This is a genomic window from Brachybacterium netajii (SeqCode), assembly GCF_054114245.1.
In genome coordinates, this window is the sequence record NZ_JBSYXB010000002.1 from 744,953 (window position 1) to 794,557 (window position 49,605).

The 49,605-nt window shown below is 70.9% G+C and carries 74 protein-coding genes (1 of these 74 running past the window's edge); 64 read left to right on the forward strand and 10 right to left on the reverse strand.

Translation table 11 applies throughout. The features are described from left to right. Together ACXET9_RS07060 and ACXET9_RS07065 are read right to left on the reverse strand one after the other, a co-directional pair. Nucleotides 1–395, reverse strand: the 5' portion of a protein-coding gene (locus tag ACXET9_RS07060) for an ImmA/IrrE family metallo-endopeptidase (protein WP_457885779.1). The gene continues 61 nt to the left of window position 1, outside the view; only the first 395 of its 456 coding nucleotides appear in the window; the start codon lies at nucleotides 393–395; its stop codon lies beyond the left edge, outside the window. Between the two features lie 40 nt (nucleotides 396–435). Continuing rightward, the gene (locus ACXET9_RS07065; RefSeq protein WP_457885780.1) at nucleotides 436–1,050 is read right to left on the reverse strand and encodes a hypothetical protein; all 615 of its coding nucleotides are present in this window, start codon (nucleotides 1,048–1,050) and stop codon (nucleotides 436–438) included. A 220-nt stretch (nucleotides 1,051–1,270) separates the two neighbouring features. On the opposite strand from ACXET9_RS07065, the gene ACXET9_RS07070 reads away from it, so the two are divergent. The 48 genes from ACXET9_RS07070 (at nucleotide 1,271) to ACXET9_RS07305 (ending at nucleotide 28,322) form a co-directional block, all read left to right on the forward strand. Next, nucleotides 1,271–1,609, forward strand: coding sequence for a helix-turn-helix transcriptional regulator (locus tag ACXET9_RS07070; RefSeq protein WP_457885781.1), 339 nt, complete (start codon nucleotides 1,271–1,273; stop codon nucleotides 1,607–1,609). Then, on the forward strand, nucleotides 1,609–1,875 hold the full coding sequence (locus ACXET9_RS07075) for a hypothetical protein (protein WP_457885782.1): 267 nt from the start codon (nucleotides 1,609–1,611) through the stop codon (nucleotides 1,873–1,875). The genes ACXET9_RS07070 and ACXET9_RS07075 overlap by 1 nt, the downstream gene beginning before the upstream one ends. A gap of 75 nt (nucleotides 1,876–1,950) precedes the next feature. Further along, nucleotides 1,951–2,727, forward strand: coding sequence for a phage antirepressor KilAC domain-containing protein (locus ACXET9_RS07080; protein WP_457885783.1), 777 nt, complete (start codon nucleotides 1,951–1,953; stop codon nucleotides 2,725–2,727). Then, on the forward strand, nucleotides 2,724–2,858 hold the full coding sequence (locus ACXET9_RS07085; protein WP_457885784.1) for a hypothetical protein: 135 nt from the start codon (nucleotides 2,724–2,726) through the stop codon (nucleotides 2,856–2,858). The genes ACXET9_RS07080 and ACXET9_RS07085 overlap by 4 nt, the downstream gene beginning before the upstream one ends. Then, complete coding sequence (locus ACXET9_RS07090) at nucleotides 2,858–3,115, forward strand: hypothetical protein (RefSeq protein ID WP_457885785.1); 258 nt, start codon at nucleotides 2,858–2,860, stop codon at nucleotides 3,113–3,115. The genes ACXET9_RS07085 and ACXET9_RS07090 overlap by 1 nt, the downstream gene beginning before the upstream one ends. Beyond that, a complete protein-coding gene (locus ACXET9_RS07095; protein WP_457885786.1) occupies nucleotides 3,112–3,408 on the forward strand; it encodes a hypothetical protein in 297 nt (98 codons plus the stop codon). Before ACXET9_RS07090 ends, ACXET9_RS07095 begins: the two co-directional genes overlap by 4 nt. Next, on the forward strand, nucleotides 3,405–3,647 hold the full coding sequence (locus ACXET9_RS07100; RefSeq protein ID WP_457885787.1) for a hypothetical protein: 243 nt from the start codon (nucleotides 3,405–3,407) through the stop codon (nucleotides 3,645–3,647). Before ACXET9_RS07095 ends, ACXET9_RS07100 begins: the two co-directional genes overlap by 4 nt. Next, nucleotides 3,644–3,826 (forward strand): hypothetical protein, encoded by a 183-nt coding sequence (locus ACXET9_RS07105; RefSeq protein ID WP_457885788.1) that lies wholly within the window; start codon nucleotides 3,644–3,646, stop codon nucleotides 3,824–3,826. Before ACXET9_RS07100 ends, ACXET9_RS07105 begins: the two co-directional genes overlap by 4 nt. Beyond that, complete coding sequence (locus tag ACXET9_RS07110) at nucleotides 3,823–4,272, forward strand: hypothetical protein (protein WP_457885789.1); 450 nt, start codon at nucleotides 3,823–3,825, stop codon at nucleotides 4,270–4,272. Before ACXET9_RS07105 ends, ACXET9_RS07110 begins: the two co-directional genes overlap by 4 nt. A gap of 4 nt (nucleotides 4,273–4,276) precedes the next feature. Beyond that, nucleotides 4,277–5,773, forward strand: coding sequence for a ParB/RepB/Spo0J family partition protein (locus ACXET9_RS07115; RefSeq protein ID WP_457885790.1), 1,497 nt, complete (start codon nucleotides 4,277–4,279; stop codon nucleotides 5,771–5,773). Further along, nucleotides 5,770–6,609 carry a hypothetical protein gene (locus ACXET9_RS07120; protein ID WP_457885791.1) on the forward strand — a complete coding sequence of 280 codons (840 nt, stop codon included), beginning with the start codon at nucleotides 5,770–5,772 and terminating at the stop codon, nucleotides 6,607–6,609. The genes ACXET9_RS07115 and ACXET9_RS07120 overlap by 4 nt, the downstream gene beginning before the upstream one ends. Then, the gene (locus ACXET9_RS07125) at nucleotides 6,606–7,193 is read left to right on the forward strand and encodes a hypothetical protein (protein ID WP_457885792.1); all 588 of its coding nucleotides are present in this window, start codon (nucleotides 6,606–6,608) and stop codon (nucleotides 7,191–7,193) included. The genes ACXET9_RS07120 and ACXET9_RS07125 overlap by 4 nt, the downstream gene beginning before the upstream one ends. Then, nucleotides 7,190–7,774: a hypothetical protein gene (locus tag ACXET9_RS07130; protein WP_457885793.1), complete on the forward strand. Its 585-nt coding sequence runs from the start codon at nucleotides 7,190–7,192 to the stop codon at nucleotides 7,772–7,774. Before ACXET9_RS07125 ends, ACXET9_RS07130 begins: the two co-directional genes overlap by 4 nt. Next, complete coding sequence (locus tag ACXET9_RS07135) at nucleotides 7,771–8,028, forward strand: WhiB family transcriptional regulator (RefSeq protein WP_457885794.1); 258 nt, start codon at nucleotides 7,771–7,773, stop codon at nucleotides 8,026–8,028. The genes ACXET9_RS07130 and ACXET9_RS07135 overlap by 4 nt, the downstream gene beginning before the upstream one ends. After that, the gene (locus tag ACXET9_RS07140; protein ID WP_457885795.1) at nucleotides 8,025–8,183 is read left to right on the forward strand and encodes a hypothetical protein; all 159 of its coding nucleotides are present in this window, start codon (nucleotides 8,025–8,027) and stop codon (nucleotides 8,181–8,183) included. Before ACXET9_RS07135 ends, ACXET9_RS07140 begins: the two co-directional genes overlap by 4 nt. Continuing rightward, nucleotides 8,180–8,599 carry a beta-sandwich lipoprotein gene (locus ACXET9_RS07145; RefSeq protein WP_457885796.1) on the forward strand — a complete coding sequence of 140 codons (420 nt, stop codon included), beginning with the start codon at nucleotides 8,180–8,182 and terminating at the stop codon, nucleotides 8,597–8,599. Before ACXET9_RS07140 ends, ACXET9_RS07145 begins: the two co-directional genes overlap by 4 nt. Then, nucleotides 8,596–9,270, forward strand: a complete 675-nt coding sequence (locus ACXET9_RS07150; protein WP_457885797.1) for a hypothetical protein — start codon at nucleotides 8,596–8,598, stop codon at nucleotides 9,268–9,270. The genes ACXET9_RS07145 and ACXET9_RS07150 overlap by 4 nt, the downstream gene beginning before the upstream one ends. Beyond that, nucleotides 9,267–9,542, forward strand: a complete 276-nt coding sequence (locus ACXET9_RS07155; RefSeq protein WP_457885798.1) for a hypothetical protein — start codon at nucleotides 9,267–9,269, stop codon at nucleotides 9,540–9,542. Before ACXET9_RS07150 ends, ACXET9_RS07155 begins: the two co-directional genes overlap by 4 nt. Further along, nucleotides 9,539–9,973, forward strand: coding sequence for a hypothetical protein (locus ACXET9_RS07160; protein WP_457885799.1), 435 nt, complete (start codon nucleotides 9,539–9,541; stop codon nucleotides 9,971–9,973). The genes ACXET9_RS07155 and ACXET9_RS07160 overlap by 4 nt, the downstream gene beginning before the upstream one ends. Next, nucleotides 9,970–10,140: a hypothetical protein gene (locus tag ACXET9_RS07165; protein WP_457885800.1), complete on the forward strand. Its 171-nt coding sequence runs from the start codon at nucleotides 9,970–9,972 to the stop codon at nucleotides 10,138–10,140. The genes ACXET9_RS07160 and ACXET9_RS07165 overlap by 4 nt, the downstream gene beginning before the upstream one ends. Further along, entirely contained in the window at nucleotides 10,137–10,775 is a 639-nt protein-coding gene (locus ACXET9_RS07170) for a hypothetical protein (protein WP_457885801.1), read from the forward strand. The genes ACXET9_RS07165 and ACXET9_RS07170 overlap by 4 nt, the downstream gene beginning before the upstream one ends. Next, complete coding sequence (locus ACXET9_RS07175; protein ID WP_457885802.1) at nucleotides 10,775–10,984, forward strand: hypothetical protein; 210 nt, start codon at nucleotides 10,775–10,777, stop codon at nucleotides 10,982–10,984. Before ACXET9_RS07170 ends, ACXET9_RS07175 begins: the two co-directional genes overlap by 1 nt. Next, nucleotides 10,981–11,547, forward strand: a complete 567-nt coding sequence (locus ACXET9_RS07180; protein WP_457885803.1) for a hypothetical protein — start codon at nucleotides 10,981–10,983, stop codon at nucleotides 11,545–11,547. The genes ACXET9_RS07175 and ACXET9_RS07180 overlap by 4 nt, the downstream gene beginning before the upstream one ends. Then, nucleotides 11,544–11,939, forward strand: a complete 396-nt coding sequence (locus tag ACXET9_RS07185) for a hypothetical protein (RefSeq protein ID WP_457885804.1) — start codon at nucleotides 11,544–11,546, stop codon at nucleotides 11,937–11,939. Before ACXET9_RS07180 ends, ACXET9_RS07185 begins: the two co-directional genes overlap by 4 nt. Then, nucleotides 11,936–12,151, forward strand: coding sequence for a hypothetical protein (locus ACXET9_RS07190; protein WP_457885805.1), 216 nt, complete (start codon nucleotides 11,936–11,938; stop codon nucleotides 12,149–12,151). Before ACXET9_RS07185 ends, ACXET9_RS07190 begins: the two co-directional genes overlap by 4 nt. Beyond that, on the forward strand, nucleotides 12,148–12,519 hold the full coding sequence (locus ACXET9_RS07195; protein ID WP_457885806.1) for a hypothetical protein: 372 nt from the start codon (nucleotides 12,148–12,150) through the stop codon (nucleotides 12,517–12,519). Before ACXET9_RS07190 ends, ACXET9_RS07195 begins: the two co-directional genes overlap by 4 nt. Continuing rightward, nucleotides 12,516–12,899 (forward strand): hypothetical protein, encoded by a 384-nt coding sequence (locus tag ACXET9_RS07200; RefSeq protein ID WP_457885807.1) that lies wholly within the window; start codon nucleotides 12,516–12,518, stop codon nucleotides 12,897–12,899. The genes ACXET9_RS07195 and ACXET9_RS07200 overlap by 4 nt, the downstream gene beginning before the upstream one ends. Next, the gene (locus tag ACXET9_RS07205; protein WP_457885808.1) at nucleotides 12,896–13,231 is read left to right on the forward strand and encodes a hypothetical protein; all 336 of its coding nucleotides are present in this window, start codon (nucleotides 12,896–12,898) and stop codon (nucleotides 13,229–13,231) included. Before ACXET9_RS07200 ends, ACXET9_RS07205 begins: the two co-directional genes overlap by 4 nt. After that, the gene (locus ACXET9_RS07210) at nucleotides 13,228–13,383 is read left to right on the forward strand and encodes a hypothetical protein (RefSeq protein WP_457885809.1); all 156 of its coding nucleotides are present in this window, start codon (nucleotides 13,228–13,230) and stop codon (nucleotides 13,381–13,383) included. Before ACXET9_RS07205 ends, ACXET9_RS07210 begins: the two co-directional genes overlap by 4 nt. Nucleotides 13,384–13,549: 166 nt before the next feature. Next, on the forward strand, nucleotides 13,550–14,788 hold the full coding sequence (locus ACXET9_RS07215; RefSeq protein ID WP_457885810.1) for a hypothetical protein: 1,239 nt from the start codon (nucleotides 13,550–13,552) through the stop codon (nucleotides 14,786–14,788). Then, nucleotides 14,785–15,609, forward strand: coding sequence for a hypothetical protein (locus ACXET9_RS07220; RefSeq protein WP_457885811.1), 825 nt, complete (start codon nucleotides 14,785–14,787; stop codon nucleotides 15,607–15,609). Before ACXET9_RS07215 ends, ACXET9_RS07220 begins: the two co-directional genes overlap by 4 nt. 889 nt (nucleotides 15,610–16,498) lie before the next feature. Further along, entirely contained in the window at nucleotides 16,499–16,897 is a 399-nt protein-coding gene (locus ACXET9_RS07225) for a hypothetical protein (RefSeq protein ID WP_457885812.1), read from the forward strand. 18 nt (nucleotides 16,898–16,915) lie between these two features. Beyond that, entirely contained in the window at nucleotides 16,916–17,521 is a 606-nt protein-coding gene (locus tag ACXET9_RS07230; RefSeq protein WP_457885813.1) for a phage terminase small subunit P27 family, read from the forward strand. 33 nt (nucleotides 17,522–17,554) lie between these two features. Further along, on the forward strand, nucleotides 17,555–19,288 hold the full coding sequence (locus ACXET9_RS07235; protein WP_457885814.1) for a terminase large subunit: 1,734 nt from the start codon (nucleotides 17,555–17,557) through the stop codon (nucleotides 19,286–19,288). 19 nt (nucleotides 19,289–19,307) lie between these two features. Continuing rightward, nucleotides 19,308–20,669 carry a phage portal protein gene (locus tag ACXET9_RS07240; protein WP_457885815.1) on the forward strand — a complete coding sequence of 454 codons (1,362 nt, stop codon included), beginning with the start codon at nucleotides 19,308–19,310 and terminating at the stop codon, nucleotides 20,667–20,669. Continuing rightward, nucleotides 20,669–22,018 carry a hypothetical protein gene (locus tag ACXET9_RS07245; protein WP_457885816.1) on the forward strand — a complete coding sequence of 450 codons (1,350 nt, stop codon included), beginning with the start codon at nucleotides 20,669–20,671 and terminating at the stop codon, nucleotides 22,016–22,018. Before ACXET9_RS07240 ends, ACXET9_RS07245 begins: the two co-directional genes overlap by 1 nt. A 182-nt stretch (nucleotides 22,019–22,200) precedes the next feature. Next, nucleotides 22,201–22,866 carry a hypothetical protein gene (locus tag ACXET9_RS07250; RefSeq protein WP_457885817.1) on the forward strand — a complete coding sequence of 222 codons (666 nt, stop codon included), beginning with the start codon at nucleotides 22,201–22,203 and terminating at the stop codon, nucleotides 22,864–22,866. Between the two features lie 53 nt (nucleotides 22,867–22,919). Next, complete coding sequence (locus ACXET9_RS07255) at nucleotides 22,920–23,312, forward strand: head decoration protein (protein WP_457885818.1); 393 nt, start codon at nucleotides 22,920–22,922, stop codon at nucleotides 23,310–23,312. An 11-nt stretch (nucleotides 23,313–23,323) separates the two neighbouring features. Then, complete coding sequence (locus ACXET9_RS07260; RefSeq protein WP_457885819.1) at nucleotides 23,324–24,355, forward strand: major capsid protein; 1,032 nt, start codon at nucleotides 23,324–23,326, stop codon at nucleotides 24,353–24,355. A gap of 11 nt (nucleotides 24,356–24,366) precedes the next feature. Further along, nucleotides 24,367–24,822 carry a hypothetical protein gene (locus ACXET9_RS07265; protein ID WP_457885820.1) on the forward strand — a complete coding sequence of 152 codons (456 nt, stop codon included), beginning with the start codon at nucleotides 24,367–24,369 and terminating at the stop codon, nucleotides 24,820–24,822. Between the two features lie 18 nt (nucleotides 24,823–24,840). Then, a complete protein-coding gene (locus tag ACXET9_RS07270; RefSeq protein ID WP_457885821.1) occupies nucleotides 24,841–25,230 on the forward strand; it encodes a hypothetical protein in 390 nt (129 codons plus the stop codon). Then, complete coding sequence (locus ACXET9_RS07275; RefSeq protein ID WP_457885822.1) at nucleotides 25,227–25,658, forward strand: DUF6093 family protein; 432 nt, start codon at nucleotides 25,227–25,229, stop codon at nucleotides 25,656–25,658. Before ACXET9_RS07270 ends, ACXET9_RS07275 begins: the two co-directional genes overlap by 4 nt. Next, on the forward strand, nucleotides 25,642–26,025 hold the full coding sequence (locus tag ACXET9_RS07280; RefSeq protein WP_457885823.1) for a hypothetical protein: 384 nt from the start codon (nucleotides 25,642–25,644) through the stop codon (nucleotides 26,023–26,025). The genes ACXET9_RS07275 and ACXET9_RS07280 overlap by 17 nt, the downstream gene beginning before the upstream one ends. Further along, on the forward strand, nucleotides 26,022–26,453 hold the full coding sequence (locus ACXET9_RS07285; protein ID WP_457885824.1) for a hypothetical protein: 432 nt from the start codon (nucleotides 26,022–26,024) through the stop codon (nucleotides 26,451–26,453). The genes ACXET9_RS07280 and ACXET9_RS07285 overlap by 4 nt, the downstream gene beginning before the upstream one ends. 85 nt (nucleotides 26,454–26,538) lie before the next feature. Next, nucleotides 26,539–26,703 (forward strand): hypothetical protein, encoded by a 165-nt coding sequence (locus ACXET9_RS07290; RefSeq protein ID WP_457885825.1) that lies wholly within the window; start codon nucleotides 26,539–26,541, stop codon nucleotides 26,701–26,703. A gap of 1 nt (nucleotide 26,704) precedes the next feature. Next, entirely contained in the window at nucleotides 26,705–27,226 is a 522-nt protein-coding gene (locus tag ACXET9_RS07295; RefSeq protein ID WP_457885826.1) for a phage tail tube protein, read from the forward strand. Nucleotides 27,227–27,348: 122 nt separating this feature from the next. Beyond that, on the forward strand, nucleotides 27,349–27,978 hold the full coding sequence (locus ACXET9_RS07300) for a hypothetical protein (protein WP_457885827.1): 630 nt from the start codon (nucleotides 27,349–27,351) through the stop codon (nucleotides 27,976–27,978). 68 nt (nucleotides 27,979–28,046) lie between these two features. Beyond that, entirely contained in the window at nucleotides 28,047–28,322 is a 276-nt protein-coding gene (locus tag ACXET9_RS07305; RefSeq protein ID WP_457885828.1) for a hypothetical protein, read from the forward strand. Between the two features lie 5 nt (nucleotides 28,323–28,327). On the opposite strand, the gene ACXET9_RS07310 is transcribed toward ACXET9_RS07305, so the two are convergent. Next, nucleotides 28,328–28,546, reverse strand: a complete 219-nt coding sequence (locus ACXET9_RS07310; protein ID WP_457885829.1) for a hypothetical protein — start codon at nucleotides 28,544–28,546, stop codon at nucleotides 28,328–28,330. A gap of 68 nt (nucleotides 28,547–28,614) precedes the next feature. Here ACXET9_RS07310 and ACXET9_RS07315 point away from each other — a divergent pair, with 68 nt between their 5' ends. The 16 genes from ACXET9_RS07315 to ACXET9_RS07390 all read left to right on the forward strand — a co-directional run bounded on the left by ACXET9_RS07315 (nucleotide 28,615) and on the right by ACXET9_RS07390 (nucleotide 44,466). Then, nucleotides 28,615–32,139 carry a phage tail tape measure protein gene (locus ACXET9_RS07315; RefSeq protein WP_457885830.1) on the forward strand — a complete coding sequence of 1,175 codons (3,525 nt, stop codon included), beginning with the start codon at nucleotides 28,615–28,617 and terminating at the stop codon, nucleotides 32,137–32,139. A 9-nt stretch (nucleotides 32,140–32,148) separates the two neighbouring features. Continuing rightward, nucleotides 32,149–32,991: a hypothetical protein gene (locus ACXET9_RS07320; RefSeq protein ID WP_457885831.1), complete on the forward strand. Its 843-nt coding sequence runs from the start codon at nucleotides 32,149–32,151 to the stop codon at nucleotides 32,989–32,991. Continuing rightward, nucleotides 32,982–34,103: a hypothetical protein gene (locus ACXET9_RS07325; RefSeq protein ID WP_457885832.1), complete on the forward strand. Its 1,122-nt coding sequence runs from the start codon at nucleotides 32,982–32,984 to the stop codon at nucleotides 34,101–34,103. The genes ACXET9_RS07320 and ACXET9_RS07325 overlap by 10 nt, the downstream gene beginning before the upstream one ends. A 4-nt stretch (nucleotides 34,104–34,107) precedes the next feature. After that, the gene (locus tag ACXET9_RS07330; RefSeq protein WP_457885833.1) at nucleotides 34,108–34,779 is read left to right on the forward strand and encodes a hypothetical protein; all 672 of its coding nucleotides are present in this window, start codon (nucleotides 34,108–34,110) and stop codon (nucleotides 34,777–34,779) included. A 60-nt stretch (nucleotides 34,780–34,839) separates the two neighbouring features. Beyond that, nucleotides 34,840–37,311, forward strand: coding sequence for a polysaccharide deacetylase family protein (locus ACXET9_RS07335; RefSeq protein ID WP_457885834.1), 2,472 nt, complete (start codon nucleotides 34,840–34,842; stop codon nucleotides 37,309–37,311). A 31-nt stretch (nucleotides 37,312–37,342) separates the two neighbouring features. Further along, nucleotides 37,343–39,250, forward strand: coding sequence for a GDSL-type esterase/lipase family protein (locus ACXET9_RS07340; RefSeq protein WP_457885835.1), 1,908 nt, complete (start codon nucleotides 37,343–37,345; stop codon nucleotides 39,248–39,250). Nucleotides 39,251–39,264: 14 nt separating this feature from the next. Further along, entirely contained in the window at nucleotides 39,265–39,438 is a 174-nt protein-coding gene (locus ACXET9_RS07345) for a hypothetical protein (RefSeq protein WP_457885836.1), read from the forward strand. An 80-nt stretch (nucleotides 39,439–39,518) separates the two neighbouring features. After that, entirely contained in the window at nucleotides 39,519–41,036 is a 1,518-nt protein-coding gene (locus ACXET9_RS07350; protein ID WP_457885837.1) for a peptidoglycan-binding protein, read from the forward strand. Nucleotides 41,037–41,089: 53 nt separating this feature from the next. Further along, nucleotides 41,090–41,470 carry a hypothetical protein gene (locus tag ACXET9_RS07355; protein ID WP_457885838.1) on the forward strand — a complete coding sequence of 127 codons (381 nt, stop codon included), beginning with the start codon at nucleotides 41,090–41,092 and terminating at the stop codon, nucleotides 41,468–41,470. After that, nucleotides 41,463–41,885: a hypothetical protein gene (locus tag ACXET9_RS07360; RefSeq protein ID WP_457885839.1), complete on the forward strand. Its 423-nt coding sequence runs from the start codon at nucleotides 41,463–41,465 to the stop codon at nucleotides 41,883–41,885. The genes ACXET9_RS07355 and ACXET9_RS07360 overlap by 8 nt, the downstream gene beginning before the upstream one ends. 2 nt (nucleotides 41,886–41,887) lie before the next feature. Further along, nucleotides 41,888–42,163, forward strand: coding sequence for a hypothetical protein (locus ACXET9_RS07365; RefSeq protein WP_457885840.1), 276 nt, complete (start codon nucleotides 41,888–41,890; stop codon nucleotides 42,161–42,163). Beyond that, complete coding sequence (locus ACXET9_RS07370; protein WP_457885841.1) at nucleotides 42,163–42,909, forward strand: hypothetical protein; 747 nt, start codon at nucleotides 42,163–42,165, stop codon at nucleotides 42,907–42,909. Before ACXET9_RS07365 ends, ACXET9_RS07370 begins: the two co-directional genes overlap by 1 nt. 31 nt (nucleotides 42,910–42,940) lie before the next feature. Further along, nucleotides 42,941–43,315 (forward strand): hypothetical protein, encoded by a 375-nt coding sequence (locus tag ACXET9_RS07375; RefSeq protein ID WP_457885842.1) that lies wholly within the window; start codon nucleotides 42,941–42,943, stop codon nucleotides 43,313–43,315. Between the two features lie 15 nt (nucleotides 43,316–43,330). After that, nucleotides 43,331–43,753: a hypothetical protein gene (locus ACXET9_RS07380; protein WP_457885843.1), complete on the forward strand. Its 423-nt coding sequence runs from the start codon at nucleotides 43,331–43,333 to the stop codon at nucleotides 43,751–43,753. Between the two features lie 16 nt (nucleotides 43,754–43,769). After that, nucleotides 43,770–44,156, forward strand: a complete 387-nt coding sequence (locus ACXET9_RS07385; RefSeq protein ID WP_457885844.1) for a hypothetical protein — start codon at nucleotides 43,770–43,772, stop codon at nucleotides 44,154–44,156. 28 nt (nucleotides 44,157–44,184) lie between these two features. Next, nucleotides 44,185–44,466, forward strand: coding sequence for a hypothetical protein (locus ACXET9_RS07390; protein ID WP_457885845.1), 282 nt, complete (start codon nucleotides 44,185–44,187; stop codon nucleotides 44,464–44,466). Nucleotides 44,467–44,541: 75 nt separating this feature from the next. Here ACXET9_RS07390 and ACXET9_RS07395 read toward each other — a convergent pair whose 3' ends face one another. The 7 genes from ACXET9_RS07395 to ACXET9_RS07425 all read right to left on the reverse strand — a co-directional run bounded on the left by ACXET9_RS07395 (nucleotide 44,542) and on the right by ACXET9_RS07425 (nucleotide 49,229). Continuing rightward, a complete protein-coding gene (locus ACXET9_RS07395) occupies nucleotides 44,542–44,901 on the reverse strand; it encodes a hypothetical protein (protein WP_457885846.1) in 360 nt (119 codons plus the stop codon). A 65-nt stretch (nucleotides 44,902–44,966) separates the two neighbouring features. Continuing rightward, complete coding sequence (locus ACXET9_RS07400; RefSeq protein ID WP_457885847.1) at nucleotides 44,967–45,299, reverse strand: hypothetical protein; 333 nt, start codon at nucleotides 45,297–45,299, stop codon at nucleotides 44,967–44,969. A gap of 27 nt (nucleotides 45,300–45,326) precedes the next feature. Then, the gene (locus ACXET9_RS07405; RefSeq protein WP_457885848.1) at nucleotides 45,327–45,686 is read right to left on the reverse strand and encodes a hypothetical protein; all 360 of its coding nucleotides are present in this window, start codon (nucleotides 45,684–45,686) and stop codon (nucleotides 45,327–45,329) included. A 100-nt stretch (nucleotides 45,687–45,786) separates the two neighbouring features. Then, complete coding sequence (locus ACXET9_RS07410) at nucleotides 45,787–47,148, reverse strand: type I-E CRISPR-associated protein Cse1/CasA (RefSeq protein ID WP_457885849.1); 1,362 nt, start codon at nucleotides 47,146–47,148, stop codon at nucleotides 45,787–45,789. A gap of 96 nt (nucleotides 47,149–47,244) precedes the next feature. Continuing rightward, a complete protein-coding gene (locus tag ACXET9_RS07415) occupies nucleotides 47,245–47,589 on the reverse strand; it encodes a hypothetical protein (RefSeq protein ID WP_457885850.1) in 345 nt (114 codons plus the stop codon). A gap of 113 nt (nucleotides 47,590–47,702) precedes the next feature. Then, entirely contained in the window at nucleotides 47,703–48,740 is a 1,038-nt protein-coding gene (locus ACXET9_RS07420) for a P63C domain-containing protein (RefSeq protein WP_457885851.1), read from the reverse strand. A gap of 231 nt (nucleotides 48,741–48,971) precedes the next feature. Next, a complete protein-coding gene (locus ACXET9_RS07425) occupies nucleotides 48,972–49,229 on the reverse strand; it encodes a hypothetical protein (protein WP_457885852.1) in 258 nt (85 codons plus the stop codon). Nucleotides 49,230–49,605 lie beyond the last annotated feature (376 nt).

The following is a 49,605-nucleotide window of genomic DNA, read 5'->3' on the forward strand; positions in this document are numbered from 1 at the left end:
TCGGCGCGCAACGCGCTGATGCGCGCGCGGAGCATCCGCGGGGTCACGGTCAGCTCGAGCGCGATCTCCTCCACGCTCAGCGACCAGGAGACCGCGTCGAGGAGCCGGTCCCAGGGGATCAGCCGGCGCGCGGCCTCGACATCGACGGCGTGCTCGACCGCGGGACTGCACCGGGTCGTGTGCCCTTCCTCGAGGTGGACGAGCTCGTGCGCGAGCGCGGACCGCCGCTCTGCCTGGAGCAGTCGCCGCCGGATCCGGATCCTGTCGACCCCGTTGGTCTCGGCGAGCCGCCCGGCCGGGAGGTCGTCGACATCATCGACCTGGACGTGCGGCCACCGGCCGGCGAGATGCCGCCAGGGCTCGTAAGCCTCCGCGACCTCCCGATCCTCACGCATGACCGGGACCGTACGGTCCCCGTCCGACAGGGCAGACACCTCAGGCCGGATCGTCCGACCCCGAATCCTGCGACTCCTCGCCCCTCACCGCGGCCTCGGCGTCGAGCTGATCGAGCTTGCTGCCGTCTTCGTCCTCGTGCGCCGCCCACGGCTCCTTGGCCGCGGGCGGCGCCGAGCGCTCGCCGATCGAGTGGATCAGAGGCCGCACGACGGTAAGCCCATCTGGCTGAGCATCACCATCCATCGGGCCGCCGTCGCGCGGAGGTCGGGCTGGGTCGTCGTGCTGCGTGTCGTCTCCACTGTCCATCTCCCTGAGGACCGCGAGGAGGATCCTGCGGTCACGGTCGGAGAGCTCGGGGTCCCGCGCGATCGCGACGGCGGCCCGGGGATCTCCGGCGGTCGAGTCGTGAACACCCATCGCGCCGAGCGCCGCAATGGCAACGTCGCGCTCCGGAAGATCGAGCCCGGCGCTGAGCGCCCGGATCGTCTCGATGCTGATCGACTTGATCGGCTCCCGCTTCAGCCTGGCGACGTAGGCGTGAGAGATCGTCCGGCCCATCCGGTCGTCGACGCGGCGAGCGATCTCGCGCAGCGTCCAGCCCCTCGAGTCCTCGACGGACTGGATGAGCTTTCCGAGCGGGTGCAGTGCGTTCACAGTGGGAATCCTCGGCAGGCACAGGGGTCGATGGCGAATGCCCCGGATACCGACACGCGGGAATCCGCTGGGCACTAAGAGTGTCCCAGATGATCTAGTCGAACATACGTCCAATGAGGCCACGCGCCGATAGCCCGCCGACACGCCGCCACTTGCAAGTGGACACCAAAGGATGCATGCTGGACTCTGTCAGTGGACACTCGGACTCGGAGGAAGTACAGTGCATCTCGTCACCGCCCCCTACCACGTTGGAGCGATCTGGATGGAGCTCATCAACCGCGACAAGCTCGTGCGACGCATGGAGAAGCTCAACGTCTCCCAGCGCGAGCTCGCGCGAGCTGCCGGATGGAAGTCCCACAGCTACATGCGCCGCCTCATCACCGGCGAAGCGAGCACCCTGAACACCGACCCCGCACTGCGCATCGCCCACTACCTGCACCTCGACGTCGACGACATCTTCATGACCCGAGTGGACTCCGACCGAGCACGGGCGGAGCCTCCCAAGACCCACAGGCGGGCCACCTCGGCGCCGCGCGCTCGCCGGAAGGACGTGGCCTGATGACCGCCGATCAGACCGCCTCGTGGACGCCCCTGCTCTTCCGTGAGGTCACGGGCGTGCCGTTCGACGAGGACGGCGACCTCGTCGCCAAGGACCTCGCCTACGCGACCACCGCGGTCGAGAACGCGAAGCGCTGGGCCGAGCGGGGCCTCATCCCCTTCCAGGAGGCCCAGCTCCGAGACGCCCGCAACGCGATCGCGCGCATCGACCAGATCCTCGCGAAGCACACCGGCGCCGCGCTCGCCGTGGCCCCCACTGACTCCTGAACGCAGAAGCGCCCCCGCCGTGCTGGGCGGGGGCGCTGACACCGAAGTGCATCTACCTGATCGGAAGGATATCCCATGAACGACCTGACTCTGTTCCAGTACGGCGTCCACGAGGTGCGCACGATCGACGTCGACGGCGAACCCTGGTTCGTCGCCTCCGACGTCGCCAAGATCCTCGGGTACCGCATGGCCTCGGACATGACCCGCCGCATCGACGGGGAGGACAGGGGTACGCGCTCAGTGCGTACCCCCTCCGGCGACCAGGACATGACCGTCATCTCCGAGCCTGGCCTGTACGTCGCGGTGCTCGGGTCCAAGGTCCCCGGCGCTCGGGACTTCAAGCGCTGGGTCACGCACGAGGTGCTCCCCTCGATCCGCCGGACCGGCGGCTACGGCGCGCCCGCCGCCGCGCTGACCGACGACGAGATCGTGCACCAGGCGCTGACGATCACCGCCCGGAAGGTGCAGGAGCTCGAGGCGACGATCGCGGTCCAGCAGCCGAAGGCGGATGCGTGGGACCACATCGTGTCCTCGGAAGGCTCGTGGTCGTTCGAGGAGGCCGCGAAGGTCCTCTTCGAGCAGGGCGTCGTGCAGATCGGGCAGCAGCGCCTGGTCGCCCGCCTCGTCGAGTGGGGCTACCTCTACCGCGACTCGAAGGACCGCCCGCACACCTACCAGCGCTACCTCGAGCAGGGCCTGTTCGTGGCGAAGGCCCGCACCTACACCGACCAGCGGACCGGCCTGCGCCGGGCGTCGTCGGCGCCGCAGGTGCGGATCACGGGGAAAGGCCTCGACATGCTCCACCGCCGGTTCCGCGCGGGCCAGCTCGTGCTGCCGGGAGTCCCGGCATGAGCGCCGCGCCCGCCCCGACGCCGGCCCGCTCCTCGAAGCGGCCCCGCCGCGGCCGCCCCCGTCTCCTCCGCGACCTGCTGATCGCGATCTCGACCCCCACCCCGCAGTCCCACCGGAAGGAATCCCGCTGATGTCCACGATGAAGCTGGTTCGAGAGCAGGTGCAGGCGGGGATCGATGCTCGCCTCGCGACTCCTCCGCTCGAGTGCGACGAGATGAAGCGGATCCTCGCGGCCGCGGGCGCTCGGATGCTCGGCCTCGACGGCGCGAGCGTCGAGGAGGCCGCACGGCAGGCCGTCTGCGCGGGCGGCCCCTCGGTCGAGCAGCTCGAGCAGATGATCCGTGCTCGCCGCACCGCCGCGGCCGGCCACGCGGAGGTGGCGGCATGAGCGCCCTCCGCAAGAGCAACCCCTACGTCGACGGCGCGATCGACGCCGCTCGCCGCGATGTCCGCGGCCGGATGAAGGCCTGGGCCTCGGACGCCCCGGCGGGCGTGATCGCCACGGCGATCCTCACCGTCGGCGACGCGCTCCTCGCGCTCGCGTTCGAGCAGCACCAGCGGAACCGCCTCGCCGCGATCACCGCCCGCGAGAAGGGCCTCCCCCTCCCCGACGACCTCGCCGCGCTCGCCGCCGAGGGTGCCGCTCCCGCGGCCGCCGCCGAGGACGGTGAGGCGGCGTGACCGGACGAGTGCTCCCGCTGTCGCGTCGGCCGCGGCCGCGTCGGATCCGGGTCCAGCAGATCGGGCTGCCCCCGGTCGAGCGCTGGCTGGTCGTGTGCGACTGCACGGCCCAGGTCCGCCTCGCGGATCGGGAGGCGGCACGCGCGTGGCGGCGCCGGCACCAGGCCGAGCACACCCGCGTCGAGGCCGCCCACCCCGCCCGCGGCGCCCGCTCGCCCGAGGACGGTGGCTCCCGATGAGCGTCCTCATGCTCGCCGTCGACCTGGCCGTCCGTGGGGTCCTCGCCGTCGTGATCGTCGCATCGCTGGCCGCGATCGTCGTCCTGGTGTGGGACCTGTACGCGGGCCCGACGGCCCGCCTCGCCGACGACCGCGCCCGCGCTGCCGCTCGGCGGGGTGAGGGGGGCATGGACGCGTGAATCGTCGTCGGTCGTCGGTGTCGCTGCGCCCGCAGAAGCCCTCGCCGCTGTGCGAGTCCTGCGGGGGCGACGTCTGGTGGGCGTGGGGCCTGTCCGGGAAGGTCTGGACCCCCCTCGCCCCCGAGCGACACCCGATCGACGGCAACTACGGCACCTACGAAGTCTGGCCCGACCAGTACGGCGGCCTCCTCGCCCGCTACCTCCCACCCGGCACCCGCGGCGTGCAGGTCGGCTCCTGGCGAGGAGTCCACCACAACGCCGCATGCGGCCACTGGCGCACCCAGGCCACGACCGCACTGGTCCGCGAAGCGCTCGCCGCGGTCCCGGTGATGCCCGACGGCGAGCTCCTCGCCCTCGGCGCACGCCTCCGCGAGGTCCAAGAGGGGATCACGCGGGAGATCAGGTCCCGGGCCATGACCCGAGACAACGAGAACGAACAGGAGTAGCAGCATGGAGCAGATTCAGATGGTGAAGGTCGCTGACCTGAACCCTCATCCCAGCAACCCGCGCATCGACGCCGCCCAGGTCGAGGACCTGGCCACCTCGATCCGCGTCCACGGCATCGAGGTCCCCCTCGTCGCCACCGGCAGCACCGACGTCGACGGCTGGGTCGTGGTCGCCGGCCACCGTCGCCTCGCCGCCGCGATCCAGGTCGGCCTCGACGAGGTCCCCGCCCAGATCCGCCACGACCTCACCCACGATCCCGCCGCACAGCTCGCGTTCATCGCCACCGAGAACCTCCACCGCGACCAGCTGACGTCGATGGAGGAGTCCCGCCTCGTCCAGGACATGCTGTCCCTGGGCCTGTCGAAGACCGAGGTCGCGAAGCAGACCGCGCTCGGCCGCGCACGCGTCGCCGAGCGCCTCGCCCTCGCGAAGCTCCGCGAGGAGACCGGCGAGAAGGTCCACCGCGGCCAGATCAGCATCGACGACGCCCTCGTCATCGCCGAATACGCGGGCGACGCCGAAGCCGTCAAGAAGCTCGAGGCGACCGTCGGCAGCTACCAGTTCGACTACGCCGTCTCCGAAGCCGCCCGACGCCGCGCCGACCAGGCCCGTGCGACCGCATCCAGGAAGGAAGCGAAGAAGCGCGGCTTACGCGTTGTGGCCGGCGAAGTCGTCGCCCTCCACGAGCTCGCCGACAAGGGCTCCCTGACCGCCCCCGGGTACGACGACGAGGGCCTCGCCGAGGAGCAGCGCGACGCTCTCCTCGAGGAGGCCCACAAGGACTGCCCCGGCCACTGCGCCATCATCCTCGGCGGCGACCAGACGGTCTACGACCGCGGCCGCCTCCCCTCCGGCACCCTCCTCATCGGCTGCGACCAGTGGACCCTCCACGTCCCCGCCGGCGCGACCGCCTCCCACCCCGACGACGACGAGGACGAGGAGCTCCACGACCCCTGGGACGACCTCGCCACCGAAGACTTCGCGACCGCGAAGATCCACCGTGAGCGCCACCTCGCCCACGCCCTCCCCCTCCTCGCCGACCACCCCACCTTCGACGTCCACACCAAGGCGAAGGACCTCGCCGTCAAGAAGGTCATCAGGATGGGCTGGACCGACTACCGCGAGGACGCCGACGGCATCGACCTCCTCCAGGCCATCACCGGAGTCGAGGGCAAGACCAAGGTCGCCCGCGCCCTCGCCAAGTGGCCCCTCTCCGTCCTGATCTGGCTCGACTCCGTCTCCTGGGACATCAAGACCACCCACCGGCACATGACCACCGGCAAGCACGGAACTTCCTACTGGGGCGCGAAGTCCCCCTTCCGCCGCCTCCTCGAAGACACCGGCTACGACTGGACTCCCGTCGAGCAGCAGGCCATCCTCCTCGCCACCGGCATCCGCCACGACGCCCCCAACCTCGACCCCGCAACCCCCGCCACCGCCGGCACCGCCGCGGCCGACGCGGCCGACGACGCGCTCGCCGAGGCGGGTGAGCTGGCATGACCACGATCCAGTTCCCGATGCCGGGCAGCGGGCAGGGCCCGACGGTGGTCTCTGCGGAGGACCTGACGCATTTCGGGCCGCGTCCCGCGGGTGTGGATGCCCCGGTGGAGTTCAAGGTGCACGGCCTCGAGCTGTGCCGGATGCTGCAGGCCGTCGTGCTGTTCGCGGCGGACCCGCGGAAGTTCCCGCACCTGTCCGCGGTGCGGTGCATCGCGGCCGAGGGCGGTCTCTTCATCGCCGCGCTGAACGGTGGGTCGTCCGCCGCCGGGCAGGTCGACATCCTGGACGGCGACGGCTACGGCGCGTTCTCGATCAGCCGTGAGCACGTGAAGTCGATCCTGTCGATCTTCCAGCGGAAGCTGCCGAAGGACGCGGAGCCCCACGAGTACGAGTTGTCCGTGGAGGTCACCGAGCGGGAGCTCATCATCACGGACGTCTCGAAGCTGTTCGGTGGGGACTCCCTGCGCTTGTCGATCGATCCGCGCACGGACCGCGTGGAGAAGGACAAGGAGTCTGACTCCGACCGTGTGCTCGCGGCGTTCCGGTCGGTCCGGCGGGGCACGTTCCCTGACGAGCCGGTGGACCTCGCGTCGGGCGTGTTCTTCTCCCCGGAGGAGATCGCCAGGATCGGCCGTGCTGGCGTCGTCCTGAACCGGGAGGTCGCGCTGCGGATGCAGGGCTCCCGTCTGGTCGCTCCCCTGTCGACGGACTTCATCGCCTTCACGGTGGGGACGCTGCGCGGACAGGACGGGAAGAAGGAGACGTTCCACGACGAGCTCGCGGCCCGGTTCTGGCGGGACCGCCTCGCCGGCCTCGCCGACGGGGTCCTCTCATGATGCGCGTCGACGCGAAGCTGGTGTTCCTCGACCTGGAGACGACGTCCCTGGACAAGGGCTCCGCGCGTCCGTGGGAGATCGGGATGATCGAGCGGACCACGGATGGCCGGGAGACCCGGACGACGATCCTGGTGTCGGATGTCGACCTCACGGATGCGGAGCCGGCCGCGCTCCGCATCGGCCGGTTCCGTGACCGGTGGGTCGATGACGGGCGTGCCCGCTGGATGACGGAGCGGGAGGCCGCCGAGCGGGTGGCCGCCGCGACGACCGTCCCGTCGGGCCGCGTGATCCTCGTCGGCTCCGCCGTCGGCGACTACGACTCCGCGGTCCTCGAGGCGATGCTCCGCCGGCACGGGCATGCCCCGGGCTGGTGGCACCACTCGATCGACCCCGTCACGTGGACGATCGCCGCGATGGCGATGTCGCCGTTCACGACGGTGTCGCTCGCGCAGGCGTCGTCCTATGCCCTATCGAAGGCCGCGGGGACGGAGCCGCCGGGCCACGGTGTCGCGCACACCGCGATGGGTGATGCGCAGTGGGCGGCCGACTGGTGGGACAGCCTCACGAAGGGGTGGTCGGTGTGACCGGCCTCGGCCGCGTCGACGCGGGCCCGACGATCGGGCATCTCCGGGTTCTGACCGAGGCGGGCGTGTCCCTGCGGCGGGTCGCGGAGGTTGCGGGGATGGACCGGTCCGCGGTCCAGCGGATCGCGAACGACTCGCGGCGCCAGGCGATCGTCGCCCGGCGGACAGAGGAGAAGATCCTCGCGGTCACGATCGAGGCCTGCGAGGCCGCGCAGCCCACCGCGGCTCCGGCCGGCCCGGTCGCTCCGGCCGCCCCGGCGCCGGCGGTCGTCACAGGCACCTACGTCGCGCTGTTCCCGCTGCACGGCGGGGTCTCGGTCCCGCGGATGAAGCGGATCGCGATCCAGGAGGTCTCCGAGCAGCTCCGTGGGACCGGCACCCGGATCACCTCGGAGTGGTCGTGGGAGGTCCGTGGCCACGGCCCCGACCGGGTCCTCCTCGCGTGGGCGGACGCGGAGACCACGACCCCCGCCGCCGACGTCGCGACGGCGGCCGAGGCGTGGGCCGAGGCGGTCGCACCGTCGGCGCCGGACCTCGCGGCCTGGGCCCGGACCCATCTGCCCGAGGCGGTGGCCGCGTGATCGACCTGACCCCGCTGCCCTGGGTCGCGGACGCGCTCTGCGCGCAGACCGACCCCGACGCCTTCTTCCCCGACAAGGGCGGCCCCATCAAGGACGCCAAGAAGATCTGCGGCGGCTGCCCCGTCCGCGAGGAGTGCCTCGAGGCCGGCATCACGGGAGTCGAGGTCGGGATCTGGGGAGGCACCACCGAACGCGACCGGCAACGGATCCGCGCCCAGCGCGCCGCCGCGGCCGCCGGCGGGGTGGCGGCGTGACCCGGCTGATCCACCGGGTCCCCGACGACGACCCCGACGACCACGACCTCCTCCAGCACATCTGCCCCTGCACCCCCGACCTCACCGTCACCGCCACCCCCGACGGCCGCACCCGCACCGTCTACACCCACCACCACCACCAGGAGAAGCCATGAACCGCACCCGAACCCTCGCCACCGCCGCGCTCGCCGTCGCGGCCCTCGCCGGCGTGACCGCCTGCTCGCAGGCCGACACCGCGTCCCGGAACCTGACCACGGCCAGCGACAACTTCGAGGTCCAGCGCCGGGTCGTGTTCTTCAACGGCATCACGGACACCTACCTGCTGGAGATCGAGGGCCGCTGCTCCATCACGGCCGACACGGGCGACGGCCAGCTCGAGGTGACGTGCAAGACGGGCGACGACCCCGCCGTCTTCAAGAAGCACTTCCTCGGCCTCTCCGACAACGTCTCCTACTTCGTCGAGCAGCTGGAGGACGTCGACGCCGATCCCTTCCACTACAGGGTCGTCTTCCGGCCCGAGGTCATCGTCCCCGACATCGACTTGTCGACCAGCGTCGGCGACCTCGGATGACCACCCGCTACGGCAAGGAGAAGACCATGACCAGCATCTACTACCACTTCGACGCCTACGGGCGCGCGGAGGCCGCCGAGAAGCGCGCTGCCCTCTGGAAGGAGGCCGCGCGCAACCTCGCGAAGAAGCGGAACGCGTCGAACCGCACCCTCGCCCGGATGAACGAACTGCGCAAGGGGGCCGAGGATCGCGCGCACGCGGCTGTCCGGGGCGCGAACGAGGTAGCCGTACAGCTGGACCGCGTCCGCGGCGAGCTGGAAGAGGCGCGCAAGCTCGCCACCGGCGACTTCACCGAGGCCGCGCGGGCTGAAGCCGCCTCCCGCTACTCGTACGCCGACGGCTACGCGTCCGGGGTCACTTTGCGGCAGGGGTTCGTCGCCGGCGTCCGGTGGGCGAGCGAGCAGCTCGCCGCGCAGGACCGGCCCAACGCCGTGGACCTCCGCGTGGAGCGCGCCGAGGTCTGGTGCCTGGGACCGGGTGCCTGGGTCGTCCAGGTCTTCGTGCCCGGCCTGCGAGGCGGCCGCTCCGGGCCGATCCACCTTCGTCCGGCCGGCATCACGGTCTACCCGCCCGACGACGGACTCGCCTTCCCGACCCACGCCGCCGCGCTCGCCGCCGCGCTCGCCGCTGTCCGCCCCATCCCCACCACCCAGAAGGAGCGGAATCGATGAGCAACCGCATCCCCCGCTACCTCACCCGACGTCGCCCTCAGCAGTCGGCCCAGCCGTGGCGTCCGATCATCGACGCGCTCGCCGCGTACGGCGTGACCGAGCTCGTCCCCCAGACGACCAAGATCACCGACGGCCACGACGGGATCTCCCTCGACGTCTTCGCGACCGGCCCCGACGGCAACTACCTCGTCCACCAGAACAACAGCGGGGAGGGAGTCGACATCGTCACCCGCCGCGCCTTCTACCCGCACCCCGGACGGAGCACCCGATGACCGACAGCCGGATCACCTCAGAGAATCTCGACGAGTGGGAGGCGCTCGCCGACAACGCGACCCGTGGGCCGTGGGGAGTCAACGAGGCGGGCGACCAGCTCAACGGCGCGTACTTCGACCACTGCTGCATGCGCCGCGACGATCAGGAACGGGCCGACATGGCCTTCGCCGCCGCGTCCCGCGAGGCCGTCCCGGCGCTGATCGCCGAGGTGCGACGACTCCGAGATGCCGCGGCGCAGGAGCCGACCGACGCTGAGGTCAAGGCTGCGGCCCGCGCCCTCAACGCGGCGGGCTTCACCTGCAGCGGGGCCGCGCTCGACGCCGGCGGCTACGACGAATGCGAGGAGTGCCGCTTCGTCTGCGACGGCCTCACCGAGTCCGCTCTGTCCGCCGCTCGCGCCGCCCGACGAGACGAGGAGCAGCGCCGATGAGCGACACGACCATCCAGTCCACGGCCTGCGGAGCCCGGTGCCCGCACGAGGCCGTCGCGGTCTGCACCCTCCCGAAGGCGCATGCCGGCAACCACGAGGACTACGGGGACCACTACCCCGGATCCCCCAGCACGAAGTTCCGCTGCACCTGGAAGAGGACCCGATGACCACCACCCCGAGCACGTTTCGCAAGAAGCCCGTCGAGGTCGAGGCCATGCAGCTCGGCCCGACCGCACAGGACACCAACGCTCTGTGCAAGTGGCTGAACGACAACGGCTACCCCATGCTGTTCGGCGACGCGAACCGTCCCGAGACCCTCAGCGACACCCTCTCCGTCCTCAACAGCTGGCCGCGCGACCGGGTGGCCAAGGGCTGGTACACCGATCCCAGCGACGGCGCTCCCGTGATCCGCACCCTGGAGGGCGACATGCGCGTCTCGCCCGGCGACTACGTCATCCGCGGTGTCAAGGGCGAGTTCTACCCCTGCAAGCCGGACGTCTTCGAGGCCACCTACGAGATCGCCCACGAGGAGCCGACCCGGAAGACCGCGCTCGACCGCCTGGACGAGTGGGAGCACAAGCAGGAGCCGACCGACGCCGAGGTCGAGGCGGCCGCGCTCGAGCAGGGCACCCTCTACGCCCTGCAGGAGTTCGGCCTCCCCCTCAGCGAGCACGGCACCATCAAGAAGAGGCTCGCCGACATGGTCACCCGATCGCCCGACGCCTGGGCTGAGGGGAAGGAGATGGCCCGCCGGATCCTCAAAGCCGCCCGCGCCGCCCGTCGAGGCGAGGAGCAGCGCTGATGTGGGAGACGACCACACCCACCGTGACGATCAACGTCAACGGCGTCTGGATCCGCCGCGACGCCGTCCTCGCGATCGAACCCACCGTGACCAGAGAAAAGGTGCGCGTCCACCTCTCCGGAGGCACCACGGTCGACGTCCCCCTGCGCCCCGGCGAGACCACCACCACCGTCATGCACGCCCTCGCCAAGGAGATCGAGATCCCGTGACCACCACCCCCTTACCCCGCCGCGGGCTCCTCCGCACCGCCGCCTGGGCCGCCCCCACCGCCATCGCCATGACGGCAGCGCCCGCGCTCGCCGTGTCGAAGACGGAGCTCGAGGGCCTCCTCCGGGTGAACTACCGCTCGGCGGGCCGGTCGGCCGACGTCGAGGTCACGACCCGCGGGACGGGCCTCGGCCTGCACGTCGACGGGCCGCGCCCGTCGAGCGCCCGCCTGACCCTGTTCCTGTCGAGGGGGATCGTCCCGGCGACGACCCGCTGGCACACCGTCGACGCCTGGACCCGCCCCGCCCACGTTCGCACGGAGGGCGGCTTCACGGTGTGGGAGTCGACCCACCAGGGCACGTGGACGCCCAACGGCACCACCTGGAATGCGCAGCCGTTCACCTGGACGACGCCGGCCGTGCCCGGCAGCCCGGTCCAGGCCCGCGTGATCCGCACCGTCGTGATCGACGGGGTCACCGTGTCGACGGACTCCGGGGTCGTGACCCTCGGCCAGGCCCGCGCGCGCACGACCGCCGCGGCGACGGGCGAGGGGGCCGAGCTGTGAAGCGCGTGCTGGCCCAGGTGTGGGCGCCGGGCGTCGCGGCCGTGGCCGCGCTCGTCGGGGCGGGCTCGATGCTCGCCGACGGGAACCGTCTCGGCGCGGTCTGGGCGCTCGTCGCGGGGATGTGGGCGGCCTTCGCGCTCGTGCTGATGATGCAGGGCCTGCGCCACCGCTGCCCGGCCCCGCAGCCGGTGGAGCGTGGGATCGCGGTCGTGCATCTGATCGGCGGCATGGGCGATGGCGAGACGGCGCATCCGAACGTTGGCACGTCGGAGGAGCTCTTGGGTGCCCCGATCCTCTACCTCGCTGGGGTCGGCGCCGAAGCCCACTACCGCGTCGCCCGGGTCGACCACACATCCTACGTCGCCGTGCCGATCAAGGAGCCGGCGCCGTGAGCCGGCATCGCCCGGGCGCGCGAGTCGTGCTGCGCCGTGGCCGCGTCGCGCACATCGTCGCGAACGCCGCCGCGGATGCCGATGCCCGCTTCACCCTCTGCGGCGTCCCGGTCCTGATGGACGACCGGGCCGCCGTCGACACCGATCCCACGTGCAGCACCTGCTACGGGCGGCCCGCGAAGAGCCGCCCCCGTCTGAGGAGGAACCGATGACCGAGAAGACCAACCCCGCGAGGACGATCTACGTCCCCCGCACGATCGCCAGCGCCGCGGAGGCGGAGGCGCTGCCGATCGGGACCGTTACCGTCCACTACCCCCGTAGCGGCATGGAAGACCAGGCGGGCGTCCGAGTCCGTGGCGGCTGGGAGTTCACTGGCACCATCCCCGACGTCTTCGATCACCGGGAGGCGATCGGGATGGAAGCGCTCGTTCCCGTCGAGGCCGAGGAGCAGTGGGCCGAGACCAACGAGTTCAGCGGCGTCGATCGCGTGAGCAACGAGGGCATCGCCTGGGAGCAGTCCGCCGACAACGGCCGACGCCCGTCCCGCCGCTACGTCAGCGCATGGGAGGAGGTCAGGTGACCACGATCTACGTCCCTCAGCGTATCGAGTCCGCCGAGCAGGCAGAGGCGCTGCCGATCGGGACCATCGCGCTGTTCCAGCCGGAGGATCCCGACCGGTTCGAGAACCACGCGGCCGTCAAAATCCGCCCTGAAGAGACCTCGGAGAACAAGGTCTTGTGGCTGGTCGACAGCGGGAGCGTCGACTCCGACTCCGGCATGGTCGGCTGGACGGCGCTCATCCCCGTCGAGGCCGCGGAGGAGAAGCAGCTGGACCCTGGAGTCTTCAAGAGGATCAACGCACGAATGCGCCTCGCACAGATGGGCTACGGACTGGCGCACTGGCCGCTCGAGATTCAGCACGTCCGCCGCCTCGTGACCCCGTGGGAGGTGGCCTCGTGAAGACCTCCCTGAACCGTCGCGAGCGTCGGATCATCCGCCGTGCCCGCCGCCGAGCCCGCATCGCGCGCTCGACCGGTGTCCTCCACATCCACATGCGCCAGGACGCCGGGCGATTCGCCGGAGCGCTCGCGCGTCACGTCGCCGCCCTCGGAGTCTCGGCGGAGTACGCCGGACGGCTCTTCACGGTGATGTCGGCGCTCCAGGCCTTCGGTGCTGGGCGGTCCGTCCAGCGGCCGAGCCATCCCCTGCTGCACAACGGCCGGAAGCACCCGAACCCGGACCGACCGCGTCACACGAGCTCCCCCATCCGCACGCGACGGGAGACCTCGTGAAGAGCGCCGTCCTGGCGCTCGCCGCCCTCGCCCCGCTCCTCGGCGGCGTGATCGTCGCTATCTGGCCCGCCCCGGCGCTGGCGTCGACCGCCGCGCCGCCGGGGAAGGGCCCGGGCGGGCCCTCGCCTGACCGCCGCGGCGGCTGCGCCTGAGAGCGGCATGGAGCCACGAGAGGAGGTGATGGCGATGAAACAGCAGATCTGTGAGTCCTGCGACCGGGTGATCAACCCGACGACGGGCGAATGCGCGTGCAGCGACTGAGCAGGAAGATGAAGGAGACAACAGATGGCCTGGTTACGGGCAGGAGACACCGCGGCGATGGACAGCCGCGTGCTCGGCGTGGCGGAGTTCGCGGACGCCGACGAGCGGTCCGTGAACGAGGTGTTCGGCTTCGTGATGCGCCTCTTCCTGCAGGCGGCTCAGCAGGGCAGCGACTACCAGGTGTCGTTCGGCACCGCGATGGTCCTGTCCCCCCGCTACGAGGCGCTGCTCGCGCTCGCCGCGAAGTCCGGCCTCCTGTCGATCGGCGTGGAGGATGACCGGAAGGTGATCCGCCTCGTCGCCGACCCGGAGTTCATGCACATGCGCACCCGTGAGGAGATCGCGTGGGAGAGCCAGCGGAAGGCCGACACCTCGGACCTGTCCCTGGTCATCCCCGTGCGGGTGCGAGATGGAGACGCCTGCCGCTACTGCGGCGAGGTCGTCTCCTTCGGCATGCGCAAGGGCAACCGTGCCGGCACCTATGACCACCTGGTCCCCGGGCAGCGCGCCCGGAGCGTCGATGAGCTGGTCGTCGCGTGCAAGGGCTGCAACTCCGGCAGGCGAGACGAGGAAGGCGGCCGCGGTTCGCGTTACCCGTTGCTTCCTCCGCCCGCCGCAGGGCAGCGCTACTTCTCGACGGCCACCCTGACCTGGTTCAAGGACCAGGGCACGGTGTTCACCGACCTCGGCCTGGAGATCCCGAAGCGCCCGCGCGGCGCGAAGGACCGCCGGCCGGGCACCCAGACCCGTCCCGACGCGCAGCCGGTCACGACCGGTTCCGCGCGCGCAGAGCACGCGGCGCCCGCATCCAGCGGCGATCAGCGGACTGCGCCCTCCCAGACGCGACCCGCAGACGCGGCACCCACGGGTGACCAGCGCGCGGGAACTGCGCAGGAGGCAACTCCCGGAGACGACCACGGCATCGAGCAGCTGACGCCTGCTCGCACCATCGAGACGGCTGCAGACGCGGCGCCCGCATCCAGCGGCGACCAGCGCGCGGCCGACCCCTCAACGGTGCGAGCGGAGCGCCTGCCCGCCGCCGAGGTCGCATCTCAGGTCGAGCAGACGCACGGGGTGACCTGCGACAACGCCACTTCCAGAACGCTTCTGGAAGCTGAGGCTCCAGGTTCTGGAAGTGCCGGGTCGGGACGGGACGGGTCGGGACGGGACGGGTCGGGCCGGGTTGGGACGGGACGGCGCGGGACGGCGCGGGACGGGGGCCCGCCGGGCCCGGTCCCGCATGGTCAGCGGTCGCAGGGCAGGAAGACGAAGCGTGGTCGGAGGAGGAGACGGTGAGGAAGGAGAGCATGGTGGAGACGGGTCTGCATGAGGGCTGGGAGTTCGAGAACCGGGTGAACCGTCTGCGGAATGAGCTCGAGGAGGTGCCGCGGCTCCTGGGCGAGGTGTCGGACGTGATGCTGGAGGTTGGTCGGCAGTCGATCTCGCTGGCGCCGTCGGCGAGCCGGGAGCGTCCGTTGCCTGGTGGGCGTGCGCTGGCAGTGCTCGCTCCGGTGGCGGATCGTCCGACGGTGGAGTTCGATGACCTGCCTCATCCGGTGTCGACGTTGCGGGAGATCGCGGCGGCGGTGCGGGAGTGGCAGGACGAGGACCAGGTGGAGGGCGAGAAGCTCGAGGCGCTGGTGGTGTTCCTGGTGGATGCAGCTCGGTGGATCGTGGCGCATGAGGAGCTGGCTCGGTGGGTCGATCTGCGTCTCGGGGAGACCCTGGGTCTGCTGCGGTCGATCGTGGGCGATGTCGAGCGGGTCGAGCCGCGGACGATCGAGCTGCACGACGTCGAGGCGCGGATGCGGGAGCTCCTGGCGGAGGACCCGGGCGCGTATCGGCTGTCGCCGGCGGAGGCGGAGCACTTCTGGCCGGGGATCGCTCAGCGGATCAAGAAGCATCGGGCGCGGGCGAAGGCGCGGGCCCGGGAGGAGTCGAAGCGTCGGTCGAAGGAGGCCGGCGTGCGGGTCGATGTCGAGCCCGTGTTCTTCGCTGTGCCCGACGACCGCGGGACCTACTCCGGCGCCGACCTGGCGGAGTTCCATCGGATCCGTGGGCATGTGCGGACGGGGACACGCCGGGAGCCGGAGCCGTCGTCGCGGCCCCCGGGATGATGTAGTACCCTGCGAGTGCGTGTTCAGCATGCCCTGATGCAGATCGAGAACCCCGGTGCAGCCCCCTGGTGGGCGCCCGGGGTTCTCGCATACTCGGGGTCTGGTGCAGGGCACGTCGTCGTCCGTGGGGTGTCCGCCTGGTGGTGGTCCCCGTGGATGCCCGGGTGCGTGGATGCTCCGCCCCGGGGCTCAGGGACGGAGCATCGCCCCCGCCGCCGTCGGCGTCGGCCTGGCCCCGCTACTCCCCGGGCTGGCGCCGTCGGCGCGCACCCCTGGTCGAGGTGGTGATGGTGATGCCTCGTGCGCTCCGTCGTCCCTGTCCTGTTCCTGGATGCCCCGACACGATCGGGACCCGGGAGCGCTACTGCCCGGGCCATGCGGCCCGGCACGAGCGCACCCGGGGCACCCGGCAGCAGCGCGGCTACGGTCGCAAGCACGATGCAGAACGTGCACGCTGGGCGCCGATCATCGCGACGGGCACTGCCCGATGCGTGCGGTGCGGGGAGTGCATCGCCCCCACCGCCCGGTGGTCCCCCGACCACACCGACGACCGCACCGGATACCTCGGCCCGGCGCACGAGCGATGCAACCTTCGTGCTGCCGGACGTTCCGTGAAGCACCGCGGCAACGACCGCTGAGAGCTCGCGAAGGACCGCCGCTGATCCTTCGCTCGGTCGTCGCGATCGCCGTTCGACGGCCGCTTCGACGATCGACCGACAACGCTCTGACCTGCGGGTTTGTCTGCGCCTCGCGCGCTCGACGCCGAACCTTCCACCGCTCTGACCTGCACAGACGGGTGGGGGGACCCCCTCCCCCCACCCCCTCCAGGACCGCCGGGGAGGAGAACGCGTACTCCCGCAGGTTGGAGCTTTCTGATCAGGGGGTCCCCATGGCAGTTTCGTTCACCCTCGTCACCGTCCGTGGCCGCCGCGTCGACGTCGTCGTCCATCGCACTGGCGCGCAGATGCGCCGGGCGGCTCGAGCCTGGAACGGTGATGACCACCCCGCCGACGTCCTGGGCGTCACGCACGGCTTCTCCGCGGAGAACAACCCGCAGGCCGTGGTCCGCCTCAGCGAGGAGCACCTGACGCGCCGCGTCATCGACCACGAGCTCGTGCATGCGGCTCAGGCGATCTACGGCCACGACTTCGGGCAGTTCATCACCGCGCATCCGCTCGACCACTGGACGCACTACAACGAGACCTTCGCCTACACCTTCACCGAGCTGCAGCACCTGATGTACGCCGCGCTCGCGGGGAACGGCCTAACCGTCACCGACGGCTTCTGAGCACGGAGGAGGTGCCTGGTGGTTGGTCCGGCGCGCCGTCCGGCGCTCGCGGTGCTCCGTGAGGGCAATCCCTCGCACCGTCCCGTCGACGAGCCCGTGGTGCTGCCGCCGGCCGAGTTCCCGGAGCCGAACTGGTCGCGGGAGTTCCCGGAGGCGAAGGCGCCGCGCCGGCCGAAGGAGCCCGAGCGCGAGCCCGACGAGTCGATCGAGCACTTCACGCAGCGCGAGTACGTCTTCGAGAAGCGCCTGCAGGCGTACGAGCTCCGCCGGGCGGCGATCAACGGCACCCGCTTCGTCCGCAAGCGCGCGGCCGAGGAGTGGGCGCGGGTCGTGCCGATCCTGCGCAACTCCATCGGCCTCGCGGACCCGGACTGGTCGATCGTCGTGGACATGTGCGTCTGCGTCGCCCGCCTCGAGTGGTGCGAGCACGAGCTCGCCCGCGAGGGCCTGATCGTGATGGGCCAGCGAGGTCCCGCGAAGAACCCGCTGACGACCGTCGCCGGCCAGTACCGCGTCCAGCTGAAGACCTACATTCGCGAGCTCGGCCTGTCGCCGAGCGCGCGCACCGGCCTCCCGTCGACCCCTGGCGGGGACGACGATGACGACGACGGCGTGTTCGACTGAGCTCAGCACTCCCCGGCGAGGGGGTGACCGATCGTGACCGCCCCCGAGCCCGATCTGACCGACCTGCCGGTGCCGTACGACTCCCTTCTCGAGCTCGGCCTCACGCACGAGCAGATCGTCTCCGCGGCCGAGCGACGGCCCCTCGTCGTCGCCTGCCAGGCGAGCGCCCACCCGGGCGCATGGTTCGACGTGCAGCGCGCGCAGAGGTCTCTGCAGGCCCTCGGCATGTTCCGCCACACGAAGGGCCGCTGGGCGGGCGTCCGGATGCGCCTCGGAGAGGGTCTGGACCCCTGGCAGGTCGTCTGGGTGATGGCCCCGATCTTCGGCTGGGTCTTCCACGACGAGGAGATCGACCGCGTCGTCCGCGTCATCCGCTCCGCATGGATCGAGATGCCCCGAAAGCAGGGCAAGTCGACCATCGCCTCCGGCATCTCCGGCATCCTCCTCCTCGCCGACTCCGAGCCCGGCGCCGAGGTCTACAACGCGGCCGGCAGTGCGATGCAGGCCGGCCGCGTCTTCGAGGACGCGAAGCGGATGCTGTCGACGTCGCGGAGCGCTCGCCGAAGGATCGAGCCGCTGAAGGACGTGGTGCGGGTCCCGAAGACCGGGAGCATCCTGCGGGTGCTGTCGCGGGTCGCGGAGACGGCACACGGCCTGAACGTCTCCGGCGCGATCATCGACGAGGTCCACACGCTCCGGCTGCGCCGCGGCCTGGTCGAGGCGATCGAGACCGGTGTCGGCGCCCGCGACCAGCCGCTGATCATCTTCATCACGACCGCGGATGAGGCCGAAGAGGGCACGATCTACGACGAGAAGCACCAGCTGACCAGGAACCTTGCGCTGGGGATCCTCGAGGACACCTCGCACTTCGGCGTGATCTGGGCGGCTGAGCCCGGCGACGACCCGTTCTCCGAGGAGACGCAGCGGAAGGCGAACCCCGGCTTCGGGAAGTCGCCGACGCGACGCTACCTCGCGGGCGAGGCGACGAAGGCGAAGTCCTCGCCGACCTACCTGCCGACCTACCTGCGGCTCTCGCTGAACCTCCGCACGCGCTCGCAGTCGCGCTGGCTGAACATCGACAAGTTCGACGAGGTCCGCGCACCGATCGACGTCGCGCAGCTGCGCGGCCGGCGCGCCTGGGGCGGCCTCGACCTCTCCGCGGTCTCCGACTTCACCGCCTGGGCGATGTGGGTGCAGTCCCCGCGCCCGGGCTTCGACCTCGACCTGCTGATCCGCTACTTCGTCCCGGGCGACCGGGTGGAGGACCTCCAGCGGCAGCTGCTGGTGCCGCTCTCGACCTGGATCGAAGACGGGCACGTGACCGCGACCGACGGCGACGTCATCGACTACGCCGCGGTGAAGCACCAGATCCTCGCGGACTGCCAGCACCTCGACATGCAGCGCATCAGCTTCGACCGCATGTTCGCGGGGCAGATCGTCCAGGAGCTGGACGAGGAGCTACGCGGCGTCGACGTGAACCCCGTCGGCCAGGGCTTCATCGGCCTGTCCGCGCCCGCGAAGGAGTTCGAGCGCCTCCTCGGCGCCGGCCTGATCCGAGTCCCCGACGATCCGGTGACCCGCTGGATGGCCTCCGTCGTCGAGGTGAAGCGCGACCAGACCGACAACCTGAAGCCGGTGAAGCCGGACCGCGAGAAGTCCCTGACCCGCATCGACGGCATCCAGGCGGCCGTGACCGGCCTCGACGGCTGGATCCGCACCGCCTCGAAGGCCCGCGACCGCAAGATCATCGTCGGCTCCCGCCGCTGACGAGGAAGGAGGCGAGCACGTGACCGCTGAACTCGACCTGTTCACCAAGCTCGACCGCCTCCGCCTCGGCCGCCACGAGGACCTCGACCATCTCGACGCCTACCTCCGCGGTAAGCAGCCGCTGAAGTACATGGCGGCGGAGCTGTCCAAGGAGTTCGGGGACCGCGTCACGCAGCTGGTGATCAACTGGCCGAAGATCGTGACGGAGCAGTACGAGTCCGTCATCAACGTGACCGGCTTCCGTGCACCTCCCGCGGGCGACGGCGGCCCGAACGAGAAGATCGACGCGCTGATGTGGGACATCTGGAAGGAGAACGGCCTCGACGAGCAGTCCTCGCTCCTGCACACGGAGTCCATCGCGCTCGGCGACGCGCTCATGATCTCCGGCGCGGGCGCCGGCAAGGACGATATCCCGGTCGTGACCGTCGAATCGCCGTTCCAGGCGTACGCGCGCCGGGATCCCCGGACCCGGCAGATCAGCGACGGCATCAAGCGCTGGTCCGAGGGCGACGGCGACGACAAGGTCGAGTGGGGAACCCTCTACCTTCCGAACACCCGCATCACCTTCCGCAAGGACGGTTCCGACTGGGTCGAGGACGCACGCTGGGACCACGATCTGGGGTCGCCGCTGATCGTACCGTTCCGGAACCAGCCGCGGATGCTGGAGGACCACGGCCAGTCCGAGTTCGTCGACATCATCCCGATCGCTGACGCCATCAACAAGATGGCCACGGACATGATGATCAGCGGCGAGTTCCACGCGATGCCGCGCCGCTACGTGTTCGGCCTCCGCAAGGAGGACTTCGAGGACGAGCACGGGAACCCGATCTCCGACTGGAAGAAGCTCGCCGGTGGCATCTGGGCGTCCGAGGTCGACGGCAAGGACGTCCAGGTCGGGCAGTTCTCCGAGGCTGACCTCACGAACTTCCACAACTCCATCAAGATGCTCTTCCAGATCGCGTCGATCGTCGCCGCGCTCCCGTCCTACGTGACCGCGTTCGGAGGCGACAACCCGGCGTCGGCCGAGGCGCTCAAGGCCGCCGAGGTCACGAAGAACAACCGTGCGGAGCGGAAGACGACGATCCTCGGCGCCGCGCACGCCGAGGTGCAGCGCAACAACCTCCGGATCCTCGGACGGTACAGCCGCGAGCATCGGCGCATCGAGACCCAGTTCCGGCCCGTCGCGACCCCGTCCGAGGGCCAGATGGCCGACTACGCCATGAAGCTCGTGTCCCAGGGCATCATCCCGCCGCAGCAGGCCCGCAAGGACCTCGGCTACTCCCAGGAGCAGCGCCGGCAGATGGAGCACTGGGACCGCCAGAACCTCACCGACCCGTTCATCTCCCGGATGAACCGTGAGGACGGCATCGAGGGGGTCTGATGGCCGACGGCCAGAACCTCCCCGAGCCCGCCACCAGCCACTACCGGCTCATGCAGGCCCTGCAGCTGCGCGCGATCCGACGCGGCCGCAGGGCCTGGGCCCAGATCGACCCCGACCACCTCTCCGCCTCCTGGCGCGAGCTGCTCCCCCTCATCACCGCCAGCATCAGCGAGGTCCAGGGCGACGCGACCACCGCGGCCGCCGACTACAACGCCTTCACCCTCGCCGACCGCGACGAGTACGAACTCCCCCGCTCCTTCGTGAACACCAGCGCCTTCACCGGCGTCCTCGACGACGGCGGCGACCTCTCCGCCGCCATGTACATGCCGCTCATCCGGACGAAGCGCGGCCTCGCTGGCGGCCTCACGATGCGCCAGGCGCTCGCCGTCGGCCGCGACAGCCTCGACCGCATCGCGGCCGGTGCCGTGCGGGACTCCGCGCGCGCGGTCGCCTCGGTCGACACTGCCTCCCGGGACAACGTCGGCTACATCCGCATGCTGAACCCGCCCAGCTGTCCGCGCTGCGCGATCCTCGCCGGTCGCTTCTACAGGTGGAACCTCGGCTTCGACCGCCACCCCAACTGCGACTGTATCCACGTCGCCGCGAAGAACACCGCGGCCCTGCAGGACGAGGGCCTGATCGCCGACCCCTATGCCTACTTCTCCAGCCTGTCGGCCGAGGACCAGGACCGCATCTTCGGGAAGTCTGAGGCCCGCGCGCTCCGCGACGGCGCCGACATCTTCCAGGTCGTCAACGCCCGCCGCGGAATGTCCCGCGTCGGCGCCCGCCCCGGCCAGCGCGCCCGCGTCACCACCGAGGGCACCTCCCGCCACGGCAGCTTCACCCGCCGCGGCGGCGCCGGCCGCACCCGCCGCACCGTCGACGAGATCTACCGCACCGCCGGCACCCGCACCCGCGCACTCCGCATGCTCGAGGAGGACGGCTACGTCCTCCCCGGCGGCCAGGATCCCGCGGGGACGATGCGGGACCTCCGCGCCCCCGCGAAGAATGCCTCGCGGGCGACCCGCGAGTCGTGGCTGACGGGGACCCGCCTCCCCCGGAACATGCAGACGATGACCGCCGCCGAGCAGCGGCGATATCGCGCAGACCGCGACTGGCAGATGATCCGCGCCGGCATGAACCCCTACCAAGCCGGCGCCGCCCAGCGCTGGCGCTACACCGTCTTCGGCGAGGGCACCCCGCACGGCGGATCCACGCCGCGCCCGCCGACGGACGCAGACCGTGCCCGCGCCGAGCGCGCCTACCGCCGCTACGTCCTCGGCGAAGACGGCGGCGACACCGCCCTCGGCACCCGCCACACCCTCCCCGCACAGGGGACCCGAATCTAGGCGCCGACGCAGCGTCGGCGCCGCGCTCGCCGACGGCGGGCACCCCCTGAGCTGCACGGCGTGATGCCCGCGGCTCTCCCCTCCCGGACGGTCCCGCGTGATGCGTGCCGTCCCCTCCCCTGACCCAGGCTCGTCCGCGTGATGCGGCGGGCCGCGACCTCGTGACGAGGAGCAACCCCACCATGAACGCCCTGCCCAAGCCCTTCCCGCACGGCATCGACATCACCGCCCCCGGCGGCATCGACGCGCTGCTCGCCTTCCACCGGCGAACCTTCGGCGACGCCCGCATGAGCATCGCTCCCGGCGCCGGGGAGCCGCCCGGCGATGACGGCGCGCCCGGCGACGAGGACGCCGGCAACGGCGGCCAGCCCGCCGGCGGCGACGGCGACGACCCCGACAAGGGGATGAGGTCGGCGCTCGCCGCGGAGCGTGCGGCGGCGAAGCAGGCGAGGACCGACCTCGCGGCCGCGCAGGCGCGCGTGAAGGAGCTCGAGGACGCGTCGAAGTCCGAGGAGCAGAAGCGGCAGGAGGCCGCCGAGCGCCTGCAGTCGGAGCACGCGCAGCTGACCCGCGACCTCGAGGCGAAGGACGCGCTCCTGGAGCGCTATGCCGTCGCCGCGGCGAAGGGTCTCGATCTCTCGGCCGCTGAGCGGCTGCGGGGGACGACCCGCGAGGAGATCGAGAAGGACGCCGACGACTGGATCGCGAAGTGGGGCACGGGCGCCGGGTCGTCCACGCCGCCGCCGGATCCGGGCCAGGGCCCCCGACCGGACCAGAAGCAGTCGTCGTACGAGCAGGGCTCCGCACGCGCCCAGGCGCGCTACGGCGCGCCGCAGAAGCAGCAGTAACGGTCGTCCCGCCCGGGAAGGCCGACAACCACCACCTCTAGAAGGAGGCAGACATGGACCTCACCGTCCGTGATGAGGTGTTCGGCAGCGAGAACCGGGCGTGGCTCGGATCGCAGCACGGCACCGAGAGCAACCGCTCGATCACCCTCGACGTCGCCGCGTTCACCGCCGCGACGCACTACCCGAACGGCGTCATCCCCTCGGGCACCGTGCTCGCGGTGATCGCCGCGAGCGGCCTGTACGGCCCGTACGACCCGGACGCCGAGGACGGCCGCGACACCGCGGCCGGCCACCTCTTCAACAGCACCCCGGTCCGCGCCGGCGCCACCAAGCTCGGCGCGCCGCTGCTCGACCACGGCGCTGTCGTGGAGTCCAAGCTCCCGGCCGCTTCCGGCCTGGATGCGCTCGCCAAGGCTGACCTCGCTGGTCAGATCCGCTACCGCTGAGGAGACCCGAGATGATCCTGAACGATCTCGTCCCCGGTGGGGCCCTGACCGCGTTCACGCGCGAGGTCCCCACTCCCGCGAACTACATCCTGGACGGCTTCCTGCCGAACAAGACGGTGCAGGACATCGAGGCGACCATCGACTCGGTGACCCGCACGAACCGCGCGGCGTCATTCCGCTCCTACGATGCGGAGACCCCGATCGGTCAGCGGGACGCGTTCTCGCGTCGCCGCGTCATGCTGCCCCCGGTCGGTCAGAAGACCGTCGTCGGTGAGCTCGAGCGCCTCCAGCTCGAGCGGATCCGCAACGGCGGCGGATCCCTCGCGAGCATCGCCGAGCAGGTCTACGACGACGCCGACATCAACGCGCGCGCCGTGCTCGCCCGCGTCGAGCTCGCGCGCGGCGACGTCCTCGAGGATGGAAAGTTCACCCTCACCGACGAGAACGGGCTGACGCTCGAGGCAGACTTCGGCGTCGACGCGGACAACCTCGTCGCGCCGACGGACCTGTGGTCGGACCACGCGAACGCGACGCCGATCTCGGACCTGACCGAGTGGGTCGAGCAGTACACCGAGGTCAACGGCATCGCCCCCGGCTACATCATCATGTCCCGCACCGCGCGAGCGCACATGCTGCAGTGCGCCGAGGTGAAGGCATCGGCGTTCCCGGGCGTGACCACGCCCCCGAACCTGGCGCCCGGCCAGCTCGCCGGCGTGCTGGAGACCTTCGACCTGCCCCCGATCACGATCTACGACACCCGCATCGAGGTCGGCGGCGTCGCTTCCCGCGTGATCTCCCAGGACAAGGTCATCTTCGGCCCGGAGGACCGTGCGTCCCTCGGCGAGACCGTCTGGGGCATCACCGCGGAGGCGCTCGAGCTCGCCGGCCTCCCGAACCCGGAGCTGACCTACGAGCAGCTCCCGGGTCTCGTCGGCGTCGTCATGCGGACCTTCGACCCCGTCCACACGTGGACCAAGGTCGGCGGCGTCGTCATGCCCGTCATCTACGACCCGGCCAGGCTGCTGGTCGCGGACGTCCTGTGAGGGGCCCCGAGATGACGAAGCTGCTCAAGCGCACCGTGCTCGTCGACGGCGTGCCCTACCGGCCCGGCGTCCCCGTCCCCACGGAGATCGCGGCCCGGATCCGGAACCCGAAGGCCTGGGTCGACGGCGACGCATCGGCGGCCCCGGCCGTCGGCGCCGTGCCGGAGCCGGTGCAGACCCGCGAGGCCGGCAAGCCCCTGGACGGCACCGAGACCGTGAAGGAGCTCAAGGGCGTCGCGAAGGAGCACGGTGTCGTCCTCGGCGAGGCGCGCACGAAGGACGCGATCCTCGCGGCGCTCGCCGAGGCGGGTGTCGTGCCCGTCTCGGCCGAGCCCGACACCGCCGGCGCCGAGTCCGATGTCGACCCGGAGGACGTTGCTCCGGCGGCCGACGCCGACCCCGTCGACGTCGACCCCGCGGAGGACGTCGCTGAAGGCGACGCCCTCGAGGTCGGCGCCGACGACTGACCGGAGGGAGGTGAGGTCATGGCGGTGAACCGCGCGACGTTGGACCACGTCCGCATGTTCTACCCGGGCCTCACCGGCGAGCAGGGGCCCCAGGCGGAGCGTCTGCTGGACGCCGCCTGGGTCCGCCTGCTCGTCGTCAAGGGCCTGCGCCTGGAGCGGCGGATCGACTCTGGGGAGATCCCGCAGGAGGTCGTGTCGTCGGTCCAGGGCGAGATGGTCGCGAACGTGCTCAAGAACCCTGAGGGTGCGCGCTCGCGGAACGTGTCGCTGGCGATCGACGACTACTCCGAGCAGGAGCAGCTCACGATCGACTCCGCGCGCTCGGAGGGGCTCCTGCTCCCGACGGACGCGCAGGTCGACCTCCTGCGGAAGTCCGGGGGCGGCGCATGGACGGTGATCCCGTCATGAGGACCCCCGAGCAGATCCAGGCGCTCACCGCGCGGGGGCAGGCCGCTGCGCGCGCGCTCATGACCGACACCGTGAAGGTGTGGCGGCCGACCGGGGAGACCACCACCAACGGTCGCGGGAAGGCCGTCGACGAGCTCCGGCAGGTCTACGGCGGGCCCGACGGCGGCCCGGCGAAGGCTCAGAACGATGCCGCCTACCCCTCGTCCCCGGACCTCGGCGGGATCGCCCGCGTGACCGCACGGGTCGCGCAGGTCCACTTCCCGCACGGCACCGACGACGTGCAGACCGGCGACCTCGTGGAGTTCGTCGGCTCCCGGAACCCGCGCCTGGTGGGCGTGTGGATGCGGCTCCGGTCCGACGAGGACAAGACGTGGACCACCGCAGTCCGCATGAACGTGCAGGAGGTGCTTCGTGGCGGTCCACGCTGACGTCTCCGAGCTCCGCACTCTCGCCCGCGACCTCGGCCGCGTGCCCGACAAGGTCCACGCCGGGATCCGCCCGGTGATCCAGAAGGGCGCGCTGAACATCAAGACCGAGATGCAGATGGACCTCGCCTCGAGCGCCCACTTCCACGGCATCGCGTTCTCGCCGTCGTTCGACACCACGATCAGGCGCGACGGCGTCGAGGCCGTCATCGGCCCGGAGAAGGGCCGTGCCGGCGGCGCGCTCGCGAACGTCGCGATCTTCGGGACCTCCCGCGGTGGCGGCACCGTCCCCGATCCGTCGATCGCCCTGCAGAACGAGGCCCCGCGCTTCGAGCAGGCGCTCGCGGATCTGCTGGACGGCGCGCTGTGAGCACGGCCGCCCATTTCGCGGCCGTGCGGGCGCTGCTCGTCGGCGTCTTCCCAGACGTGAAGGTCTACGACACGGACGCGTCCTCGGTCGCCTCCGACCCCTCCGAGTACCCGTTCCTGGTGCTGTCCGGGGGGATGCCGCGTCCGTTCTCCGAGTCCCTCGGCGACTGCGTCGACGGCGCCCAGGGCCTCATCCGCGTCACCCACACGGCGCTCGCCCCGGTCGCCGTGCGGGAGCTCGTCGACATCTCCCGTGCCGCGCTCGACCGGGTCCGCCTCACGGTCCCCGGCGCCCACGGCTGGGAGCTGCGCCTCGAGGACTCACAGGACGTCCAGGCCGACCACGAGGTCCGCCTGAACGGCCCCGAGACCGCCGCGTACGGCTACTTCGCGGTCGACATCTACAGGGTCGGATCGACGGCCCTCTGACCGTCTCCCCGGCCCGTTCCCACCCTCTCCATCCGCCCTCGACGCGCACCGCGTCGGGGGCTTCGTCATGAAAGGCGGTTCCCGCATGGCCACGAAGCTCACCGACGCCTACGACACCCGGACCGGCGCGAAGCTCCCGCAGCGCGTCCCCGAGGTCTGGCTGCGGATCTTCCCGTTCCTGTCGAAGACCCCCAAGGCCAAGGCATCCGCCCAGGCCACCACCAGCACCACCGAGAAGAAGGAGGCCTGAAATGGTCGCCGTCAAGTCCCTCGCCGACGGGAAGATCAAGCTGGGTCTCCTCCCGGTCGCGCCCGTCGATCCCAACGCCCCGACACTCTCCGAGATCGAGGCCAGCCTCGACATCTCCTGCCGGATCGCGAAGACCCCCTACACGCTCGGCCCCACCACCTCGGAGTCCATCAACGACCCCGAGCTGTGCACCGACGTCAACGCGACCGTCTGGGGAGCCTCCAACTTCGAAGGCCAGATCGCGCCCTTCCGCTACTTCGACGACGTCACCGGTCTCGTCGACGAGACCGGTGACGAGGTCTTCCAGGCCCTCAAGACCAAGGGCATCGAGGTCTGGCTCGTCGAGCGCGACTCCCACAAGAAGTCCACCGAGGACTGGACCGCCGGCGACGAGGTCTCGATCTACCGCGCGATCCTCGACAACCCGAAGAAGCCCAGCGACCGCGGCGGCTTCATCAAGCGGATCGTCGACCTCGCCATCCAGGAGGGCTTCCTCGACAAGGTCATCGTCGCCGGCCCCTGACCGTCCCCCACCATCCCCCCGACTGCTGGGCGGGGTCGAGCGCCACTCCTCGCTCCCCCGCCCAGCGCCCTCCCCGAGAGGGCACCCCAGGAGCCCAGGAGCACAGGAGAAGGAGCAGCAGCATGACCCCCGAAGACACCACCCACGACATCCCCCTCACCGACGACCAGGCCCCCGACTACGGCACCAGCGCCGACGAGTTCGACCTCGAAGCCTGGATCGACGACGGCACCCGCCCCCGCCGCGACGTCACCATCTACCGCGACTGGTCCCTCCTCGCCGAGTACGAACGCCTCGCCGAGCAGCTCAAGGACGAGCAGGACGACGCCGATGAGGCCATGGGCGACACCTCCATCACCACCCAGATGCAGGACATCATCGACCGCATCGACGCCTCCCGCCTGGTCTTCACCATCCAGCAGGTCACCGTCGACGAGCGCAAGGCGCTCGCCGAGAAGGCGCCGGTGAAGCCGGTCCTGGACAGTGCCGGCGAGCCGGTGAAGGACGCACGCGGTATCCCGCGGACCCGGGTCGACGAGATCGCGCTGGGGAACATGGTCACGGCCTCCGCCGTCGTCGGGATGGTGGAGCCGTCGTCCGGGAAGCGGAAGTCGACGATCTCCGCGAAGCAGCTCGAGCGGATGCGGCTGACCCTCGGTGATGGGCCCCTGCAGTCGCTCTACCGCGGCGTCGCCGAGCTGAACGACAAGGGAGCGGTGCTCCCGTCGATCCCTTCCTCGCGCGAGCACTGAGGCGGTTCCCCGCGGTCCGGCAGTCCCTCGAGACGGCCCGGTCCTGGGGGACGACGCTGTCGCACCTCATGACCGGCGCCGAGGGCTGGACGGACTGGGATCGTCTCCTGGTGCTCGCGCTGAGCCGACACGACATGGACCTGTGCCCGTCGGGCGCGGGCCCGGCGCACTACCGCGACGAGTGCGACATCGACCGGGCGGACGTCGAGCCGGAGGCGTTCGAGACGCAGTGCATCTGGCTGCATGCCGCGGACGAGTGGCACGAGGAGCGCAGGAAGACGAAGAACCCTGACAAGGGCGTCCTCATGGGTCTCCGCGACGCCGCCGAGCACGACGGCGAGTAGGCCGCTCAGCGGCGGCGCTGCTGCTGATGCTCGATCTTCTTCGCCTTCCGGATCACGAGCGCGGCGCTGATCACGACCCACACGATGTTCCCGATCCCCGCGAAGACCAGGATCCCGCCGAGCGCGCGGGCGGCCGGTGCGTCGCCGGTCAGGGCCACGAAGCCGATCAGCATCATCACCGCTCCGATGATCACGCGGGTCCAGAAATCCTTGACGGTCAGCATCGGGCTCTCCTCGGGCAGGTGCTGGCAACGACGGAATGCACGTCGATCCCATCCGAAGGGAGGGTGACGTGGCAGATCGCTCCATCGTAGTCCGGCTCCGGGCCGAGATCTCCGGCTTCAAGAAGGAGATGGCCGAGGCGACGCGGGCCGTCGAGGCAACCGCGAAGGGCACCGAGACCGCCGCGAAGAAGGCCGACACCGCCCTCGGTCAGCTCGTCCAGTCCGCGGACTCCAACCGCGAGGCCTGGTCCACCGCCGGCGCCACCCTCACCGGCTTCGGTGCCGCAACCGTCGGCGCCCTCGCCCTCGCGACGAAGGCCGCGATGGACTGGGAATCCTCCTGGGCGGGCGTCACCAAGACCGTCGACGGAACCGCCGAGCAGATGGACGCCCTGCAGGCCGGGCTGCGGGACATGGCGCTCGAGCTCCCCGCGTCCCACACCGAGATCGCCGCCGTCGCCGAGGCCGCCGGCCAGCTCGGCATCGCGACCCCGAACGTCCTCTCCTTCACCCGCACGATGATCGACCTCGGCGAAGCGACGAACCTGACGTCCGACCAGGCCGCGACCGCGATCGCCCGCTTCATCAACATCACCCAGACCGGGCAGGGCGAGATCGGTCGCCTCGGCGCCGCGATCGTCGGCCTCGGCAACAACTTCGCGACCACCGAGTCCGAGATCCTCGACATGTCGATGCGCCTCGCCGGCGCCGGCGAGCAGGCCGGACTCACCGAGGGCGAGATCCTCGGCATGGCCACCGCCATGTCCTCCGTCGGCATCGAGGCCGAGGCCGGCGGCACCGCCATGTCCCAGACGATGAAGCGCATCGGGAAGGCCGTCGACGAAGGCGGCGCCAGCCTCGAGCTCTTCGCCGCCGTGTCCGGCATGTCCGCCGCGGACTTCGCCACCGCCTGGGAGGGCGACCCCGCGTCCGCGCTCACCACGTTCGTCGCCGGCCTCGCCGAGACCGAGCAGCTCGGCATGTCCACCAACGCCGTCCTCACCGAGCTCGGCATCACCGGCATCCGCGAAGCCGACGCCCTCCTCCGCCTCTCCTCCGCCACCGGCGTCCTCTCCGACGCCATGGCCACCGGCAACGCTGAGTTCGAGCAGGGCACCGCCCTCATCGAAGAGGCCTCCAAGCGCTACGAGACCGCCGAGTCCCGCATCGCCATGGCCCAGAACGCCCTCGTCGACGCCGGCATCAGCATCGGCTCCACCGTCCTCCCCGCCCTCGCCGACCTCGCCGACCACGTCACCACCGTCGTCGGCGCCTTCTCCGACCTCCCCGATCCCGTCCTCTCCGCCATCACCGGCATCGGAGGCATCACCGGCGTCGCCGCGCTCGCCGCGGGATCGTTCCTGCTGCTGTTCCCGCGCGTGATGGACTCCGTCTCCGCGTTCAAGCAGCTGCGGAAGGACAACCCGGTGGTCGCGTCGGGCCTCAGGAAGGTCGCGCGCGCCGCGACGGTCGCCGGCGCCGCGTTCACCGTCCTGCAGATCGCCTCCTCGGTCGCCGACAGCTTCAAGGAGGCCGCTCCGGCGGCCGACCAGATGGCGGCATCCCTGTCGAACGCACAGTCGACCTCCGAGATCACCGCGCAGGGGATGGACGCGCTCGTCGCGTCGTCGTCCAACGCCGGCTTCTCGATCCAGGGCGTCGGCGATGCCCTCGACCTCGTCAACGGGAACAAGTTCCTGCAGGGCATCGAGCAGGCCACCGCGGGATTCGCCGGATTCGATACCACCGCTGGGCTCGCGAACGAGCGCCTGGGCGAGCTCGACCGCACCCTGACGCTGCTGAACGACAACGGCCTCGACGACGCCTTCCACGAGTCCTTCAACGCCGCCGTGGAGTCCGCCGAAGCCTACGGCTACTCCGCTGAGGACCTCATCGAGCGGCTCCCCGAGCTGCAGACGTCCCTCACCGACGTCGCCACCAGCATGGGCCTCGAGGCCGACGCGACGACCCTCGCGAAGCTCGCCACCGGAGAGCTCGTCCCCGTCGTCGACGACGCCACCGGCGCCGCCGGCGCCTACGCCGACGGCATGGACGACGCCGCAGAGGCCACCGAATCCGCCGCCACCGCCGCCTCCGAAGCCCTCACCGCCTTCACCGACCTCGCAAACGAGTTCATCACCTCCGAGCGCGCCGCCCTCGACTACGCCGACGCGCTCGCCGACGCGAACACGGCGATCGAGGAGAACGGGCAGCACTGGGAGGACGGCACCGAGGCCGCCGACGAGAACAAGCGCGCGCTGCTCGACCTCGCCGAGCAGGCGCTGGAGACGGCCGCGTCCCTGGAATCGAAGAACGAGTCCGGGACCTTCCTCGCGCAGGCCCGCGAGGACCTCATCGAGGTCGCGACCGAGCTCACCGGCAGCAAGGAACTGGCCGAGGCATACGTCGATCAGCTCCTCGGGACTCCCGAGGAGATCCAGACGATCGTCGACCTCGACACCCTGGCCGCGCAGGAGGCATGGGACGCGCTCTGGGCAGAGCTCGGATGGAGCCCGCCCGAGGTCCCCGTCGATGCCGACACGGAGCCCGCCCGAGACAAGTTCGAGGGCCTCGTCAGCGATGTCCCGCCCGTCGAGATCACCGCCGACACCGGACCCGCCGAGCAGAAGTTCGACGGCGTCCTCTCCACGATCGACGAATCCGACCCCGAGATGGTCATCGACGCCTGGGTCGACACCACCGGCGCCCAGGGCGACGTCGACGCCTTCCTCATCCAGGTCGACGGCCAGGGCGGCACCGTCACCATCAACGGCGAAACCCTCACCGCCGAAGAGGCCCTCGCCCACGTCATCACCACGATCGACGAGTCCGACGGCACCGTCACCATCAACGGCCAGTCCTACCCCGCCGACGAGGCGCTCGCCGCGGCGATCCTGCAGGTGAACCTCTCGGAGGGCACTCTCACGATCGACGCGAACCCGGATCCTGCGAACGCGCAGACCGATGGTGTGCTCGCGCACGCGAACTCGTCGACGGGCACGATCGACGTCGACGCGGACACGTCGTCCGCGGAGTCGGGGATCGACCATACGGCCCGGGATCGGGACTCGACGATCACCGCGAATGCGGCGACGTCGGCCGCGGAGACCGCGCTCAGCTGGGTCGCGCGGGACCGGTCGTCGACGGTGACTCAGCAGGTCAAGCAGGTGTTCTCGGACGCCGGCGGGGCACTGCAGGGCAGGGCGACGTACAAGGCGCATGGCGGTGCCGTGCATGGGCCGGGCACGGCCACGTCCGACTCGATCTCGGCGTGGCTGTCGAACGGCGAGCACGTGATCACGGCGGCGGAGGTCGCCGCTGCGGGCGGCCATGGCGCGATCTACCGGCTGCGTGCGTCGATCCGTGCGGGCGATCTCCGGCTCGCCGACGGCGGCGGCGTCGAGCGGGGCCGGGTGGTCCCGGCGCCGACGCCGGTCCCGATGGTGATCGCCGGGGCGGGCCCCGACGCCGCCGGCGCCGGCGCCGGTCCTTCGCTCACGTTCCACAACTGGAACTCGGACGCGGTCCGCTCGACCCGCGAGCAGGTCGCGCAGTTCGGCCAGGCCATCGACTCGATGGCCGTCTCATTCTGAGGAGGCGAGATGACCGCGCTGGATCCGACGATCGCCCTGGCTCCCTTCGCGCCGGCGACGTTCCCTTCGTGGACGGTGCCGGACCCGGACGTGGTGGTGGAGCTGCCGGGCGGGCTCGAGCTGGTCTCGGGCTCGTCCCGGTCGGCGCCGCTATCGCTCGCGGAGTGGGACGGCTGGGACAACGGCGCCCGCGTGAAGAGCTCGCAGGGGTCGTGGGACGACGACGACGGCGGCTGGGAGACCCCGATGCTGTTCGACGGCCGGGACCTGACCTTCTCGGGCCGGATCCGCGGCCAGAACCCGCGGCACATGTGGCTGCTGAAGGAGAAGCTGGCCGCCGTCGGGATCGCACCCCGGTGGGGAACGATCATCGTGCGGGAGCAGCACCTCGGGCTGAGCCGGCAGGTACGGGCGAAGCGCGCGGCGAAGCCCGTGATCACGCCGCTGTCCGATCGGATCGCGGCGTACCAGCTGCAGTTCGAGACCGCTGACTGGCGGCGCCTGTCGACGGACGCCCGGTCGGTGACGATCACGAGCGCGGGCGTCGCCCTGGAGAACCTCGGCACGGCGCCGGCGAAGCTCACGGTCACCCTGACCGGCCCGCTCACGAACCCCGCGGGCCTCGCCTGGGACGACGGCGCCTGGCAGTACGGCGCCGTCGTGCCCGCCGGGGAGACCCGCACGGTCGACTTCGAGCGCCGCCGCGTCTCGAACCTCGCGACGACGCTGCACTCGCGGATCGACGCGGCGGGGACATGGCTGTCGCTGCCTCCGGAGTCGACGACGGTCATCCGTCGCACCGGCGGTGGGACCGGGACGATCAGCGCGGCATGGAGGTCGTCATGGGGCTGAGCCCGTCGTACTTCATCGCCGACTTCTCCACGGGCGACATGATCGACGTGCTGCCGCTGCAGGGCGTGCGCCTCGCGTCGTCGCTCGCACCGGGCGCGTTCTCCGCGTCGCTGGACCTGCGGTCGCTCGGCGTGTCGATGGCGGCCGCCCGCGATCTCGTGGGCCGCCTCCAGCATGGCCGGTGCACGCTCGTGCCGGTCCTGGAGGGCACGTCGACGGGCGTCGGCAGTCCCCCGACGTCACGGGCGCTCGGCGAGTGGTGGATGGCCCGCGTCACGGGGTCCTACGCCTCCCCGATCGTCTCCCTATCGGGGCCCGAGTTCGCGGGCTACCTCTCGTACCTGCAGCCCGTCGATGACGTGCAGGGCTCGGCGCTGGACCCCGTGGTCACGGCGCGCGGCCTCATGTCCTCCGCCTTCACCTACAGCCAGACGGTGGTCGTGGATCTGCAGTCGTGGGTCTCGCACACGGGCGCGAAGGTCCCGGTCGACATCAGGGAAGGGACCTCGGACTACTGGACCGAGATCGCGGACCTGCAGGAGGCCGCGGGCGGGCCCTTCGAGTGGATGCTCAAGACGGGGCTGGTCCTCTCGGGCTGGTCCCCGCGGCGCGTGACCCGGACCCTCGAGGTCGGGCAGCCGGAGCTCGCGCTGATCCGCGACGACATCACCCTGGAGATCGCCGCGCCCGGCACCGGGCCCGCGTCGCTGCTCGACGCGACCTGGGACTGGGACGAGGACCGCTCAGCGACGAACGTGAACGGCTTCGGCGCGGGCCGCGGCGCCGACCAGATCGGCCCGTTCTCCGAGGCCAGGGCCCGGGCGACCGGGGAGCCGGGGAAGTCCCGGATGATCTCGGACCCGACGGCGCTGACGGAGGCGCAGGTCCGCAGGTCGATCCGCCGGAAGCTCGCACAGCTGACCCCGGAGGATCGCGCGTTCACCGCGACGATGCCGACGAGCTCCTACACCCCGATGGTCGGCGAGGTCTACCACTTCCTCGCGGACGCGTCGTGGACGCGGCCGGCGACGGCGTCGCAGGTGAAGGTCGACGGCTGGTCCTGGTCCTCGGCCGACCCCGACGTCTACAACCTCGATCTCGTGGAGGTGTGAGCGCATGACGGGCAGGAAGCCGACGGTCCCGGGGAACCTCCGGGACCTGCAGCGGCAGATCAACCGGCTGGCGACGGCGCCCCTCGGCCCAGTGTCGGTCACCGGCGACGAGGGCTCCCTCCGCTTCTACACGGGCTCCGGAGACACCTTCTACGTCGACCCCGACGGCGCGGCCTTCGCCTTCCAGGGCACGCTCACCAGCCTCACCCCGCACCTCGAAGCGAACGCTGCGAAGAACTCCCAGCAGGACGGGCGGCTGAGCGGCCACGACGCCGACGTGACCCGGATCGACGCGAAGGACACCGCCCAGGATGGCCGCCTGAACGGGCACGACACCACCCTCGGGCAGCACAACACCCGGATCACGACCGCGCAGTCCACCGCCGACGGCGCGGTCAGCGTGAACAACACGCAGAACACCACCCTCGGCCAGCACAACACCCGGATCACGACGGCACAGAACCGCGCCGACAAGGGCGTCGCCGACGCCGCCACAGCGCAGACCCGCGCCGACGACGCCTACACGCTCGCGCAGGACGCCGCCGAGCTCGCCGAAGGGGCGATCACCCCGCAGCAGCTGTCCACCGCGATCAACGGCGTCCAGAGCGCCGTCTCTAACCTCGCGGACCGCGTCCTCGCGCTCGAGCAGTGGCGTGACTCCCTCCCCGGCAACTGACCACCCACCCACCCTGCAGCCCCCGCCCGCGGGGCTCTCCAGCATGCCAAGGAGGTCCCCATGACCAGCAGCATCATCCCGTCGGCCGACCTCGCCCCCGGGATGCCGTCCCGCGTCGTCACCATCGCCGCCACGGACGTCACCGAGGGCGGATTCTCCCTCGCCGGCCAGAAGGTCACCTTCGCGCTCTCCCACACCCTCGACGCGACCGGCGGCACCGTCATCGCCCGAACCTCCGCCACCATCACCCTCGACGCCGCCGGCAAGGGCTCCATCCGCCTCCCCGTCTACAGCTCCTCCGTCGACGCCTGGCCCCTCCGCCGCGCCCCCCACGACCCCCTCGGCAGCGACGACTGGGCCATCATCGTCACCACCTCCTGGGGCTCCACCAAGACCATCCGCGTCCCCGCCGGCACCTCGACGATCGCGCTCGCCGCGCTGCCGGACGTCCGACCGCTGACGCCGATGGAGTCGAAGTGGGCGATCACGGCCGCGGGGATCACGATCACGGAGGGTGCGCAGTGGGGCGCGACGACGTCCCTCGACGGCGGGATCCTGACCTTCAATCTCACGGTCCCGCCCGGCGGGACTGCCTATTTCCGTGGCCCGATCGGGTCGGCTGACCTCGACAGCCTCGTCGAGACCGGCGTCTACACCCAGGCCTTCGGGTCCAATGCGACCGAGGCCCGGCACTACCCGGTGCTGACCTCTGGCGTGCTGCAGGTCGCGGCCCAGGGCACCACGGTTTGGCAGCAGTATGACGCCGACGCAGGATACGGGATCTGGCGACGCAAGGGCGTCGACAGTGCCTGGGGTGAGTGGGAGCGCATCTCCGGGTCCTTCACGAACCGAGGCCTCCTGGGCTCCGCCGATCTCGACGGCGTCCTCACGGACGGCATCCATCACCAGATCTACTCGTCCGCCGCGACCACGGCCCGGCACTACCCGGTGACGACCTCCGGCGTGCTGACCGTGTCCGTCGTCCCGAACCCGAACCGCATCTACCAGGCCTACCAGGCTGACGCCGGGCTCGGGACCTGGCGGCGGATCCGCACGGAAGGCACGTGGGGGGCCTGGGAGCGGCTGACATCGACCCTGCAGAACCGGGGCCTCGCGGGGTCCGCGGACCTCGACAGCCTCACTGGCGAGGGGACCTGGTATCAGCGGTACCCGGGGAATATCACGCCGGAGCGGCACTACCCGGTAGTCGCGACCGGCCAGATCGAGGTCCGCGTCCTCGATGCATCGATCGGTGCCCGTGCGCAGGAGTTCTGGCCTGATGACCAGTCGCTGGGTGCGTGGCGCCGCGTGTCCATGGGCTCCGTGTGGAGCGCGTGGGCGCAGATCGGTGGCGGGACGGGTGCGGATGCCGCGATCGGCGCCACGGTCCGTCGTGATCGGGCGCGCTCCCGGAAGGGCGGGCGGATCGGCACCGCGGGCCGCGGGGTCGTGACCCTGCGCTTCGATGACGCGCATGACGCGATGGCCGCGACAGTCGTCCCGCTGCTGAAGCAGCACAAGCTGCCCGCGTATCAGGCGGTCACGGTCCGGCTCGTGGAGGAGGAGTCCTCCCGGACGTGGGCGCAGATCCAGGAGCTCGTGGGCGACGGGATCGAGGTCTTCGGGCATTCGTGGACGCATCAGGCCGCATCCGGCTATGGCGCGCTCCGGAAGGAGATCGTCGAGTCTGCGGCCTACATGGAGGCCCAGATGCCTGGTGTCGCGATCGAGGGCTGGGTGATGCCCGGCACCGGCGAGGGAGCGGACGCCTACGACGGCTTCGGCCCCGGCGGCACGGTCGAGGCGTGGACGGAGACGTCCGCGGGCCGGATGATCCTGGACCGGTACGCGGTCCCGTGCGGGTCGATCCCAGGGTTCCTGAATCCCCTCACCGGAACCCCCATCACGGGGCAGGTGCACTGGACCTTCGAGGCGGAGACCCTGGCGGCGACGCAGGCGATGGTCCGGCAGGCGATCCGCACGGGCACCGGGATCACGCTCATGGCGCACCCGGCGCGATTCGGCACGACGGGATTCATGTCGGTCGCGGACCTGGAGGCTCTGCTGGCGTGGATCGCGGCGGAGCGGGACGCGGAACGACTGCTGGTCCTCACCGGGACGGGGCAGGCGTTCGCGGATGCATCGACGTCGCAGCGGATGAATGTCGTCGCGGGACTCCCTGACGGCTGGACGGGCAGCGGCTGGACCTTCGCGGACGGGGTCGCGTCGACCACGACGGGTGGGCTCCTGTCGCACGCGGCGGCCGCGGAGGGCATCAATCATCTGCGCGGGAGTGTCTTCGAGGCGACCGCGATGGTGCACGCACCTGACGGGGCGGTGTTCCGCACGCAGGTGACCGGCGGCGCGGCGAAGTCCGAGAACCACACGATCCCGGCTGGGGGTTGGCATCGGGTGCGGATGCATTTCCATCTGCCGACGACGGCGGGTGTCGCTGCCGGGCTCACCGGGGTCTTCGGGCGCGTCTCCGGTGGCGCGGTGTCGATGACCGATATTGCCGTCCGTCCGATCTGACGGCGAATCTCATGTGTGAAAGGAGAGGGTCATGAAGAGGATCACGCCGCTCGCGGAGGCGCTGGCCGACGGGACGCTCGTCGTGGATGTCGACGGGGTCAATATTGACCTCGGAGGTATTCGCTCGGCGCGCCTGGATGGGGTCAAGGGGACCGAGCTTGGAACTCGTGACCTGAATGACGTGACCACTCCGGGCGGGTACTTCCAGGTGTCGTCCGCGAACGCGACGACCGCCCGGAATTACCCGTTTGCCGTGTACGGGAATCTGCGTGTCCTGTCGGAGCATTCCACGGACGCGAATCTGATTCAGGAATACATTCCGGCTCCGCATTACGAGACCGGATTCGCGCGCCGATCCCTGCGCTCCACGGGCTGGTCCGCATGGGCGTACTACCAGTCGGTCGCGGAGACGGAGACGCAGGTGACCAGCCTCGTCTCCGAGACGGTGGATGCGGCACCCGCGGCGGGGATGAAGCGGGTCCCGCTCGTCCTGTCTCTCGGCCACGGGTCGGACTATGCGGGCCCCGCGGCGTGCACGTTCCGTGTCCCCCTGCTGTTCATGCCCGATATTCCGAGGTACCGGGTGCATATCCGGAATGACAATCCGCGGACCGGTGCCCTGCGTGCGGGGGGCGGAGCGTTCACGGGGATCTGGCAGGGTGTCCACGCGACGGATGGGGCTTTCACGGGGACGCCGACGCAGGTGGTCGGGGCTTTCGAGACCCCGGAGGACGGCTCAGAATGGGTGTCCGACTGGATTAATCAGCCCCTCGGCGGCGGCACCGAATACCTCCTGTCGTTCGGGTATACGTCGTCCACGACACCGGGGCCGTCTTTCAATGCTGGCGGTTGTTGGCGGAATGACGAATCCGCGAATTACGGTCCGACCGTGTCGGCGTCCACGATGACGCGCCAGAATCTGGTGCCGTTCGACATCTGGATCGAAGCGGAAGTCGCGACGTCGGTCCCCGTCCTCGCGGGTGTCGGGGATTCCCTGACCTGTGGGATCGGCGCGGACTTCACGGTCGCGGACTCCTGGGTGTCGCAGTGGGCCCGCGCACATGATGCCCTCCCGGTGCATTTCGCGATCGGTGGCACGCAGATGTCGTCCTGGCACCGGAACATGTACGTCCTGAACCGGTGGGCGGGGCTCGCGCGGCCGGATGCGGTGGTCGTCGGGATCGGCTCGAATGACGTCTTCACCGGGGCGACGCTCGCACAGATGCAGGATCGTGCGACGGCGCTCGCACCCCTGGTCGTCGAGAAGATCTCGGCACGGATGCATGGGGCGACGGTCATGCCCCGCTCGAACAGGACCGGTGCGGAGGAGGACGTCCGCCGCGCCTACAACACCTGGCTCCGCGCGCAGCCGCTCGGACTCCGGGGAGTGTTCGATTTCGCGGCGTCGATCTCGACGGACGACGAGAACATCCTCCCCGCCTACGCCGCGACGGACCTCACGCACCTGAACGCGGCCGGATACGCCCAGAACGCGCTGACGATCAGCGGCGTAACAGCGCCGGCGCTCGCATCCACGGCGTCCGTGACGGCGGTGGAGACGCGGGTGGATACCGCGCTCTACGACAGTGGACTGCGGGACATCACGACGCTCGCGGCCGGCGTGACCGCTGGCGCGGTCCGCTTCCGGACTCGGCGTGGACGGGCCCGGGTGACCCTCGAAGGCGTCCAGACCTCCACTGCGTCCGCGCAGCTCTTCCCCAACACCGGCGGGGCCCTCGTCCCCTACCGGCCTGTCGCGCCGGACGCCGGATTCGGTGTCGTGACCAGCGTCAATTCCGGGGACACGTACCGAATCCAGGTCAACTCGAATGGCGGGCTCACGCTCTACGGCGCGCCCGCCTCCACCGTCCTGAACGGCTGGGTCGAGTGGGACATGGACCGAACCCCGCCTGCCATGCCGATCGGCGACGCCGCCTGACAAGGAGACCCCTCATGGACCTGACGACCCTCTCTGACGATGACCTCGACGCGCACCGTGTCGCCGTGCTCCGCGAGCAGGAGCGCCGGACGCAGCTCGCGTCCATCCCCGCCGAGATCACCCGCCTCGCCCAGACCTTCCGTGACGGCGGCGGGGACGAGCAGGCCCTCGTCGACGCGATCGACTGACCCCCACACCTCTCTCCCCTCGTAGGCCCCGTGACCATCCCGGTCCGGGGCCTTCCTCTTGCCCGAAAGGGGCTCGCATCATGGCTCTGGCCACCGCGTCCATGCCGAAGGCGTGGAGCAACAAGGACAAGGTCGAGCGTCTGCGCACGGATGCTTTCGAGTCGCTGACTCGGATGCTGCCGCGTGCGGTCGCGGACACCGGCACGAACTTCCAGATCTGGTCGGCGCTGCGCACGCACGCCGAGCAGGTCGCGCTCTTCGTCGCGAACTACGTCGACACGCACGGCACCAAGAAGACCGCGAGCACGGACCGCTGGTACGGCGGGACCGTCTGGAAGCGGCGCGCGGGCGGTGTCGCGGTCGCGTCCCCGGACCTGGGGTCGAACCACCAGTCGGGCGTCGCGATCGACATTCATCCCGCGGCGATCCAGGACTGGATCAAGACGAAGGGCGGCGCGCACGGCTGGGACTGGGCCGAAGGCCGCCGCGCCGGGGAGGACTGGCACTTCCGATACTTCCCCGAGCGCGACCGCTACAGGGCCGAGGGCCTGCTCGATCATGCGGCGGTGCAGCGTGTCGTCGGCGCCGACGTGGACGGGAAGATCGGCACCGGCACCGTCGCGCTGATCCGTGCATGGCAGGGCGAGCACGGTCTCACGGTCGACGGGAAGGTCGGCCCGGTCACCAAGGCGGCGATGGGGCTCGCGGGAAAAGATGAGCCGACGGCAGCGGCCCCGGACCTGCCGTCGGCGCTGCCTGCGGTTGCCGCGGACCTGATCATCGAGACGCCGGGCGACTCCCCCAACGCGAACCACGAGCGGTACGGGCAGGAGGTCGCGACGGTCACGTTCCACTGGTGGGGGGAGCCGTCGGGGCAGACGCACGACGGCACCGTCGCCTACCTCCTGAAGGACCGCGGGAACGCCGGCACCAGCGCGCACTACGTCGCGTCCCCGGGCCGCGTCTCCCGGTGCGTGCCGGAGGACTGGACGGCCTGGTCCTCGGGCTCCCGCACCGTCAACCGCGGCGACATCAGCATCGAGTGCGACCCGAACGATCCCGTCGGCACGCTCCCCACCGCCGCGGCGCTCCTCGCGGACATCTGGACCCGCCACCCGGACGCCGTCGTGCACATCCACTCCGACTGGGTCCCCACCACCTGCAACGGCACCTACGAGGACCTCATGACCGAGCTCCTCGCGCTCGCGTCCGGCGCCGTCGTGGACCTGCCCGTGACCGTCCCTGATCCGACCCTCCCCACTGGAAAGGCGCTCCTCGTGAAGCTGAAGGACCTCCCCGATTTCCCGCTGCTCCGCACCCCGGAGCACCGCTGCTACTACGGCCCCCAGGACGGCCCCGCCGAGGCCGTCTCCGGGAAGTCCCCGAACAGCCTGAACCCCGGCGAGGTCACCGGCAGCGGCCTGACCTCGTCTGCGCAGGGCCTCGCCCGCTACCAGCAGAAGCGCGGCCTCACCGCCGACGGCCGCTACGGTCCCGCCACCGAGGCCGACGTCCGCGCACTGCAGCGAAAGGCCGGGCTCACGGTCGACGGGAAGCTCGGGCCCACGACCTGGTACGCCACCTGGCTGGTGGCCTGATGCTGTCCTCGTCGCCATACCCGCAGCCGCCCCTGTGGCCATGGACGCTCGCCATGGTCGTCGGCGCCCTGCAGGGGCTCGCGGCGGGGGCATGGGTGATCCTGTCCCCGCCGACCTCCTACGAGGGGATCGGGGCGACGCTCACCGTGATCTGGGGTGCGCTGATCGTCGCCGGATCCGCCCTGGTCCTCGTCGGGCACCTCGCCCGCGTCCACCAGATCGAGATCCCCGGCCTCGTCTTCATGCTGACGGGGATCGTCATCTACATCTACCTGTCCTGGGATCAGGTCCTGACCACGTCTCCAGGGTCGGGGCCGCGGGCACTGCTCATCGGGCAGCTCGCGGCGATGCACGCGGCACGGCTCCTGCTGCTGCTCGTCGCTGACGCGCGCGCCCGCGCCCGACTCGACGAGAGGGAGGCGACGGATGGGTGAGGTCCCCTGGGCTGCCGTGATCATCGCCCTCGGCGGCGGCGGTGGGGTCGCAGCGATCATCACGTCCGTCGCGTCCTGGCGGCGGGGGGTCCGTGAGCAGGATGTCGCGGAGGACCAGACCGCCCTCGACGGCTACAAGTCCCTGGCGGCGGAGCTCCGCCAGGACCTCCGGCAGTACAAGGCGGATCTCGCCGCGCTGCGCGAGGAGATGAGCGCGAAGGACCGGGAGACCGACGCCCGGTTCGAGCGGATCGAGGCCGAGCTCTCCACCGAGCGGTCGACCCGCTGGGCGGCTGTGCAGTACGCGCGGGACCTGGTCGCGCTGATCCGTCGCGCGCTCCCGTCGATCCAGATCCCCGCCCCGCCGGATTCCATTTCTGAGCACATCATCGTCCCACCCCGAGAGGAACCCTGACCATGAACACGCACAAGGCTGATACCCCTACGCAGGTCGTCCACCCCTGGCGAGCAGTGATCCGCACTTTCGTCGCCGCTGGTGTCGGCGTCGCGATCGCTTTCCTGGTCCGCACGATCGGTGTGGACCTGACCGCCCTGTCCCCCGCCATCATCGACTCCCTCACCGCCCTGGCGTGGACGATCGGCACCGGTCTGGTCCAGTGGCTCCTGACGCGTCCGTGGGCGCAGCCGGTGCTGGACGCGATCGGTCTCGGCACGGGTGTGAAGGCTGACTGATGCTGGTCACGGTTATGGCGGGCGTCGTCCGCTCGCACGGCGTCGACGAGCGCGCGTTCCCCAGCGCGGGCAGCGTCGTCTTCACCCCGGCATCCACGGGGACGTGGGAAGGCGCCCTGCGCGGCGCTGACCCCGTCTCCACGCCGATCGTGGATGGGGTGATGGTCCCGGTGGAGCTGGTGCCGGGGCCGTGGCACGTGTCCGTCCGCCCCGAAGCACGGCCCTACTGGGCGAGCTTCCTGGTCGAGATCCTCGCGGGTGCGGAGCCGGTCGACCTTGTCGACCTCGCCCCCGTGATCGAGGTCGACGGGGAGAAGTGGGCGGCCGGTCCGGCGGGCCCGGCGGGTCCGGAGGGGCCCGAGGGCCCACAGGGGCCGGAGGGCCCTCGGGGTGATCCTGGCCCGCAGGGCGAGCAGGGCGTCCAGGGCGAGAAGGGCGACCCGGGCGACCTCGTCGAGGCCCCGGCGGTCGTGACGGCGGGCCCGGCGGGGACGGGCGGGGCCCTCACCCTGACCGCTACCGGTGGGGACCGAACCCTGGTCGTCGAGGGCGTGCAGGCGACCGGTGCCTCCGACGTCCTCGCGACCGTCACCGAGCCCGGCGTCGGTGCAGGCTGGCTCCTCTCCGTCGTGGAGGGGGTCACGCACATGTGGCCCGTCATCGTGTCGGGCACGTCGATCATGGCCCCTGGTCCGGTCACGGCAGGGCATGTCCTGGAGGGAGCAGTCTCATGGCGGATCACCTGACCACCCCGATGTCTCGGGGGGGGTGCTGTAGATGGCACTTCCTGTCTCGCACGTCGACCCTCCGTCGACGCCCTGGCTGTCCGTCGGGGAGAACGGCGCGACGGTGCACATGCGCTGGCGGGCCGGGCGGGTGGAGGTCTACGTCTCCGTCCCCGCGACGACGGTCGGCGACGCTCTGGTCACGCTCCCCGCGGACTGGGTGCAGTCGGGCCCGTGGGGCAGTGCGCATGCGAATGCGCGCCCGCTCGGCCCGGTCGGCCGCGCGGGGACGGTCGCCGGGCAGCTGTACTTCCCGGAGCCGTATCCCTCTCGCCTGCTGTGCACGACGGCGTCCGCGACTGCTCGCGGCTTCTGCTCGTGGCCGGTGGACGTCATGCCCACGAGCAGGCCTGGCGTCCCGGTCTGACCTGGCAGGTGCGGCATGATGCCGGTGCTGCATGTCGATGGGCCGTCGACGGGCTGGCGGGCGATCGAGCTCGCCGCCCCCTATCCGGCCGGGACGACGGTCTGGGTGCAGCGGGTGCCCGGCTGGGTGATCGCGGCCCACGGGTCGCCGGAAGCGTCAGCGACCTGGGCGCCCGGGATCACCAAGGGCTCGGGCATCTCGACCGACAAGGCCTGGACAGACACGGGCCTGTGGACGCCGGACCGGCGTGCCGTCGAGCCGATCTTCCACGGCGGCACGGGCGCGGTCGTCGGCGCGGTCGGATGGTCGACCGAGGTCGGCGGCTTCCTCGGCCTCACGCACACCGCCTCCTCCGCGATGGTCTTCTGTCTGGTCGCGCCGTGCTCGCAGCCGATGCCGGACCCAGCGACGCTCCCCGGGGCCGCGGTCTCCCCCTGATCGCGGGGGGCTCTAGATGAGCGTCCCTGTCCTGCATGGCGTCCTGCCGTCGACCGACTGGGTCGAGGTCACGGACCGCATCACCCCGGCACCAGCCGCCGGGCACATCTGGGTCCAGCGCACGGGCCGGCATGTCGACTGGTGGGTCGACGGGATCCAGGGCCCCGACCAGATGATGCTGAGAGAGCTGCCCGGTTTCGTGACGGAGACGACCGGCACGGGCTGGCGCGGCATGCTCTGCCCGGTATCGGGTGCCGAGGGCACGCTGATCACGACGCTCACCGCCGGGTCCCTCACCCTGAACCGCTTCCTGTCCGGGAATCCCCGCATCCGGATCATCGCTCCGACGCCGATCTTCGCCCGCTGCACGGTGACGACGGCGGATCCCTGGCCCACCACCTAATCTCCCCCTCTCCTGAAAGGCTCCCCCTATGGCTATCCCCTCCTCGGCGGCGATCATTGCCGCGTCTCGTGATGCTGACCTGCATGCCCGGATGGTCGCGCTCGGCGCGACCCTGGATCCTCCTCTGACGCAGGTGCAGATCGAGGCTGCGCGGACTCGTCTCGCCGCCGCCCCCGTCGACCCGACCGGCACGGCAACCGTGGCCAGCGTGTACGAGTACACCGCCTCGCAGCCCCGGTTCCGGCCGGGTGAGGACCCGTCGGGCGTGACCGACGCGCACATCATCCACGCCCTCGGCACCATCGCCTGACCCACAGAAACACACAGCGCCCCCGCGCTCTCGGCTACGGCCGGGAGGCGGGGGCGCTCTTCTGCGTCCCGGGGGCTACTTGCCGATCCGCCTGCGGACGGTGACACGGGCGAGGCCGGTCTCCTCGGCGATCTGGACCTCGGACATGCCGCGGGCTGCCATGCCGCGGATCCAGCCGGTGAGCTCGGCTTCGGCCTGGCGGTAGCGGCTGACGACGTTTGCGAGGGTGTCCTCGTCGAGGATGTGCTGGAGGATCGCGGAGAGGGCGGCGTCGTCCTCGGCCTGGTTGGCGGCCTGGTCCTCGGGGTCGCGCTCGGCGCGGAAGGGCTGTTGGAGGTAGGCGTTGGCGGCCTCGGTGAAGCTGTCGTACTCGCCGGGGAGGAAGTCGTCGAGGACGGGTCCGAGCCAGGCGTCGAGTTCGGTCTTGATGGTCATGGTGGGTGCTCCTGGGGGTGGGGTGGACCCGCCCGATGCTGGACGGGGCATTGGCGTGACGGGGGTCAGTCCTCGTAGACGGTGCCGCAGTCGAAGACCATGCCGTCGTAGCCGAGGGCCTCGGACCAGATGAGGTCCCACTCGATGCTGGCGGGGCTCTCCTCGTAGGTGATCGTGGTGCGCTCGGACCACTGGCAGTCGTCGGGGATGCCGGGGATGCGGTGGACGGCGGCGGTGATCCAGGCGGCGAGGGCGGCGCGGTCCTCGGCGGTCGGGCAGTCCTTGATGCCGTCAGGGTCGGACTCGTCGGTGGGGACGGTCGGGGCCAGGCCGCTGATGGTCCAGGTGCGGCCGTCGTGCTCGTGGGTGATGGTGGCGGAGAGGGTGCGGGTGTCCATGGTGGGGCTCCTTGGTGGTGGTGGAGGTCAGAAGGTGATGCCGTCGCGGGCGAAGCGCTCGTCGATGCCGTCGTAGAAGCCGGCGTCCTCGGCGGACTCGATGGAGACGACGCGGGTGGGGATGATGAGGTGCTCGCCGGCGGCGGCGTCGAGGGGGAGGTCGCCGGAGGGCTCGCCCTCGAGGGTGATGATGACGGGGTCGTCGCCGATGGGGAGCTGGTGCTCGTAGTAGTAGTCGAGGAGGGACTCGAGGTCGGCGCAGACGGAGACGCCGAGGCGGGAGCGCTCGTCGTCCATGGAGGTGGGGACGAAGGAGCGGCGGCCCTCGATGAAGAGGGAGTCGGTGCCGTACTGGCGGTCCTGGATGCGAACGTAGGTGCTGGCCATGTCTGCTGTCCTCCTGGTCGATTCCTGCTTCCTGTCTAGAACTATACAGGGGGAGAGGGGCGCTGTCTACAACTAAACAGGAATAGTGGTCACGAACAGGTCACAGCGCGAGCCGCGGGCGGACGACGTCGCGCCACTGCGACACCAGGACCGCACGGATCCGCTGATACTCCTCGCCCGGGATGCCGGCGGCGCCGCGGTCGACCCGGTCGCGGATCCCCGCGGCGACCCCGTCGAGGTCTCCACGGACATCACGGCCGGAGAGCCATGCCCGGAAGGGACCGTCGAGCTGCTGGGCGACGTCGCGCCGCACGGCGGCCTCGCTGGCCCGGCCGATCGCACCGCGCGCCCGCGCGGCGGCGAGGTCCCGCAGCGCGAAGAAGAACGCGTCGCGGACGGTCTCCCATGCGTCGATCCGTTCGAGCTGACCGGGAAGGGACCGGCCGTCGACGGCCAGCCGGTGCATCCGCACGTCGGTGATCGTCGTGCGGTGGCCGTCGAGGGCCACGGTGAGCGTGTCGATGCGCGCAGGCCCGACCGCGTGGCCGGCGAGCCGGCGGATCCCGATCGGCAGCGGCCCGCCGGCCGCGAGCGGGAACCACGGGTCCAGGCAGAAGTCTCCGCCCCGCGGCCGCAGCGCCCCCCGGTGCGCCGTCGAGGGCCGCCAGAGACCGTGCTGCTCCACCGTCTCGAGTCCGGAAGGGTCGAGGCGGTCGCCGGCGGTCAGCAGTGCTCCGGTCGTCCAGCCGTCGGCGTCGAGGTGCAGGGTGATCCGGCGGGCGGGCCAGACGAGGAGCCGCCCGGGCCCGACGGGAGCATGCTCGCCGCGGGGTCGCGCAGGGTCGTCCTCCCATGCCGGCGCACCGGGCCCCCACTCCCCGGCGGGCAGGTTCCACAGGATCGTCTCAGCGAGCGTGCCGAGGTGGACCAGGCTGGTGGGGATGCGGGAGAGCCATGCGGGGCCGATCGGCGCCGCCCGCCCGGACGCGTCCGCGGGCTCCCCGATGATCCCGGTGCGGATCCCGGACGGGTCGAACAGGACCCGGACGAGGACCGCGCGCGCAGTCTCCGCGGGCGACAGGCGGGCCGGGACCGGCCGGTTGCTGTCGGGCAGGAGGAGCCGATCCAGGCACATCGCCGCGGCCGCCAACACGGGCTTGTCGTCGTGCGTGAGGAACCGGCCGAGGGAGAAGTCGTCCTCGCGCTCGGCGAGGTAGTGGTCGATCGCGTCGACGGCGAGCCCGTCGGGGGTGCCGTCGGCCCAGGCATCGCCCTGGACGCGGAAGGCGATCGCGATGAGGAGCCGCTCGAGGGCGCGCTGCTCGAGCGGGGAGTCCGCCTGGATCCCGCGGAGCTCACCGGCCCGCCGGAAGACGTCCCGGAGGGAGACCTCCTCGGCGTGCCCGTCGAGGGTCTCGACGGGGATCCACGGCTCGGTGGTGAGGCGTACGGGGTCGCTCATGGCCGACACCCTATGGGCCTGCTCACGCCACCTCCCATCCGCCCGGGTCCTGGCACTCCTCCCCCGCCACCACCTGACGCCGGGGCGCGTAGAGGGTCAGGGGTGGACGCCGCCGATCTGCGCGGCCACGGCCTCACGGTCGACGTTCAGGAGCGTGACGTTCACGCCGACGACCGCCTGAATGCCGTGCTCGTCCGCCAGGATCGCCGACGTCAGCCGGCGCTGCGCCTCGTCAGCGGTCGACTCGCGGCTCCAGATCACGACGGCCCCGTCCTCGCATGTCACCGCGATCGTCGTCCCGTCGTCCCGCTCGTCGGCCGGCCGATCGCACTCCGCCCCATCCACGGACCGATAGAGCTCGACCGCCGCGTCAAGGTCGGCCACCTCCTCATCCAGGCTCGGCGCCGCGGCCGCACCGCACCCCGCCGCGAGGACGAGCACAGCCCCGACGTCTGAGCGGCTACCCGGTCGGCCGACCGGAGCTCGCCCACGGAAGCACACAGCGCCCCTCGTTCTCCTTCGGGAGAGCGAGGGGCGCTTTCGTGCGTCTGGAATCAGGACTCAGGAAGCTCGAGCTCGAGCTGTACCATCGGCGCGCCGCCCTCGACGGGAGTCACGGTCAGGACCCGGTCTCGCTTCGGCGGGAACCGCTTCGCGTACAGGGCCTTGAACTCGTGCTTGTTGGCACTGATCGACATGAGTGTGATCACCGTTGTGATCTGTCGGTCAAGATGGGTGTTGCCAGTGTGCTCTGTCAGGTGTTGATGGTGGCGGCGTGCTCGGTTCCCGGCGGCGTTCGATGGGTTCACGCGCCGCAGGTCTTCGAGGACGCCTTCTGGCAGTCCCTCGTAGATGTACTCGTTGATGAAGCGGCCGATGAACTGGGGGCGCCGGTTCCCCTGGGGTTCATCGAGCGCATAGATGCGGTAGATCTGTGAGAAAAACTCGTTCGGGAAGCGCTGCACCCACGGGCGGAACTCCTCGTTCACGTAGCTCGCGAGGAGCTTCTGGAGCTCATCCCTGTCCCTGACTGCCTGGTATCCCGTCGCCTCGTCGACGAGGGCGTTAATGCCGACTCGAGCGAGGCCACGCATGAGCACCTCTGCAGCATGCGCAGCGGCATGCTGCCGGGGAGCAAGCACCTTGTCCTCGCGCGCTGCAAGGTAGATCTCGCAGACGGCCGGGAGGACGGCGGCCGGATACCCCGTGATGGTGAACTGAGAGTTGGGCAGCCTGTACGCGACCGGCGTCAGCTCCCCCCGCAGGTCTGCAGTGATGTACCCCTGCAGATTCGCGGCGGAGAGGAATGGTGCCGCGTCTGACCTTCGCCCCATCGACTCGGCTCGGCCGAGAGCCCTCATGATGTCGCCCTGCGAAATGAGACGGGTTCCTCCATCGAGAACGGCGCAGTCAAGTTCTCGCTCGCCGATCCTCAGCTTGCCGGTGAACTCTGCAACCGGAGCCTGCCAGCGGGCCTTGGCTGCTTTCCGTGCGATCTCGGATCGCTCTGTCTTGCTGAGCGCCTGGGCCCGTGCTCTCCCGCCCTTGCTACCGGCCAACTTCATGAAGTCGTCGGGGATGCTGTCCGACATGCGCGTCACCTCCATATGCTTGCGCTATGCAGAAGGGTACTTTAGGGCGTCGGCACCTGTCTACGCTCGGCGGGAAAGTAGCAGGTAAAGGAAGGGTTGTCGCTCCGCATGCCGAATGTTGCTCGACGGATGCTTGCGGCATGCATCAGTCGTGGCGGAATCGCCGAGGTCGATCATGAGCCGCGGGTCCGAGCTACGCCCATCCTCGAGGAGTCGGGGTCGGCCAGGCGCTCATGCCGCGTCCCAGCCGCCGGGGTCCTGGCATTCCTCGCCCGCGGCCGCCTGGCGGCCGTCATCGACGACGGGGACGCGCCGGGGCGTGCGGAGGTCTAGGGTCTGCTGTCGCTGGTCGATCTCCTGGCGGATCTGGCGGGCCCAGATCGCGTGCTCCTCGCGCATGTCCATGGCCCGCATCATGGAGCCCTCCACCGACACACGAGCCCACCATGAGTGCTGGCGCATCGTCACCGTGGTCTGGATATCCCGCATGGTGAGTGTCCCTCCTCGGATGCCGGGGCGATCCCGGCGTCGGCTCCGTGCCGACGACCACCAGCGTCCGGAGTTCGCCGCCGCCGATCCAGCGCCCTGCGCCGATTGGGGACGGACGGCCGTTGGGGAGGAGTGCTCGGCACCAGGAGATCGGGCCCCAGGAGCGCCCGAGCGTGCGCGCACAGCAGCGACGGCGCTCGCGCCGCGGACGGCCCAGACGATTTGGAGCAGCAGAGCGGCCGGTCCCCGCGAGGGGGACCGGCCGCTCACGCGTCACCGGGACAGGCCCTCGAGGGCCCCGACCCGACGACGCTCAGAAGCTCAGAAGCTCAGAGCTCAGAGCTCAGAAGCAGGAGCTCACAGGCTCGGGGTCACG

Coding starts and splice junctions, on each gene's coding strand:
- ACXET9_RS07390 (WP_457885845.1), top strand. CDS start 44,185: ATGGCTATCCCCTCCTCGGCGGCGATCATTGCCGCGTCTCGTGATGCT.
- ACXET9_RS07290 (WP_457885825.1), top strand. CDS start 26,539: ATGGCCACGAAGCTCACCGACGCCTACGACACCCGGACCGGCGCGAAG.
- ACXET9_RS07335 (WP_457885834.1), top strand. CDS start 34,840: ATGACCAGCAGCATCATCCCGTCGGCCGACCTCGCCCCCGGGATGCCG.
- ACXET9_RS07195 (WP_457885806.1), top strand. CDS start 12,148: ATGACCGAGAAGACCAACCCCGCGAGGACGATCTACGTCCCCCGCACG.
- ACXET9_RS07300 (WP_457885827.1), top strand. CDS start 27,349: ATGACCCCCGAAGACACCACCCACGACATCCCCCTCACCGACGACCAG.
- ACXET9_RS07320 (WP_457885831.1), top strand. CDS start 32,149: ATGACCGCGCTGGATCCGACGATCGCCCTGGCTCCCTTCGCGCCGGCG.
- ACXET9_RS07165 (WP_457885800.1), top strand. CDS start 9,970: ATGAGCGACACGACCATCCAGTCCACGGCCTGCGGAGCCCGGTGCCCG.
- ACXET9_RS07340 (WP_457885835.1), top strand. CDS start 37,343: ATGAAGAGGATCACGCCGCTCGCGGAGGCGCTGGCCGACGGGACGCTC.
- ACXET9_RS07270 (WP_457885821.1), top strand. CDS start 24,841: ATGGCGGTGAACCGCGCGACGTTGGACCACGTCCGCATGTTCTACCCG.
- ACXET9_RS07420 (WP_457885851.1), bottom strand. CDS start 48,740: ATGTCGGACAGCATCCCCGACGACTTCATGAAGTTGGCCGGTAGCAAG.
- ACXET9_RS07090 (WP_457885785.1), top strand. CDS start 2,858: ATGTCCACGATGAAGCTGGTTCGAGAGCAGGTGCAGGCGGGGATCGAT.
- ACXET9_RS07360 (WP_457885839.1), top strand. CDS start 41,463: ATGGGTGAGGTCCCCTGGGCTGCCGTGATCATCGCCCTCGGCGGCGGC.
- ACXET9_RS07425 (WP_457885852.1), bottom strand. CDS start 49,229: ATGCGGGATATCCAGACCACGGTGACGATGCGCCAGCACTCATGGTGG.
- ACXET9_RS07080 (WP_457885783.1), top strand. CDS start 1,951: ATGAACGACCTGACTCTGTTCCAGTACGGCGTCCACGAGGTGCGCACG.
- ACXET9_RS07155 (WP_457885798.1), top strand. CDS start 9,267: ATGAGCAACCGCATCCCCCGCTACCTCACCCGACGTCGCCCTCAGCAG.
- ACXET9_RS07275 (WP_457885822.1), top strand. CDS start 25,227: ATGAGGACCCCCGAGCAGATCCAGGCGCTCACCGCGCGGGGGCAGGCC.
- ACXET9_RS07380 (WP_457885843.1), top strand. CDS start 43,331: ATGATGCCGGTGCTGCATGTCGATGGGCCGTCGACGGGCTGGCGGGCG.
- ACXET9_RS07345 (WP_457885836.1), top strand. CDS start 39,265: ATGGACCTGACGACCCTCTCTGACGATGACCTCGACGCGCACCGTGTC.
- ACXET9_RS07330 (WP_457885833.1), top strand. CDS start 34,108: ATGACGGGCAGGAAGCCGACGGTCCCGGGGAACCTCCGGGACCTGCAG.
- ACXET9_RS07295 (WP_457885826.1), top strand. CDS start 26,705: ATGGTCGCCGTCAAGTCCCTCGCCGACGGGAAGATCAAGCTGGGTCTC.
- ACXET9_RS07175 (WP_457885802.1), top strand. CDS start 10,775: ATGTGGGAGACGACCACACCCACCGTGACGATCAACGTCAACGGCGTC.
- ACXET9_RS07125 (WP_457885792.1), top strand. CDS start 6,606: ATGATGCGCGTCGACGCGAAGCTGGTGTTCCTCGACCTGGAGACGACG.
- ACXET9_RS07260 (WP_457885819.1), top strand. CDS start 23,324: ATGATCCTGAACGATCTCGTCCCCGGTGGGGCCCTGACCGCGTTCACG.
- ACXET9_RS07120 (WP_457885791.1), top strand. CDS start 5,770: ATGACCACGATCCAGTTCCCGATGCCGGGCAGCGGGCAGGGCCCGACG.
- ACXET9_RS07255 (WP_457885818.1), top strand. CDS start 22,920: ATGGACCTCACCGTCCGTGATGAGGTGTTCGGCAGCGAGAACCGGGCG.
- ACXET9_RS07405 (WP_457885848.1), bottom strand. CDS start 45,686: ATGGCCAGCACCTACGTTCGCATCCAGGACCGCCAGTACGGCACCGAC.
- ACXET9_RS07105 (WP_457885788.1), top strand. CDS start 3,644: ATGAGCGTCCTCATGCTCGCCGTCGACCTGGCCGTCCGTGGGGTCCTC.
- ACXET9_RS07150 (WP_457885797.1), top strand. CDS start 8,596: ATGACCACCCGCTACGGCAAGGAGAAGACCATGACCAGCATCTACTAC.
- ACXET9_RS07395 (WP_457885846.1), bottom strand. CDS start 44,901: ATGACCATCAAGACCGAACTCGACGCCTGGCTCGGACCCGTCCTCGAC.
- ACXET9_RS07365 (WP_457885840.1), top strand. CDS start 41,888: ATGAACACGCACAAGGCTGATACCCCTACGCAGGTCGTCCACCCCTGG.
- ACXET9_RS07095 (WP_457885786.1), top strand. CDS start 3,112: ATGAGCGCCCTCCGCAAGAGCAACCCCTACGTCGACGGCGCGATCGAC.
- ACXET9_RS07075 (WP_457885782.1), top strand. CDS start 1,609: ATGACCGCCGATCAGACCGCCTCGTGGACGCCCCTGCTCTTCCGTGAG.
- ACXET9_RS07355 (WP_457885838.1), top strand. CDS start 41,090: ATGGTCGTCGGCGCCCTGCAGGGGCTCGCGGCGGGGGCATGGGTGATC.
- ACXET9_RS07265 (WP_457885820.1), top strand. CDS start 24,367: ATGACGAAGCTGCTCAAGCGCACCGTGCTCGTCGACGGCGTGCCCTAC.
- ACXET9_RS07160 (WP_457885799.1), top strand. CDS start 9,539: ATGACCGACAGCCGGATCACCTCAGAGAATCTCGACGAGTGGGAGGCG.
- ACXET9_RS07170 (WP_457885801.1), top strand. CDS start 10,137: ATGACCACCACCCCGAGCACGTTTCGCAAGAAGCCCGTCGAGGTCGAG.
- ACXET9_RS07400 (WP_457885847.1), bottom strand. CDS start 45,299: ATGGACACCCGCACCCTCTCCGCCACCATCACCCACGAGCACGACGGC.
- ACXET9_RS07225 (WP_457885812.1), top strand. CDS start 16,499: ATGGCAGTTTCGTTCACCCTCGTCACCGTCCGTGGCCGCCGCGTCGAC.
- ACXET9_RS07305 (WP_457885828.1), top strand. CDS start 28,047: ATGACCGGCGCCGAGGGCTGGACGGACTGGGATCGTCTCCTGGTGCTC.
- ACXET9_RS07250 (WP_457885817.1), top strand. CDS start 22,201: ATGAACGCCCTGCCCAAGCCCTTCCCGCACGGCATCGACATCACCGCC.
- ACXET9_RS07245 (WP_457885816.1), top strand. CDS start 20,669: ATGGCCGACGGCCAGAACCTCCCCGAGCCCGCCACCAGCCACTACCGG.
- ACXET9_RS07215 (WP_457885810.1), top strand. CDS start 13,550: ATGGACAGCCGCGTGCTCGGCGTGGCGGAGTTCGCGGACGCCGACGAG.
- ACXET9_RS07085 (WP_457885784.1), top strand. CDS start 2,724: ATGAGCGCCGCGCCCGCCCCGACGCCGGCCCGCTCCTCGAAGCGGCCC.
- ACXET9_RS07370 (WP_457885841.1), top strand. CDS start 42,163: ATGCTGGTCACGGTTATGGCGGGCGTCGTCCGCTCGCACGGCGTCGAC.
- ACXET9_RS07310 (WP_457885829.1), bottom strand. CDS start 28,546: ATGCTGACCGTCAAGGATTTCTGGACCCGCGTGATCATCGGAGCGGTG.
- ACXET9_RS07325 (WP_457885832.1), top strand. CDS start 32,982: ATGGGGCTGAGCCCGTCGTACTTCATCGCCGACTTCTCCACGGGCGAC.
- ACXET9_RS07375 (WP_457885842.1), top strand. CDS start 42,941: ATGGCACTTCCTGTCTCGCACGTCGACCCTCCGTCGACGCCCTGGCTG.
- ACXET9_RS07145 (WP_457885796.1), top strand. CDS start 8,180: ATGAACCGCACCCGAACCCTCGCCACCGCCGCGCTCGCCGTCGCGGCC.
- ACXET9_RS07115 (WP_457885790.1), top strand. CDS start 4,277: ATGGAGCAGATTCAGATGGTGAAGGTCGCTGACCTGAACCCTCATCCC.
- ACXET9_RS07350 (WP_457885837.1), top strand. CDS start 39,519: ATGGCTCTGGCCACCGCGTCCATGCCGAAGGCGTGGAGCAACAAGGAC.
- ACXET9_RS07385 (WP_457885844.1), top strand. CDS start 43,770: ATGAGCGTCCCTGTCCTGCATGGCGTCCTGCCGTCGACCGACTGGGTC.
- ACXET9_RS07410 (WP_457885849.1), bottom strand. CDS start 47,148: ATGAGCGACCCCGTACGCCTCACCACCGAGCCGTGGATCCCCGTCGAG.